Source organism: Actinomadura barringtoniae (assembly GCF_017573505.1).
GTDB lineage: Bacteria > Actinomycetota > Actinomycetes > Streptosporangiales > Streptosporangiaceae > Spirillospora > Spirillospora barringtoniae.
This window is the reverse complement of sequence record NZ_JAGEOJ010000015.1, coordinates 282590-337313: the sequence shown is the minus strand read 5'-3', so window position 1 is coordinate 337313 and position 54724 is coordinate 282590. Positions and strand designations below refer to the sequence as shown.

Annotated in this window: 65 protein-coding genes (2 of these 65 cut by a window edge); 53 read left to right on the top strand and 12 right to left on the bottom strand. The window is 69.0% G+C overall.

Annotated elements, in window-relative coordinates; translation table 11 throughout:
- Together J4573_RS34805 and J4573_RS34800 are read left to right on the top strand one after the other, a co-directional pair.
- Window positions 1-3769 carry the 3' portion of a DNA-directed RNA polymerase subunit beta' gene (locus J4573_RS34805; RefSeq protein WP_208260179.1) on the top strand. Its footprint begins 104 nt before the window's first position, so 3769 of the gene's 3873 nt are visible here — the last part of the coding sequence; its start codon lies beyond the left edge, outside the window; the stop codon is at window positions 3767-3769.
- 164 nt (window positions 3770-3933) lie between these two features.
- Window positions 3934-5169 carry a pentapeptide repeat-containing protein gene (locus tag J4573_RS34800; RefSeq protein ID WP_208260178.1) on the top strand — a complete coding sequence of 412 codons (1236 nt, stop codon included), beginning with the start codon at window positions 3934-3936 and terminating at the stop codon, window positions 5167-5169.
- Between the two features lie 2 nt (window positions 5170-5171).
- Here J4573_RS34800 and J4573_RS34795 read toward each other — a convergent pair whose 3' ends face one another.
- Both J4573_RS34795 and J4573_RS34790 read right to left on the bottom strand, forming a co-directional pair.
- A complete protein-coding gene (locus J4573_RS34795) occupies window positions 5172-5621 on the bottom strand; it encodes a hypothetical protein (RefSeq protein ID WP_208260177.1) in 450 nt (149 codons plus the stop codon).
- 118 nt (window positions 5622-5739) lie between these two features.
- Window positions 5740-6609 (bottom strand): S1 family peptidase, encoded by an 870-nt coding sequence (locus J4573_RS34790; RefSeq protein ID WP_208260176.1) that lies wholly within the window; start codon window positions 6607-6609, stop codon window positions 5740-5742.
- 207 nt (window positions 6610-6816) lie between these two features.
- Between J4573_RS34790 and J4573_RS34785 the strand changes: the two genes are divergently transcribed.
- Window positions 6817-7059, top strand: a complete 243-nt coding sequence (locus tag J4573_RS34785; RefSeq protein ID WP_208260175.1) for a hypothetical protein — start codon at window positions 6817-6819, stop codon at window positions 7057-7059.
- 37 nt (window positions 7060-7096) lie between these two features.
- On the opposite strand, the gene J4573_RS34780 is transcribed toward J4573_RS34785, so the two are convergent.
- The gene (locus tag J4573_RS34780; RefSeq protein ID WP_208260174.1) at window positions 7097-7576 is read right to left on the bottom strand and encodes an Lrp/AsnC family transcriptional regulator; all 480 of its coding nucleotides are present in this window, start codon (window positions 7574-7576) and stop codon (window positions 7097-7099) included.
- Window positions 7577-7666: 90 nt separating this feature from the next.
- Between J4573_RS34780 and J4573_RS34775 the strand changes: the two genes are divergently transcribed.
- The 31 genes from J4573_RS34775 to J4573_RS34625 all read left to right on the top strand — a co-directional run bounded on the left by J4573_RS34775 (window position 7667) and on the right by J4573_RS34625 (window position 29030).
- On the top strand, window positions 7667-8647 hold the full coding sequence (locus J4573_RS34775) for an aldo/keto reductase (RefSeq protein WP_208260173.1): 981 nt from the start codon (window positions 7667-7669) through the stop codon (window positions 8645-8647).
- A 318-nt stretch (window positions 8648-8965) separates the two neighbouring features.
- Window positions 8966-10873 carry a hypothetical protein gene (locus J4573_RS34770; RefSeq protein WP_208260172.1) on the top strand — a complete coding sequence of 636 codons (1908 nt, stop codon included), beginning with the start codon at window positions 8966-8968 and terminating at the stop codon, window positions 10871-10873.
- A 625-nt stretch (window positions 10874-11498) separates the two neighbouring features.
- Window positions 11499-11873 (top strand): 30S ribosomal protein S12, encoded by a 375-nt coding sequence (gene rpsL / locus J4573_RS34765; RefSeq protein WP_019632621.1) that lies wholly within the window; start codon window positions 11499-11501, stop codon window positions 11871-11873.
- Window positions 11873-12343: a 30S ribosomal protein S7 gene (gene rpsG, locus J4573_RS34760; RefSeq protein WP_208260171.1), complete on the top strand. Its 471-nt coding sequence runs from the start codon at window positions 11873-11875 to the stop codon at window positions 12341-12343. The genes rpsL and rpsG overlap by 1 nt, the downstream gene beginning before the upstream one ends.
- A 43-nt stretch (window positions 12344-12386) precedes the next feature.
- Window positions 12387-14498 (top strand): elongation factor G, encoded by a 2112-nt coding sequence (fusA, locus tag J4573_RS34755; protein ID WP_208260170.1) that lies wholly within the window; start codon window positions 12387-12389, stop codon window positions 14496-14498.
- An 83-nt stretch (window positions 14499-14581) separates the two neighbouring features.
- Complete coding sequence (gene tuf, locus J4573_RS34750) at window positions 14582-15775, top strand: elongation factor Tu (RefSeq protein WP_208260169.1); 1194 nt, start codon at window positions 14582-14584, stop codon at window positions 15773-15775.
- Between the two features lie 110 nt (window positions 15776-15885).
- A complete protein-coding gene (rpsJ, locus tag J4573_RS34745; protein WP_018657599.1) occupies window positions 15886-16194 on the top strand; it encodes a 30S ribosomal protein S10 in 309 nt (102 codons plus the stop codon).
- Between the two features lie 15 nt (window positions 16195-16209).
- Complete coding sequence (gene rplC / locus J4573_RS34740) at window positions 16210-16860, top strand: 50S ribosomal protein L3 (protein WP_208260168.1); 651 nt, start codon at window positions 16210-16212, stop codon at window positions 16858-16860.
- On the top strand, window positions 16857-17459 hold the full coding sequence (gene rplD / locus J4573_RS34735; protein ID WP_208260167.1) for a 50S ribosomal protein L4: 603 nt from the start codon (window positions 16857-16859) through the stop codon (window positions 17457-17459). Before rplC ends, rplD begins: the two co-directional genes overlap by 4 nt.
- Before the next feature lie 14 nt (window positions 17460-17473).
- Window positions 17474-17773: a 50S ribosomal protein L23 gene (gene rplW, locus J4573_RS34730; RefSeq protein WP_208260166.1), complete on the top strand. Its 300-nt coding sequence runs from the start codon at window positions 17474-17476 to the stop codon at window positions 17771-17773.
- Between the two features lie 43 nt (window positions 17774-17816).
- Window positions 17817-18650 carry a 50S ribosomal protein L2 gene (rplB, locus tag J4573_RS34725; RefSeq protein ID WP_208260165.1) on the top strand — a complete coding sequence of 278 codons (834 nt, stop codon included), beginning with the start codon at window positions 17817-17819 and terminating at the stop codon, window positions 18648-18650.
- Between the two features lie 12 nt (window positions 18651-18662).
- On the top strand, window positions 18663-18944 hold the full coding sequence (gene rpsS, locus J4573_RS34720) for a 30S ribosomal protein S19 (RefSeq protein WP_208260164.1): 282 nt from the start codon (window positions 18663-18665) through the stop codon (window positions 18942-18944).
- A 34-nt stretch (window positions 18945-18978) separates the two neighbouring features.
- Window positions 18979-19359 (top strand): 50S ribosomal protein L22, encoded by a 381-nt coding sequence (rplV, locus tag J4573_RS34715; protein WP_208260163.1) that lies wholly within the window; start codon window positions 18979-18981, stop codon window positions 19357-19359.
- Window positions 19359-20225, top strand: a complete 867-nt coding sequence (rpsC, locus tag J4573_RS34710) for a 30S ribosomal protein S3 (RefSeq protein WP_208260162.1) — start codon at window positions 19359-19361, stop codon at window positions 20223-20225. Before rplV ends, rpsC begins: the two co-directional genes overlap by 1 nt.
- A gap of 6 nt (window positions 20226-20231) precedes the next feature.
- Window positions 20232-20651, top strand: coding sequence for a 50S ribosomal protein L16 (rplP, locus tag J4573_RS34705; RefSeq protein ID WP_208260161.1), 420 nt, complete (start codon window positions 20232-20234; stop codon window positions 20649-20651).
- A complete protein-coding gene (rpmC, locus tag J4573_RS34700; protein ID WP_208260160.1) occupies window positions 20651-20899 on the top strand; it encodes a 50S ribosomal protein L29 in 249 nt (82 codons plus the stop codon). Before rplP ends, rpmC begins: the two co-directional genes overlap by 1 nt.
- Window positions 20892-21164: a 30S ribosomal protein S17 gene (rpsQ, locus tag J4573_RS34695; RefSeq protein ID WP_208260159.1), complete on the top strand. Its 273-nt coding sequence runs from the start codon at window positions 20892-20894 to the stop codon at window positions 21162-21164. Before rpmC ends, rpsQ begins: the two co-directional genes overlap by 8 nt.
- A 101-nt stretch (window positions 21165-21265) precedes the next feature.
- Window positions 21266-21634 (top strand): 50S ribosomal protein L14, encoded by a 369-nt coding sequence (rplN, locus tag J4573_RS34690; RefSeq protein WP_026414311.1) that lies wholly within the window; start codon window positions 21266-21268, stop codon window positions 21632-21634.
- Window positions 21634-21942, top strand: coding sequence for a 50S ribosomal protein L24 (gene rplX, locus J4573_RS34685; protein ID WP_208260158.1), 309 nt, complete (start codon window positions 21634-21636; stop codon window positions 21940-21942). The genes rplN and rplX overlap by 1 nt, the downstream gene beginning before the upstream one ends.
- A gap of 2 nt (window positions 21943-21944) precedes the next feature.
- Window positions 21945-22520: a 50S ribosomal protein L5 gene (rplE, locus tag J4573_RS34680; RefSeq protein WP_208260157.1), complete on the top strand. Its 576-nt coding sequence runs from the start codon at window positions 21945-21947 to the stop codon at window positions 22518-22520.
- 2 nt (window positions 22521-22522) lie between these two features.
- The gene (locus J4573_RS34675) at window positions 22523-22708 is read left to right on the top strand and encodes a type Z 30S ribosomal protein S14 (RefSeq protein ID WP_018657585.1); all 186 of its coding nucleotides are present in this window, start codon (window positions 22523-22525) and stop codon (window positions 22706-22708) included.
- 148 nt (window positions 22709-22856) lie between these two features.
- Window positions 22857-23255 (top strand): 30S ribosomal protein S8, encoded by a 399-nt coding sequence (gene rpsH, locus J4573_RS34670; RefSeq protein ID WP_208260156.1) that lies wholly within the window; start codon window positions 22857-22859, stop codon window positions 23253-23255.
- Window positions 23256-23271: 16 nt separating this feature from the next.
- Window positions 23272-23808, top strand: a complete 537-nt coding sequence (rplF, locus tag J4573_RS34665) for a 50S ribosomal protein L6 (RefSeq protein WP_208260155.1) — start codon at window positions 23272-23274, stop codon at window positions 23806-23808.
- Between the two features lie 59 nt (window positions 23809-23867).
- On the top strand, window positions 23868-24254 hold the full coding sequence (gene rplR / locus J4573_RS34660; RefSeq protein WP_208260154.1) for a 50S ribosomal protein L18: 387 nt from the start codon (window positions 23868-23870) through the stop codon (window positions 24252-24254).
- A 34-nt stretch (window positions 24255-24288) separates the two neighbouring features.
- Window positions 24289-24909, top strand: a complete 621-nt coding sequence (gene rpsE, locus J4573_RS34655) for a 30S ribosomal protein S5 (protein WP_443606257.1) — start codon at window positions 24289-24291, stop codon at window positions 24907-24909.
- Complete coding sequence (rpmD, locus tag J4573_RS34650) at window positions 24906-25088, top strand: 50S ribosomal protein L30 (protein WP_208260153.1); 183 nt, start codon at window positions 24906-24908, stop codon at window positions 25086-25088. The genes rpsE and rpmD overlap by 4 nt, the downstream gene beginning before the upstream one ends.
- Before the next feature lies 1 nt (window position 25089).
- Entirely contained in the window at window positions 25090-25569 is a 480-nt protein-coding gene (rplO, locus tag J4573_RS34645) for a 50S ribosomal protein L15 (protein WP_208260152.1), read from the top strand.
- A gap of 189 nt (window positions 25570-25758) precedes the next feature.
- Window positions 25759-27060, top strand: coding sequence for a preprotein translocase subunit SecY (secY, locus tag J4573_RS34640; protein WP_208260235.1), 1302 nt, complete (start codon window positions 25759-25761; stop codon window positions 27058-27060).
- A complete protein-coding gene (locus J4573_RS34635; protein WP_208260151.1) occupies window positions 27060-27713 on the top strand; it encodes an adenylate kinase in 654 nt (217 codons plus the stop codon). Before secY ends, J4573_RS34635 begins: the two co-directional genes overlap by 1 nt.
- 33 nt (window positions 27714-27746) lie before the next feature.
- On the top strand, window positions 27747-28556 hold the full coding sequence (map, locus tag J4573_RS34630) for a type I methionyl aminopeptidase (protein ID WP_208260150.1): 810 nt from the start codon (window positions 27747-27749) through the stop codon (window positions 28554-28556).
- Window positions 28557-28589: 33 nt separating this feature from the next.
- Complete coding sequence (locus tag J4573_RS34625; RefSeq protein WP_208260149.1) at window positions 28590-29030, top strand: DUF1707 domain-containing protein; 441 nt, start codon at window positions 28590-28592, stop codon at window positions 29028-29030.
- 19 nt (window positions 29031-29049) lie between these two features.
- Here J4573_RS34625 and J4573_RS34620 read toward each other — a convergent pair whose 3' ends face one another.
- Window positions 29050-29862 carry a phosphodiesterase gene (locus J4573_RS34620; RefSeq protein ID WP_208260148.1) on the bottom strand — a complete coding sequence of 271 codons (813 nt, stop codon included), beginning with the start codon at window positions 29860-29862 and terminating at the stop codon, window positions 29050-29052.
- 194 nt (window positions 29863-30056) lie between these two features.
- Here J4573_RS34620 and J4573_RS34615 point away from each other — a divergent pair, with 194 nt between their 5' ends.
- Window positions 30057-30605 (top strand): hypothetical protein, encoded by a 549-nt coding sequence (locus J4573_RS34615; protein ID WP_208260147.1) that lies wholly within the window; start codon window positions 30057-30059, stop codon window positions 30603-30605.
- Window positions 30598-31299: a class F sortase gene (locus J4573_RS34610; protein ID WP_208260146.1), complete on the top strand. Its 702-nt coding sequence runs from the start codon at window positions 30598-30600 to the stop codon at window positions 31297-31299. Before J4573_RS34615 ends, J4573_RS34610 begins: the two co-directional genes overlap by 8 nt.
- 72 nt (window positions 31300-31371) lie before the next feature.
- On the opposite strand, the gene J4573_RS34605 is transcribed toward J4573_RS34610, so the two are convergent.
- Window positions 31372-31920 carry a hypothetical protein gene (locus tag J4573_RS34605; RefSeq protein WP_208260145.1) on the bottom strand — a complete coding sequence of 183 codons (549 nt, stop codon included), beginning with the start codon at window positions 31918-31920 and terminating at the stop codon, window positions 31372-31374.
- 265 nt (window positions 31921-32185) lie between these two features.
- Here J4573_RS34605 and infA point away from each other — a divergent pair, with 265 nt between their 5' ends.
- The 8 genes from infA to truA all read left to right on the top strand — a co-directional run bounded on the left by infA (window position 32186) and on the right by truA (window position 37385).
- Window positions 32186-32407: a translation initiation factor IF-1 gene (gene infA / locus J4573_RS34600; protein WP_208260144.1), complete on the top strand. Its 222-nt coding sequence runs from the start codon at window positions 32186-32188 to the stop codon at window positions 32405-32407.
- Window positions 32408-32474: 67 nt separating this feature from the next.
- Entirely contained in the window at window positions 32475-32588 is a 114-nt protein-coding gene (gene rpmJ / locus J4573_RS34595) for a 50S ribosomal protein L36 (RefSeq protein WP_021596712.1), read from the top strand.
- Window positions 32589-32836: 248 nt separating this feature from the next.
- Entirely contained in the window at window positions 32837-33217 is a 381-nt protein-coding gene (rpsM, locus tag J4573_RS34590; RefSeq protein ID WP_208260143.1) for a 30S ribosomal protein S13, read from the top strand.
- 56 nt (window positions 33218-33273) lie between these two features.
- Window positions 33274-33675: a 30S ribosomal protein S11 gene (rpsK, locus tag J4573_RS34585; RefSeq protein ID WP_067486841.1), complete on the top strand. Its 402-nt coding sequence runs from the start codon at window positions 33274-33276 to the stop codon at window positions 33673-33675.
- 21 nt (window positions 33676-33696) lie between these two features.
- Window positions 33697-34326 carry a 30S ribosomal protein S4 gene (gene rpsD / locus J4573_RS34580; RefSeq protein ID WP_208260142.1) on the top strand — a complete coding sequence of 210 codons (630 nt, stop codon included), beginning with the start codon at window positions 33697-33699 and terminating at the stop codon, window positions 34324-34326.
- A 138-nt stretch (window positions 34327-34464) separates the two neighbouring features.
- Entirely contained in the window at window positions 34465-35478 is a 1014-nt protein-coding gene (locus J4573_RS34575) for a DNA-directed RNA polymerase subunit alpha (protein ID WP_131741171.1), read from the top strand.
- A 200-nt stretch (window positions 35479-35678) separates the two neighbouring features.
- A complete protein-coding gene (gene rplQ, locus J4573_RS34570) occupies window positions 35679-36209 on the top strand; it encodes a 50S ribosomal protein L17 (protein ID WP_208260141.1) in 531 nt (176 codons plus the stop codon).
- Window positions 36210-36527: 318 nt separating this feature from the next.
- A complete protein-coding gene (gene truA / locus J4573_RS34565; protein ID WP_208260140.1) occupies window positions 36528-37385 on the top strand; it encodes a tRNA pseudouridine(38-40) synthase TruA in 858 nt (285 codons plus the stop codon).
- A gap of 18 nt (window positions 37386-37403) precedes the next feature.
- Here truA and J4573_RS34560 read toward each other — a convergent pair whose 3' ends face one another.
- The 3 genes from J4573_RS34560 to J4573_RS34550 form a co-directional block, all read right to left on the bottom strand.
- Complete coding sequence (locus J4573_RS34560; RefSeq protein WP_208260139.1) at window positions 37404-39137, bottom strand: hypothetical protein; 1734 nt, start codon at window positions 39135-39137, stop codon at window positions 37404-37406.
- A 24-nt stretch (window positions 39138-39161) separates the two neighbouring features.
- On the bottom strand, window positions 39162-40562 hold the full coding sequence (locus J4573_RS55580; protein ID WP_208260138.1) for a hypothetical protein: 1401 nt from the start codon (window positions 40560-40562) through the stop codon (window positions 39162-39164).
- Between the two features lie 119 nt (window positions 40563-40681).
- The gene (locus tag J4573_RS34550) at window positions 40682-41851 is read right to left on the bottom strand and encodes a CAP domain-containing protein (protein ID WP_208260137.1); all 1170 of its coding nucleotides are present in this window, start codon (window positions 41849-41851) and stop codon (window positions 40682-40684) included.
- Between the two features lie 352 nt (window positions 41852-42203).
- On the opposite strand from J4573_RS34550, the gene rplM reads away from it, so the two are divergent.
- The 3 genes from rplM (at window position 42204) to glmM (ending at window position 44895) form a co-directional block, all read left to right on the top strand.
- The gene (gene rplM, locus J4573_RS34545; RefSeq protein ID WP_208260136.1) at window positions 42204-42656 is read left to right on the top strand and encodes a 50S ribosomal protein L13; all 453 of its coding nucleotides are present in this window, start codon (window positions 42204-42206) and stop codon (window positions 42654-42656) included.
- A gap of 155 nt (window positions 42657-42811) precedes the next feature.
- Window positions 42812-43330: a 30S ribosomal protein S9 gene (gene rpsI / locus J4573_RS34540; RefSeq protein WP_208260135.1), complete on the top strand. Its 519-nt coding sequence runs from the start codon at window positions 42812-42814 to the stop codon at window positions 43328-43330.
- 221 nt (window positions 43331-43551) lie between these two features.
- Window positions 43552-44895: a phosphoglucosamine mutase gene (gene glmM, locus J4573_RS34535; RefSeq protein WP_208260134.1), complete on the top strand. Its 1344-nt coding sequence runs from the start codon at window positions 43552-43554 to the stop codon at window positions 44893-44895.
- A gap of 39 nt (window positions 44896-44934) precedes the next feature.
- On the opposite strand, the gene J4573_RS34530 is transcribed toward glmM, so the two are convergent.
- Both J4573_RS34530 and J4573_RS34525 read right to left on the bottom strand, forming a co-directional pair.
- Window positions 44935-45282 (bottom strand): hypothetical protein, encoded by a 348-nt coding sequence (locus J4573_RS34530; protein WP_243773996.1) that lies wholly within the window; start codon window positions 45280-45282, stop codon window positions 44935-44937.
- Between the two features lie 19 nt (window positions 45283-45301).
- Window positions 45302-45970 carry an HNH endonuclease family protein gene (locus tag J4573_RS34525; protein ID WP_243773995.1) on the bottom strand — a complete coding sequence of 223 codons (669 nt, stop codon included), beginning with the start codon at window positions 45968-45970 and terminating at the stop codon, window positions 45302-45304.
- Window positions 45971-46110: 140 nt separating this feature from the next.
- Here J4573_RS34525 and J4573_RS34520 point away from each other — a divergent pair, with 140 nt between their 5' ends.
- From J4573_RS34520 to J4573_RS34500, 5 genes are read left to right on the top strand one after another with little or no spacing between them, the layout of a single operon-like run.
- Window positions 46111-47067, top strand: a complete 957-nt coding sequence (locus tag J4573_RS34520; protein WP_208260133.1) for a DUF389 domain-containing protein — start codon at window positions 46111-46113, stop codon at window positions 47065-47067.
- A gap of 40 nt (window positions 47068-47107) precedes the next feature.
- Complete coding sequence (locus tag J4573_RS55575) at window positions 47108-48211, top strand: ABC transporter ATP-binding protein (protein WP_208260132.1); 1104 nt, start codon at window positions 47108-47110, stop codon at window positions 48209-48211.
- Window positions 48208-49089, top strand: coding sequence for an ABC transporter permease (locus J4573_RS34510; RefSeq protein WP_208260130.1), 882 nt, complete (start codon window positions 48208-48210; stop codon window positions 49087-49089). Before J4573_RS55575 ends, J4573_RS34510 begins: the two co-directional genes overlap by 4 nt.
- A complete protein-coding gene (locus J4573_RS34505) occupies window positions 49086-49997 on the top strand; it encodes an ABC transporter ATP-binding protein (RefSeq protein ID WP_208260129.1) in 912 nt (303 codons plus the stop codon). The genes J4573_RS34510 and J4573_RS34505 overlap by 4 nt, the downstream gene beginning before the upstream one ends.
- Window positions 49994-50710 carry an ABC transporter permease gene (locus tag J4573_RS34500; RefSeq protein ID WP_208260127.1) on the top strand — a complete coding sequence of 239 codons (717 nt, stop codon included), beginning with the start codon at window positions 49994-49996 and terminating at the stop codon, window positions 50708-50710. The genes J4573_RS34505 and J4573_RS34500 overlap by 4 nt, the downstream gene beginning before the upstream one ends.
- Window positions 50711-50713: 3 nt before the next feature.
- On the opposite strand, the gene J4573_RS34495 is transcribed toward J4573_RS34500, so the two are convergent.
- Both J4573_RS34495 and coaA read right to left on the bottom strand, forming a co-directional pair.
- Window positions 50714-52459, bottom strand: a complete 1746-nt coding sequence (locus J4573_RS34495; RefSeq protein WP_208260126.1) for an RNA polymerase sigma factor — start codon at window positions 52457-52459, stop codon at window positions 50714-50716.
- A gap of 92 nt (window positions 52460-52551) precedes the next feature.
- Window positions 52552-53490: a type I pantothenate kinase gene (gene coaA / locus J4573_RS34490; protein ID WP_208260125.1), complete on the bottom strand. Its 939-nt coding sequence runs from the start codon at window positions 53488-53490 to the stop codon at window positions 52552-52554.
- 123 nt (window positions 53491-53613) lie between these two features.
- Here coaA and glmS point away from each other — a divergent pair, with 123 nt between their 5' ends.
- Window positions 53614-54724, top strand: the 5' portion of a protein-coding gene (gene glmS, locus J4573_RS34485) for a glutamine--fructose-6-phosphate transaminase (isomerizing) (protein WP_208260124.1). Its footprint extends 737 nt past the window's final position; 1111 of the gene's 1848 nt are visible here — the first part of the coding sequence; its start codon is at window positions 53614-53616; its stop codon lies off the right edge, out of view.

Here is a 54724-nt window from a genome sequence, read left to right as displayed (position 1 = left end):
CTACCGGACCCTCAAGCCCGAGAAGGACGGACTCTTCTGCGAGAAGATCTTCGGTCCGACCCGGGACTGGGAGTGCTACTGCGGTAAGTACAAGCGCGTCCGCTTCAAGGGCATCATCTGTGAGCGCTGCGGCGTCGAGGTGACCCGCGCCAAGGTGCGTCGTGAGCGGATGGGCCACATCGAGCTGGCCGCGCCCGTCACCCACATCTGGTACTTCAAGGGCGTCCCGTCGCGCCTGGGCTACCTGCTGGACCTGGCCCCGAAGGATCTCGAGAAGATCATCTACTTCGCGGCCTACATGATCACCAGCGTGGACGCCGAGCGGCGCGACCGCGACCTGCCGACGCTGGAGGCCCACATCTCCGTGGAGCGCCAGCAGATCGAGCAGGCTCGTGACGCGCAGGTCGAGGCCCGCCAGCAGAAGCTGGAGGCCGACCTCGCCGAGCTCGAGGAGGCCGGTGCCAAGGCCGACCAGAAGCGCAAGATCCGTGACGGCGCCGAGCGCGAGATGAAGCAGCTGCGCGACCGCGCGCAGCGCGAGATCGACCGTCTCGACGAGGTCTGGAACCGCTTCAAGAACCTCAAGGTCCAGGACCTCGAGGGCGACGAGATGCTGTACCGCGAGATGCGGGACCGCTTCGGCAAGTACTTCGAGGGCGGCATGGGCGCCGCGGCCATCCAGGCCCGGCTCCAGAACTTCGACCTCGACGCCGAGGCCGAGCGCCTGCGCGACATCATCCGTACCGGCAAGGGCCAGAAGAAGGCCCGCGCCCTCAAGCGGCTGAAGGTCGTCTCGGCGTTCCTCAACACCCGCAACAGCCCGCAGGGCATGGTGCTGGACTGCATCCCGGTGATCCCGCCGGACCTGCGCCCGATGGTGCAGCTGGACGGTGGCCGCTTCGCGACCTCCGACCTGAACGACCTGTACCGCCGGGTCATCAACCGGAACAACCGGCTCAAGCGCCTGCTCGACCTGGGCGCTCCCGAGATCATCGTCAACAACGAGAAGCGGATGCTTCAGGAGGCCGTCGACGCGCTGTTCGACAACGGCCGCCGCGGCCGCCCGGTCACCGGACCGGGCAACCGCCCCCTGAAGTCCCTCTCGGACATGCTGAAGGGCAAGCAGGGCCGGTTCCGCCAGAACCTGCTCGGCAAGCGCGTCGACTACTCCGGCCGTTCGGTCATCGTCGTCGGCCCGCAGCTGAAGCTGCACCAGTGCGGTCTGCCCAAGCAGATGGCGCTGGAGCTCTTCAAGCCGTTCGTCATGAAGCGGCTGGTCGACCTCAACCACGCGCAGAACATCAAGTCCGCCAAGCGCATGGTCGAGCGCGCCCGCCCGGTCGTGTGGGACGTGCTCGAAGAGGTCATCACCGAGCACCCGGTGCTGCTGAACCGCGCTCCGACCCTGCACCGCCTGGGCATCCAGGCGTTCGAGCCGCAGCTGGTCGAGGGCAAGGCCATCCAGATCCACCCGCTCGTCTGCACCGCGTTCAACGCGGACTTCGACGGTGACCAGATGGCCGTGCACCTGCCGCTGTCGGCCGAGGCGCAGGCCGAGGCCCGCATCCTGATGCTGTCGACCAACAACATCCTCAAGCCGTCGGACGGCAAGCCCGTCACCATGCCCACCCAGGACATGGTGATCGGCCTCTACTGGCTGACGACCGAGCGCGAGGACACCGAGGGCGACGGCCGTGCGTTCGGCTCGATCTCCGAGGCGATCATGGCCTACGACCGGAACGAGCTCGGCCTCCAGGCCAAGATCCAGATCCGGTTCAAGGACGTCCCGCCGCCCCGCGGCTGGGTCGCCCCCGAGGGCTACGAGGCCGGCCAGCCGTACCGGCTGGAGACCACGCTGGGCCGCGCGATCTTCAACGAGGCGCTGCCCGCCGACTTCCCCTTCGTGAACTACGAGGTCGGCAAGAAGCAGCTCTCGGCGATCGTGAACGAGCTGGCCGAGACCTACCCCAAGGTCGACGTCGCCAACGCGCTGGACGCCCTGAAGTCCACCGGGTTCCACTGGGCCACCCGTTCCGGCGTCACCATCTCCATCGAGGACGTGGTGACCCCGCCGAACAAGGCCGAGATCCTGCAGGGCTACGAGGCCCGCGCCGACAAGGTGCAGCGCGAGTTCAACCGCGGTCTGATCACCGACGACGAGCGCAAGCAGGAGCTCATCGAGATCTGGAACAAGGCCACCGCGGACGTCGCCGTGGACATGGAGCAGGCCTTCCCCCGGACCAACCCGGTCTGGATGATGGTCAACTCCGGTGCCCGCGGTAACCCGCTGCAGATCCGGCAGATCGCCGGTATGCGAGGCCTGGTCTCCAACCCCAAGGGCGAGACCATCCCGCGTCCGATCAAGTCGAGCTTCCGTGAAGGCCTGTCGGTCGTCGAGTACTTCATCTCGACGCACGGTGCCCGTAAGGGTCTGGCCGACACCGCCCTGCGTACCGCCGACTCCGGCTACCTGACCCGTCGCCTCGTCGACGTGGCCCAGGACGTCATCGTCCGCGAAGAGGACTGCGGCACCGACCGCACGATCCCCTTCTCGGTCGCCGACAAGCTGGCCGACGGCACGCTGGTGAAGCCGGCGACCACGGAGACCGGCCTGATCGGCCGCACCATCGCCGAAGAGGTCGTGGTCGACGGGACGGTCATCTTCCCGGCCGACACCGACCTGTCCGACGCGGTCGTCAGCCGCCTGGTCGAGGCCGGCGTGGAGAGCGTCCGTACGCGCTCCGCCCTGGTCTGCGAGGCCAAGATCGGTGTCTGCGCCGCCTGCTACGGCCGCTCGCTGGCGACCGGCAAGCGCGTGGACGTCGGCGAGGCCGTCGGCATCATCGCCGCGCAGTCCATCGGTGAGCCCGGCACCCAGCTGACCATGCGGACCTTCCACACCGGTGGTGTGGCCGGTGGTGACATCACGCACGGTCTGCCGCGTGTTCAGGAGCTCTTCGAGGCGCGCATCCCCAAGGGTGTCGCCCCGATCTCCGAGGTGGCCGGCCGAGTCAAGATCGACGAGACGGAGAAGACCCGCAAGGTCGTCATCGTCCCCGACGACGGCTCGGACGAGATCCCCTACCAGGTCCCGATGCGGTCCCGCCTCCTGGTCAAGGAGGGCGAGCACGTCGAGGTCGGCCAGCAGCTCATCGCGGGTGCGCAGAACCCGCACGAGGTGCTGCGCATCCTCGGCCCCCGCGCCGTGCAGCTCCACCTGGTCCACGAGGTCCAGGAGGTCTACCGGTCGCAGGGTGTGTCGATCCACGACAAGCACATCGAGATCATCGTCCGCCAGATGCTCAAGCGGGTGAACATCCTCGAGTCCGGTGACACCGAGCTGCTGCCCGGTGACCTGGTCGAGCGTCCGCTGTTCGAGGAGACCAACCGGAACGTCGTGGCCGAGGGCGGGGTCCCCGCCGCCGGTCGTCCGGTCCTCATGGGCATCACCAAGGCCTCCCTGGCCACCGAGTCCTGGCTCTCGGCCGCCTCCTTCCAGGAGACGACCCGAGTCCTGACCGAGGCCGCGATGCACGCCAAGAGCGACCCGCTGCTGGGCCTCAAGGAGAACGTCATCATCGGTAAGCTCATCCCGGCCGGTACCGGCATGCCGCAGTACCGCAACGTCCGGGTCGAGCCCACCGAGGAGGCCAAGGCGGCCGTCTACTCCGTCGGTTCCTACGACGACGGCGCCGAGTACGCCTTCGGCCAGGGCTCCGGTGAGGCAGTGCCTCTGGAGGAGTACGACTTCGGCCAGTACAACCGCTAAGTCCCGAGGAGCCGGGTGCCCAGCGCACCCGGCCACTCGCGGACACTGACGACACGACAAGGCCCCTTCCGATCTGATCGGGAGGGGCCCTTGCCGTTTTGGGCCATGGCCTCACCCGGCAAGCTTCGCCACATTCGCCACGCTCTGTCATAGCCTGCCGACTCATGGCCACCGAACCATCAGGGGGCGGCCGCCCCCGCCGACGCCTTCCCAGCTGGTGGATAGTCATCCTGGTCGGTGTGGTGGTCGCGGTCGTGAGCTTCGGCCTCGTCGAAAGGGGAGGACCCGCACCCTGGTTCATGCCGGAGCAGTTCACCAGGACCGGTCCATGGCTTCTCGTCCCGGCCCTCGTGGCGATGGCGTTCGCGGCCCTGGTCTGGTTCACACTGCGGCATTCCGGCCTGCCTGAGTTCCCCCCGCCCAGTTCCGAGCAGCTCGCCGAGATCCCCGCGAAGGAGCGCGTGGAGCTGATCACGCAGCGCCAGCAGACCCGGATGCAGGCGGTGAACAGCATCGGCGTGGTCGTGGGCGTCATCTTCACCGCCGGAAGCCTCATCGCCACCGCCCTGACACTGCACTCCACCCAGGAGGCACAGATCTCCGACCGCTACACCAAAGCGATCGAGCAGCTCGGCAGCTCCAAGTCCGACGTGCGGCTCGGTGGCATCTTCGCCCTGGAAAAGCTCGCCGCCGATTCGGGTAGGGATCACGAGTCGATCGTCGAGGTTCTGGCGGCATTCGTTCGCGGCCACATCCGCCAGGAGACACGCCAGCCTGCCCGCAGCCGGAAGCCGATGGTCGCTACCGACGTGCTCGGTGCGCTCACTGTGCTGGGTCGGCTCGTGGGTCAATACGCGGTGTTGCAGGACCCCCCGGAACCCGACGACGGCGTGGAGATCATTGATCTGAACAACCTGGACGGGGCCGGCCTCGACCTGACCGGTGCGTCCCTGGACGGTGTCTATCTGGCCTCTGCGGATCTCCGTGGAGCCCGCCTCAAATCCGCCTTTACGGCGAATCTGGCGAGAGCGGACCTGCGCAAGCTCGATGGTGAGAGTGCTGACCTTGAATCGGCCTCCTTCGAAGAGGCCGATCTGCGTGGAGCGAACCTGACGGATGCGACCTTGGACGATGCCGACCTGACTTCCGCGAGGTTGCGAGGGGTGAATCTCGAAGGCGCGTCGTTGTGCGGCGTGAGCTTGGCGAACGCGGACCTCCGCGGAGCGAGACTGTATGGAGCCGTGCTCACCGACGCGGATGACAGCGACTGCCCGCGCGTCGACGTCGGCAAGTGGCTGGTGGACGCCGATCTTCGTGGCACTGACCTCAGGGAGGTAGAGGGCCTCGATCCGGCGGTCGTGCGGAAGGTTGCGCGGACGGATGGGAAGACTCGGTTCTGAGGTCAGAGCTCGTTCTGGACCCAGTACTCGATGGTGTGGCGGTGGCCTCTCAGGAAGAGGCCGATCTGGTAGTGGGCGCCCTTCTTGGCGCCGGTGTAGGTGAGGCGGCGCACCGTGCCGCGGCCGCAGGGGAGCAGGCCCATGTGGGCCTTCTCCTTGCTGTAGCCCGCCGCGAACTTGCGGGAGATGACCACCTGGATGCGGGTGCGGTCGCCGCCGTCCCAGCAGCGGTAGACCAGCTGCAGGACGCGGGAGCGGGACTTGAAGACCGCGCGGGGGCGCCAGCTGATCGTGGGGCTGTGCGAGTCGTGCCCGATGTTGATCCAGCGGCCGTGCTCGGCGTGCGGCCGGGGGGTGGCGTGCGGCCTGGGGTCGGCGTGGGCCGGGGAGGCGCCCAGGAGCGTCGTGGTGGCCGCCAGACCCACGAGGCCTGCCGCGCGGCTGGAACGCATGTCCCACCATCCTCGCTGATCGACTGCGGGGGATCATACTTGCGCCCGGCCGTCTCGCGAGCGTCTCCGCAGAACGCACAACGGCCCGTCCGGGAGTGGACGGGCCGTTGGGGTTCGGTCAGCCGGCGATGATCTGCTGCTTGATCCACTTGCTGTGGAACGAGACGTCGGTGTTGACGTCGAGGCCGTCGCCGCAGGCGTCGGACATGCCGCGGCTGTTGGCGGCGATGAGCTGCCACTCGCGGCCGACCTTGCGGATCAGGGGGCCGCCGGAGTCGCCGCCGCAGGTGCCGTTCGGGCCCGGGGTGTCGAAGCAGAGGTCGCCCTTGCCGATGCCGTAGTCGCCTCCGTAGCACTGGGAGGGGGCCAGGATCGTGGTGTCGAGCTGGCGGATCTCGGTCGGCAGGGGGCCGGTGTTGTCGGAGGTCGTACGGCCCCAGCCGATGGCGCGGACCTTGGTGCCGACCGCGGGGCTCGCCGGGGCGATGCGGATCGGGGCGACGGGGACGGCCTTGTCGAGCTTGAAGACCGCGAGGTCGCCGTAGACCTTGGCGGGGTCGGGCTTGGCGTTGCCGTCGTAGGTCGGGAAGACCACGATCTTGGCGATGTTCGCGGTGGTGCCTCCCTGGTAGCGGTCGTTGGTGCCCAGGCGCACGTGGTAGAGCGCCGGGTCCTTGGGCTTGTTGTTCTCGTCCACGACGCAGTGGGCGGCGGTCACCACCCACTGGTGGGTGATGAGCGAGCCGGCGCAGGTGTGCCAGTTCGGGTCGCCGTTCTTGTCGATCTGCATCGAGACCGCGAACGGGTAGGGCTGATCGGCGGGCTGCCCGCCGACGATCTTCGGCGAGACGGTCGCGGCGACCTTCTGGGTGGTGACCTCGCGGTCGAAGAGGGTGCCGGAGGCCGCCACGGCCGCGGTGGCCAGGACGGCCACGCCGGCGACGGCGCCGGTGGCGCGAAGGGTGAGGGTGCGGGTCGACTTCCGCATTCTTTGGTTTCTCCTGAAAAGGGGGGAGCCATTGAGCGGAAAGATCGTGACAGTTGTTGATCATGCTCTGCAACCGGTTCGCGGCTTATGTGCCCTGGGTCGCAGGGGTGTGATTTGTACCTTTTGCTCCACTTTTGCGACTACACGGCCTGGAGTGGGTAGGAGGCTCGCTAACGTTCGAGGCGGTAGTGAACAGGGGGGACGCACATGAACAAGGCGATCGCAGCGGGCCTGCTGGGAGTGGTGACGGTGTTCGGCGCGGTGGCCGCGGCGCCCGCGCAGGCGGCCAAGCAACCCGCCAAGCAGACCGACTGCCGCACCTACTCGGGGGTCAAGGTCTGCGGCGAGCTGAAGCTCAACGCCGAGCAGAAGCAGTGCGTCCAGAAGGAAGTCCGCCTCGGGATCACCGAACGGCGTGCCGAGGTCGAGTGCTTCACAGCAGTGCAGTGACGGACAGGGCCGCCCCTGGGGGCGGCCTTTGGCGTTCTCAAAGGGGGAGCGGCCGGCGGGGGACCGGGGCCGACTGCAGGATCGACGTCGTCGTACGGGCGTACGGGGTGAAGCGGTCGAGGATCGGCTCCAGCTCCTCGATGCGGCGCAGGTGGGCCACGAAGTAGAAGCAGTCGTCGCCGGTGATGCGGTGGCACTCCACGATCTGCGGGATCTCGTCGGCGATCTTGGGGATGCGGGCCAGCTCGCGCAGAGCCGGTCGTACGCGGACCAGGACGCTGATCGGGAAGCCGAGCGCGCGCGGGTCGACGGACGCGTGGTAGCCGGTGATGACGCCGGACTCCTCAAGGCGCTGGACGCGTTCGGCCACGGCGGGGGCCGACAGCGAGACGCGGCGGCCCAGCTCGGCCAGCGAGACCCTGGCGTTGCGCTGCAGTTCGGTGAGGATGCGAAGATCGACGGAGTCGGGCGGTTTGGATTCGAAGGCCTGACCTGCTCGGCCCTTGCGATTCGCCATTCCTCCAAACTACGAAGCGACCGACAATACGGCCATGGCTTTTCCGGGCGTACGGCCCGGCCGGCCAGGGGAACCCTGAGAGGAGATCGTGTGGAACAGACTCGGTTGGGGACGACGGGCACGAAGGTCTCCCGCATCTGCCTGGGCATGATGAGCTACGGCGACCCCGCCCAGCGCAAGTGGTTCCTGCCCGAAGAGGACGCCGAGCCGATCGTGCGGCGGGCCGTCGAGGGCGGCGTGACGTTCTTCGACACCGCCGACATGTACTCGCTGGGCGAGTCCGAGCGCATCACCGGGCGGCTGCTGCCGAAGTTCTTCAACAGCCGTGACGACTACGTGCTGGCGACGAAGGTCTACTTCCCGATGAGCGATGGGCCGAACGACTCGGGCCTCTCGCGCAAGCACATCATGGCGGGCATCGACGCCTCGCTGAAGCGCCTCGGGACCGACTACGTGGACGTCTACCAGATTCACCGGTGGGACTACGAGACGCCCATCGAGGAGACCATGGAGGCCCTGCACGACGTGGTGAAGGCGGGCAAGGCCCGCTACATCGGCGCGTCGAGCATGTTCGCCTGGCAGTTCGCCAAGGCCCAGCACATCGCCGACGCCGAGGGCTGGACGCGCTTCGCCACCATGCAGAACTACTACAACCTGGTCTACCGCGAGGAGGAGCGCGAGATGATCCCGCTCTGCCTCGACCAGGGCGTGGGCCTCATCCCGTGGAGCCCGCTGGCGCGCGGGCTGTTGGCGGGCAACCGCGAGCGCGGCGGCGTGCGCAACACGGTCCGTTCGGAGACCGACGCGTTCGCCGACGTGCTGTACGAGGACGCCGACTTCGACGTGGTGGACGTCGTGAAGGAGATCGCCGCCGAACGGGACGTTCCCGCCGCGCAGGTCTCGCTCGCGTGGGTGCTGAGCAAGCCCGCGGTGTCGGCGCCCATCATCGGCGCGACCAAGCTGCGGCACGTCGAGGACGCCCTCGCGGCGGCGGACCTGGAGCTCGACGAGAAGGACATCGAACGGCTCGAAGCGCCCTACCGGCCGCACCCGATCCTGGGCCACGAGTAGGCACCCGACCCTGGCCCTCAAGTGGGCCCCGATCCTGGGCTGTCAGTAGTCCGTTCAGGCCCTGGCCGCCCCCGCGCACAGCGGGGGCGGCCTTCGCTTTGGAACGCGGCTTCTTCATTCGGCGTCTACGTGGGGTGGTGATTTGCGATACCGCAGGCGATCGGGGCAGGCTGGGTGCGTGAAGACCCCAAAGGCGGGGACGATGCCGCAATGGGGTCGAGAGCAGGCTTGGAGGCCGCGTTATGCGCCGCGCGTCTCGGAGCGGAACTGGCACGACCTGGGCGGACCCCGGGGCGACGGCGCTGAAGGAGCCCGACGATGACCGAGCAAGACGGTACGCAGGGGCAGCAGTGGCCAGTGCCCGAGGACAAGGACGCTCCTAAGGCGGATTCCGCCGAGGACAAGCCCGACAAGGACGAGCCACCCGCCCGGCCGCTCGGCGATCGCACCGTGGTCTTCGGCGCGCCCCAGCTGGGCGGTGCCGCGGGTGGACGACCGGCGCCGCAGACTCCCGCGGCCGGGCCCGGTCAGCCAGTTCCGCCGGCACAGCCCGTTCAGCCCGAGCCGACGACGCCGGCCGAGCCCGCGCAGGCCGAGGAACGGCCGGCGCCGCCGCCCCCGCCGCCGACGATGGTCGAGCCCATCCCCGTTCAGCAGAACGAGCAGCCGCCCGCGCCGCCGCAGCCGCCGTACGGGCAGGACCAGCCCGTCTACGGCCAGCAGCCGCCCGCCGGTCAGCAGCCTTACGGCACCCCGCCCGCTTATGGGGAGCCGCAGCAGTCTCCGTACGGCCAGCAGCCGCCTGCCCCGGCCTATGGGCAGGACCCGCAGCAGTACGGTCAGCCTCCCTTCGAGCAGCAGCAGCCCTACGGGCAGCCCCAGGGCTACCCCCAGGAGCCGCAGCAGCCGCCCTACGGTCAGCAGCCGCCCGCGCCGGGATATGGGCAGCAGCCCGACCAGTCCCAGTCGCAGCAGCCTTACGGGCAGGCGCCCTATGGCAGCCCGCAGGAGCCCTACGCCTCCCCGGGTGCGCCGCCCGCGCCCGGTGCCGCGGACCCCTACGCGCCGCCCGCGCAGCCTGCCGACCCGTACGCGCCCCCTGCGGCGCCCGCGGATCCGTACGCGCCGCCGGCCGAGCCCTACACGCCCCCGGCCGAGCCGCAGGGTCCCGACGCCGGTGCGCCCGGCGCCGGCGGTGGCGACGGCCTGTCCGAACGGACGGTGATCGTTCCGGGTCCGGGCAACGAGCCCGAGCAGGACACGCCCGCGGTGGACGACCAGGCCACGACCGCCTGGTCTCCCGGCCCCGACATCCCCGTCGCCTCCGGGCCCGAGCGCAAGCCCGCGCCCGAGCCGGCCAACGAGCCCTGGCAGGCGCCCGCGCCGCCGTCGACGCCCGAGCCCTGGACGCCCGAGGCGCAGGGTTCGCAGGACCAGCCGGCCTATGGCCGGCAGCCTCCGGCGCCCGGCCAGCCGCCGTCGGTCGAGTCGGACCGCACGCTGATGGTCCCGCCGCCCGAGCCGGGCTACGGTGCCGCGTCGTCGGGGGAGGAGCCCCCGGCCTTCGGCTCGCCCGTTCCGCCCGCGCACGACGTGGAGGACGCCCAGCCGACGCAGGCGTTCGACCCGTCCACGCAGGGCCCGCAGGCCGGGCAGGGTGGCCAGACGCCCGAGCCGCAGGGCATGCCGGACCAGACGCGCCTGGACCTCGGCCAGCAGCAGTGGCAGTCGCCCGCGCAGCAGCCCGAGGCGCCCGGCCAGCAGCAGTACGGCGCGCAGCAGTTCGGCCAGGAGCCCCAGGGCCAAGGCCAGGGCCAGCAGCCGTACGGCCAGCAGGACCAGCAGGGCTATGGCCAGCAGCCTTACGGTCAGCAGCAGTACGGCCAGCAGCAATATGGCCAGCAAGACCAGCAGCAGGGCCAGCAGGCCTACGGTCAACAGCAGCAGTACGGCCAGCCCGACGCCCAGTCGCCCTACGGCCAGCAGCAGGCCTACGGCCAGCAGCCCGGCGCGTACGGCCAGCCGGGACAGCCCGGTCAGCAGCAGGGCCAGGGCCAGTACGGTCAGCAGCCCGGCCAGTACGGCCAGCCGGGCCAGCAGGCCTACCCCGGTCCCGCCGCCTCGGGCGACGATGACAAGGGCGGCAACAAGAACCTGCTGATGATCGTCGGCGGCGTCGTGGTGCTGGTGGTCATCGTGGTGGTCCTGATCGCGTTCGTGATGTAGGTGGCGTAAAGGTCCGGCCAAATGTCGGCACGACTGCGCGGGCTGCCGGGAACAACCGGCGGCCCGCCGTCGTTCCTCCTTACGGAGATCAGAAACCTTAGGCTGCGCTGCGAGCGCGCTACCTGAGTCGGGAGCGAGCCGAAGGCGAAGTTTCCGGCTCAGATCGCGAAGCGATGTCGCGCTCGCCGCTTTCGCGGGTCGGGTCCGAGCCGCCAGGCGAGGGCCCGAGGCCGCGAAAGCCAAGAACACAGCTTGCGTCGAAGTGGCGATCCGCGGTAGTGGACGGTTCACTTTGCACTTTGGCGCAGAGGTAGGTAATCTCTCTCCTTGCGCCCGCCGTGTGCGGGCCGCTATGCGTGCGCTGCGGCCAGGTCCGCTGACCAGGCTCGCGCCGCATCTACTCCCCGGCTTGATTCGGCCCTTTGATGGGCCGGGCGGTCTGTGTCGTGGAATGTGGATCCCGTTCACGCGGGAGCTACGACGACACGCCCGACCGCGGGGGTCGGAGAGGTCGGGAAACCGGCAGGTCACAGCCTCCAATGGGGTGGTGATGACGGGTCTCGCGTGAGCGGGATCCAGGCAGAACTAAGACTTACCGGCTCGGTATGAGGAAGACGGAGACGCGGTGCCCACGATCCAGCAGCTGGTCCGAAAGGGCCGCCAGGACAAGGTGACCAAGAACAAGACGCCCGCGCTGAAGGGCAGCCCCCAGCGCCGGGGTGTCTGCACGCGCGTCTACACGACGACGCCCAAGAAGCCGAACTCCGCGCTTCGCAAGGTCGCACGTGTCCGGCTGACCAGCGGGATCGAGGTCACGGCCTACATCCCCGGCGTCGGGCACAACCTGCAGGAGCACTCGATCGTGCTCGTGCGCGGCGGCCGAGTGAAGGACCTCCCGGGCGTTCGGTACAAGATCATTCGCGGTTCGCTGGACACCCAGGGCGTCCGGAACCGCAAGCAGGCGCGCAGCCGCTACGGCGCCAAGAAGGAGAAGAGCTAATGCCGCGCAAGGGCCCGGCTGGCAAGCGCCAGCTCATCGCCGACCCGGTGTACAACTCGCCGCTGGTCACCGCGCTGATCAACAAGGTGCTCCTGGACGGCAAGCGCTCCATCGCGCAGCGCTGCGTGTACGAGGCCCTCGAGGGCGCCCGCGAGAAGACCGGCAACGACCCGGTCGTCACGCTGAAGCGCGCTCTGGACAACGTCAAGCCGACCCTGGAGGTCCGCAGCCGCCGTGTCGGTGGCGCGACCTACCAGGTCCCGGTGGAGGTGCGGCCCGCCCGTTCCACCACCCTCGCGCTGCGCTGGCTGGTGCTCTACGCCCGCCAGCGTCGCGAGAAGACCATGACCGAGCGGCTGATGAACGAGCTGCTCGACGCGAGCAACGGCCTCGGCGCGTCTGTCAAGAAGCGCGAGGACACGCACAAGATGGCGGAGTCCAACAAGGCCTTCGCCCACTACCGCTGGTGATCCGGCGGACCCTGACTGACGACGAGACGACGCGAGGACGACAGTGGCTACCAAGACCGGTGTAGACCTGGCCAAGGTCCGCAACATCGGGATCATGGCCCATATCGATGCGGGCAAGACCACGACGACTGAGCGCATCCTCTACTACACGGGGATGAGCTACAAGATCGGCGAGGTTCACGACGGCGCCGCCACCACCGACTGGATGGAGCAGGAACAGGAGCGGGGGATCACCATCACCTCCGCCGCTGTCACCTGTAAGTGGCCGGTTGAGAACGTCGAGCACACCATCAACATCATCGACACCCCCGGGCACGTCGACTTCACCATCGAGGTCGAGCGGTCGCTGCGGGTGCTCGACGGTGCTGTCGCGGTGTTCGACGGCGTGGCGGGCGTTGAGCCCCAGTCCGAGACCGTGTGGCGTCAGGCCGACCGGTACGGCGTCCCGCGCATCTGTTTCATCAACAAGCTGGACCGGGTCGGCGCCGAGTTCCACCGCTGCGTGGACATGATCGTCGACCGGCTGCAGGCCACTCCGCTGGTCCTCCAGCTGCCGATCGGCGCCGAGTCGGACTTCAAGGGCGTCATCGACCTGGTGACCATGAAGGCGTTCGTGTGGAACGCCGAGGCCAAGCTCGGTGAGATGTACGACACCGTCGACATCCCCGAGACCCACGCCGAGGCGGCCCGCGAGTACCGCGACAAGCTGATCGAGACGCTCGCCGAGGGCGACGACGAGATCATGGAGCTGTACCTGGAGGGCAACGAGCCCACCGTGGAGCAGATCCACGCGGGCATCCGCCGGGCCACCATCGCCGGCAACCTCACGCCCGTCCTGTGCGGCACCGCGTTCAAGAACAAGGGCGTGCAGCCGCTGCTCGACGCGATCGTGCGCTACCTGCCGAACCCGCTGGACGACGGCGGCGTCGAGGGCCACGCGGTCCGCGACGAGAGCAAGACGCTGCAGCGCGAGGCGAGCGAGGACGAGCCGTTCTCCGCCCTGGCGTTCAAGATCGCCAGCGACCCGCACCTGGGCAAGCTGACCTTCATCCGGGTCTACTCCGGCATCCTGGAGACCGGCACCTCGGTGCTGAACTCCAACAAGGAGCGCAAGGAGCGGATCGGCAAGATCTACCGGATGCACGCGAACAAGCGTGAGGAGATCAGCCACGTCGGCGCGGGCGACATCGTCGCGGTGATGGGTCTGAAGCAGACCACCACCGGCGAGACGCTGTGCGACGACAAGGACCCGATCGTCCTGGAAGCGATGAACTTCCCGGCGCCGGTCATCCACGTCGCGATCGAGCCGAAGACCAAGAACGACCAGCAGAAGCTGGGCACGGCGATCCAGCGGCTGGCCGAGGAGGACCCGTCCTTCCAGGTCCGCACCGAGGAGGACACCGGCCAGACCGTGATCTCCGGCATGGGCGAGCTCCACCTGGAGATCCTCGTCGACCGGATGAAGCGCGAGTTCAAGGTCGACGCCAACGTCGGCAAGCCGCAGGTCGCCTACCGCGAGACCATTACGCGCAAGGTCGAGAAGGTCGAGTACACCCACAAGAAGCAGACGGGTGGCTCGGGCCAGTTCGGCCGCGTGATCATCGACCTCGAGCCGCTCGGCGAGGGGAACGACGGTTACGAGTTCGAGAACAAGGTCACCGGTGGCCGCATCCCGCGGGAGTACATCCCGTCGGTGGACGCGGGCTGCCAGGAGGCCGCCGAGTTCGGTGTCCTCGCCGGCTACCCGATGGTCGGTGTGAAGGTCACGCTGCGAGACGGCGCCTACCACGAGGTCGACTCCTCGGAAATGGCGTTCAAGGTCGCGGGTTCCATGGCCTTCAAGGAGGCCGCTCGCAAGGCGGGCGCCACCATCCTGGAGCCGATGATGGCCGTCGAGGTCACCACGCCCGAGGACAACATGGGCGATGTGATCGGCGACATCAACAGCCGCCGCGGGCAGGTCCACTCGATGGACGAGCGCGCGGGCATGCGGGTCGTCACGGCCGTCGTCCCGCTCTCGGAGATGTTCGGCTACGTGGGTGATCTGCGAAGCAAGACCCAGGGCCGGGCCGTTTTCACCATGCAGTTCGACTCCTACGCCGAGGTTCCTGGGAACGTCGCGCAGGAGATCATCGCCAAGGCGCGGGGCGAGTAAGCACCGGGCCTGCCCACACAGATCACCAAGACGTAAACGAAGCGGCCGCCTAGCCGGCCGATGATCGCAACAAGGAGCAACCAGTGGCGAAGGCCAAGTTCGAGCGGACCAAGCCGCACGTGAACATCGGCACCATTGGGCACATCGACCACGGTAAGACCACGCTTACCGCGGCGATCACCAAGGTGCTGCACGACGCGCACCCGGACATCAACCCCTTCACGCCGTTCGAGGACATCGACAAGGCGCCGGAGGAGCGCGAGCGCGGTATCACCATCTCCATCGCGCACGTCGAGTACCAGACCGAGTCGCGTCACTACGCTCACGTCGACTGCCCGGGTCACGCGGACTACATCAAGAACATGATCACCGGTGCCGCGCAGATGGACGGCGCGATCCTGGTCGTGGCCGCCACCGACGGCCCGATGCCGCAGACCAAGGAGCACGTGCTCCTGGCCCGCCAGGTCGGCGTGCCCTACATCGTCGTCGCGCTGAACAAGTGCGACATGGTGGACGACGAGGAGATCCTCGAGCTGGTCGAGCTCGAGGTCCGCGAGCTCCTGTCCGAGTACGAGTTCCCGGGCGACGACGTCCCGGTCGTGCGCGTCTCGGCGTTCCAGGCCCTGCAGGGCGACGCCAAGTGGGCCGAGTCCATCCTCGAGCTCATGAAGGCCGTCGACGAGAACGTGCCCGAGCCGGTCCGTGACACCGACAAGCCCTTCCTGATGCCGATCGAGGACGTCTTCTCGATCACCGGTCGCGGCACCGTCGTCACCGGCCGCATCGAGCGTGGCGTCGTGAACGTCAACGAGGAAGTCGACATCATCGGCATCAAGGAGACGTCGACCAAGACGACCGTCACCGGTGTCGAGATGTTCCGCAAGCTGCTCGACCAGGGCATGGCGGGCGACAACGTCGGCCTGCTCCTGCGCGGCATCAAGCGCGAGGACGTCGAGCGCGGCCAGTGTGTCATCAAGCCGGGCACCAACACCCCGCACACCGAGTTCGAGGCGCAGGTCTACATCCTGTCCAAGGACGAGGGCGGCCGCCACACGCCGTTCTTCAACAACTACCGGCCGCAGTTCTACTTCCGTACCACGGACGTGACCGGCGTGGTGAACCTCCCCGAGGGCACCGAGATGGTCATGCCGGGCGACAACACCGAGATGAACGTTCAGCTCATCCAGCCGGTCGCCATGGAAGAGGGCCTGAAGTTCGCCATCCGTGAGGGTGGCCGGACCGTCGGCGCGGGCCGCGTCGTCAAGATCAACAAGTAACACCCCTTCGTCGTCGCGGCGGTCCGGCCGCTCCCACAAGATCGGCCGGACCGCTGTGGCACGAAATCCGAGTAACAGCGGCACTACCAGTAAAGGACACCGAGGCCACCATGGCGGGACAAAAGATCCGCATCCGGCTCAAGGCCTATGACCACGAGGTCATCGACACCTCTGCGAAGAAGATCGTTGAGACGGTGACGCGGACGGGCGCCAAGGTCGCGGGCCCGGTGCCGCTGCCGACCGAGAAGAACGTGTACTGCGTCATCCGCTCGCCGCACAAGTACAAGGACAGCCGCGAGCACTTCGAGATGCGCACGCACAAGCGGCTGATCGACATCATCGACCCGACGCCCAAGACGGTCGACTCGCTGATGCGACTCGACCTTCCGGCCGGCGTTGACATCGAGATCAAGCTCTAAGGGACGCACCGAGAAATGAGTAACCAGAGGAAGGGCGTCCTGGGCGAGAAGCTCGGCATGACCCAGGTCTTCGACGATGAGGGCCGGATCGTTCCGGTAACCGTCGTCCAGGCCGGGCCGTGTGTCGTCACCCAGCTCCGCAGCCAGGAGAACGACGGCTACAGCGCCGTCCAGATCGGCTACGGGCAGATCGACCCGCGCAAGGTGAACAAGCCTGAGACGGGTCACTTCGAGAAGGCCGGCGTCACGCCGCGCCGCTACCTCGTCGAACTGCGGGCCGACGACACCACCGAGTACGAACTCGGCCAGGAGATCACCGTAGAGGTCTTCGAGGCCGGCCAGAAGATCGACGTGACCGGCACCAGCAAGGGCAAGGGCACCGCGGGCGTCATGAAGCGCCACGGTTTCAAGGGCCTGAGCGCGTCGCACGGCACGCAGCGCAAGCACCGTTCGCCGGGTTCCATCGGCGGTTGCGCGACCCCCGGTCGCGTCTTCAAGGGCCTGCGCATGGCCGGTCGTCACGGCAACGCCCGCACCACCGTGCAGAACCTGACCGTGCACGCCATCGACACCGACAAGAACCTGCTGCTCATCAAGGGCGCGGTTCCCGGTCCGAACGGCGGCGTTGTGCTGGTCCGCGACGCAGTGAAGGGGACGGGCAAGTGACCTCCAAGCTCGACATCGACCTGCCCGCGGAGATCTTCGACGCGAAGACCAGCGTGCCGGTGATCCACCAGGTCGTGGTGGCTCAGCTGGCGGCCGCCCGGCAGGGCACCCACAAGACCAAGACCCGCGGCGAGGTCTCCGGCGGCGGCAAGAAGCCGTACCGGCAGAAGGGCACCGGCCGGGCCCGCCAGGGTTCGACCCGCGCCCCGCAGTTCGCCGGCGGTGGCGTCGTCCACGGGCCTCAGCCGCGTGACTACACGCAGAAGACGCCCAAGAAGATGAAGGCCGCCGCCCTGCGCGGTGCGCTGTCCGACCGCGCCCGGTACGGCCTGGTGCACGTCGTCGACAACGTCATCGAGGGCGACGCGCCGAAGACCAAGACCGCTCTGGCCAACCTGCGCGGCGTGACCGACGCCAAGCGCGTCCTCCTGGTCCTGGACCGCGAGGACGAGCTGACCTGGAAGAGCCTGCGCAACGAGCCGAGCGTGCACGTGCTCGTGTCCGACCAGCTCAACACCTACGACGTGATGGTGAACGACGTCGTCGTCTTCACGCAGGCGGCCTACGACGAGTTCGTCTCGCGCGCGGCGAAGAAGTAAGGGGGAAAGCAGCAATGAACAAGATCGCAGACCCCCGGGACGTCATCATCGCGCCGGTCGTCTCGGAGAAGAGCTACGGCCTGCTGGACGAGAACAAGTACACGTTCATCGTCGCTCCTGGGTCGAACAAGACGCAGATCAAGCAGGCTGTCGAGCAGGTGTTCGGCGTCAAGGTGACGAACGTGAACACCATCAACCGCCAGGGCAAGCGCAAGCGCACCCGGTTCGGCTACGGCAAGCGCAAGGACACCAAGCGCGCCATCGTCAGCCTGGCCGAGGGCGAGCGGATCGACATCTTCGGAGCCCCGGCCTGAGGCCGGGGGACACGAAGAGTTAGTTAAGGGATGAACGAATAAGATGGGCATCCGAAAGTACAAGCCGACGACTCCGGGTCGTCGTGGCTCCAGCGTCTCGGACTTCTCCGAGGTCACGCGGAGCACGCCGGAGAAGTCGCTGCTGCGTCCGCTCCCCCAGAAGGGCGGCCGTAACAACTACGGCCGTATGACCACCCGGCACCAGGGCGGCGGTCACAAGCGCCAGTACCGGCTGATCGACTTCCGCCGGCACGACAAGGACGGGATCCCGGCCAAGGTCGCTCACATCGAGTACGACCCGAACCGGACCGCCCGCATCGCGCTGCTGCACTACGCGGACGGCGAGAAGCGCTACATCCTCGCCCCGCAGGGCCTGAAGCAGGGCGACGCGGTCGAGAACGGCGCGGGCTCCGACATCAAGCCGGGCAACTGCCTGCCGCTGCGCAACATCCCGACCGGTACGGTCATCCACGCCATCGAGCTCCGGCCCGGCGGCGGCGCCAAGATCGCCCGTTCCGCGGGCGCCGGCGTCCAGCTGCTGGCCAAGGAGGGCAAGTACGCCACGCTGCGCATGCCCTCGGGCGAGATGCGCATGGTGGACGTGCGCTGCCGCGCCACCGTGGGCGAGGTCGGCAACGCCGAGCAGTCCAACATCAACTGGGGCAAGGCCGGCCGCATGCGCTGGAAGGGCAAGCGCCCGACCGTGCGCGGTGTGGTCATGAACCCGGTGGACCACCCGCACGGTGGTGGTGAGGGCAAGACGTCCGGTGGCCGCCACCCGGTGAACCCGAACGGTAAGAAGGAAGGCCGGACGCGTAAGGCGAACAAGGCCTCCGACCGGATGATCGTCCGGCGTCGCAGCAAGAAGAAGCGGTAGGAGTCGCTCGCTATGCCACGTAGCCTTAAGAAGGGCCCCTTCGTGGACGACCACCTGCAGAAGAAGGTGGACGACCAGAACGAGAAGGGCACCAAGAACGTCATCAAGACGTGGTCGCGGCGCTCCATGATCGTGCCGGACATGATCGGTCACACGATCGCCGTGCACGACGGCCGCAAGCACGTTCCGGTGTTCATCACCGACGCCATGGTGGGACACAAGCTCGGCGAGTTCGCGCCGACGCGCACGTTCCGCAGCCACGTCAAGGAAGACCGCCGCAGCCGTCGAGGCTGAGCAGGCAGAAGACTGTAGGAGAGAGGGAACAGCGATGGAAGCCAGGGCCCAGGCGCGGTTCATCCGTGTCACGCCCATGAAGGCCCGCCGCGTGGTGGACCTCATCCGCGGCCTGCCTGCCGCGGAGGCGCAGGCGGTGCTGCGGTTCGCCCCACAGGCGGCCAGTGAGCCGGTGGGCAAGGTGCTCGCAAGCGCCATCGCCAACGCCGAGCACAACTTCAAGCTCGACACCGACACGCTCGTCGTGAGCAGCGCGTGGGTGGACGAGGGACCGACGCTTAAGCGTTTCCGGCCCCGCGCCCAGGGTCGGGCTTACCGCATCAACAAGCGCACGAGCCACATCACCGTGGTCGTCGCCCCGCAGGAGGAAGTCGCTGCGGCCGGCGGTAAGAAGAAGACGAGGAGGGCCCGGTAGTGGGTCAGAAGATCAACCCGCACGGGTTCCGGCTCGGCATCACCACCGACCACAAGAGCGTGTGGTTCGCCGACAAGCTCTACAAGGACTACGTCAAGGAAGACGTCCAGATCCGGCGCATGCTGCAGAAGGGCATGGACCGGGCGGGCATCTCCAAGGTGGAGATCGAGCGGACCCGTGACCGCGTAGAGGTCAACATTCACACCGCCCGGCCGGGCATCGTCATCGGCCGCCGCGGCGCAGAAGCAGAACGGTTGCGCGGCGACCTGGAGAAGCTCACCGGCAAGCAGGTGCGGCTGAACATCCTCGAGGTCAAGAACCCCGAGATCGACGCCCAGCTCGTCGCGCAGGGCGTGGCCGAGCAGCTGTCGAGCCGTGTCGCGTTCCGGCGTGCCATGCGCAAGGCCATCCAGTCCGCGATGAAGTCCGGCGCCAAGGGCATCAAGGTCCAGTGCTCGGGTCGTCTCGGCGGCGCTGAGATGTCCCGCTCGGAGTTCTACCGCGAGGGCCAGGTGCCGCTGCACACGCTGCGCGCCGACATCGACTACGGCTTCTACGAGGCCCGTACGACGTTCGGCCGCATCGGCGTGAAGGTGTGGATCTACAAGGGCGAGGCCGCGGCGACGCGCGCCGAGCGCGAGCAGAAGGCCGCGCAGCAGCGCGCCACCGGTGGCGGCGGCGGTGGCCGTGAGCGCCGCGGTGGCGACCGCCGTGGCGGCGCCCGTGGCGGTCGTGGCGGCGGCGGTGGCCGTGGCGGCGAGCGCGGCGGCCAGGGCGGCGGCGGCGACCGCGCGCCCAAGCAGCAGCAGAGTTCCGAGCAGCCGGCGCCCGCCGCCGAGGCTGCTCCGAGTGGTGAGGGGAGCTGATAACCGATGCTGATCCCTCGTAAGACCAAGCACCGTAAGCAGCACCACCCGAAGCGCCGGGGAATGGCCAAGGGCGGCACGAAGGTTACGTTCGGTGAGTACGGCATCCAGGCAGTCGAGGGTGCGTACGTGACGAACCGGCAGATCGAGGCCGCTCGTATCGCCATGACCCGCCACATCAAGCGTGGCGGCAAGGTCTGGATCAACATCTTCCCGGACCGCCCGCTGACCAAGAAGCCCGCTGAGACCCGCATGGGTTCCGGTAAGGGTTCGGTCGAGTGGTGGATCGCGAACGTGAAGCCGGGCCGCGTGATGTTCGAGATCTCCTACCCGGACGAGAAGATCGCCCGTGAGGCTCTCACCCGCGCGATCCACAAGCTGCCCATGAAGTGCAAGATCGTTAAGCGAGAGGTGGGTGAGTCCTGATGGCCAAGGGTCTTACCGCCGACGATCTGCGGACCGAGCCCGAGGACGTCCTGGTCACCAAGCTGAAGGAGGCGAAGGAGGAGCTGTTCAACCTTCGCTTCCAGGCCGCCACCGGCCAGCTGGAGAGCCACGGCCGCCTGCGCACCGTGAAGCGCGAGATCGCACGCATCTACACCGTGATGCGGGAGCGGGAGCTCGGCATCGTCACGGTCGCCGAGGACGCCGCGGAGGGCGAGAACGATGAGTGAGAGCACGACCGACGAGCGGAGCACCCGCAAGATCCTTGAGGGTCTGGTGGTCAGCGACAAGATGGACAAGACCGTGGTCGTGTCCGTCGAGGACCGCGTGAAGCACGCCAAGTACCACAAGGTGATCCGCCGTACGAAGAACTACAAGGCGCACGACGAGGCCAACGAGTGTGGCATCGGCGACCGCGTCCGTCTCATGGAGACCCGCCCGCTGTCGGCCAGCAAGCGCTGGCGAGTGATCGAGATCCTTGAGAAGGCCAAGTAGGGCGCTCGCGCCCGCGGACGGAGTCCGCAATTGGAATCGATGGTTCCACCAGGCTGAACGGCGGAGCCCGTTCAGAACCGGTGTGACGAACAGGAGTTGACGTGATCCAGCAGGAGTCGCGACTCAAGGTCGCCGACAACACGGGCGCGAAGGAGATCCTTTGCATCCGGGTTCTCGGCGGCTCGGGTCGGCGCTACGCGGGAGTCGGCGACGTCATCGTTGCGACCGTGAAGGACGCCCTTCCCGGTGCGGGTGTGAAGAAGGGCGACGTCGTCAAGGCGGTCGTCGTGCGCACTCGCAAGGAGCGTCGTCGTCCCGATGGCTCCTACATCCGCTTTGACGAGAACGCGGCCGTCCTGATCAAGGACGGTGGCGACCCCCGCGGCACCCGAATCTTCGGCCCGGTGGGCCGTGAGCTGCGCGAGAAGAAGTTCATGCGAATCATCTCGCTCGCGCCGGAGGTGCTGTGATGAAGATCAAGAAGGGCGACGAGGTCGTCGTCATCGCCGGCAAGGACAAGGGCGCGACCGGCAAGGTCCTGCGCGTCGACGTCCGCGCCGAGCGCGTTGTCGTCGAAGGCGTCAACATCATGACCAAGAACATCAAGGCCGACGCCCAGCGGGCCGGCAAGGAGAGCGGTCGCGTCCAGGTCGAGGCGCCGCTCCACGTGAGCAACGTGGCGCTCGTTGAGGACGGCAAGCCGGTTCGCGCCGGTTTCCGCATCAACGAGGACGGCTCGAAGGTCCGTATCTCGCGCCGTTCCGGCAAGGAGATCTGACCATGACCGAGACCACCACCGAGCGCCCCGTGCCCCAGCCGCGCCTGAAGCTCCGCTACCGCGAGGAGATCGCGCAGGAGCTGCAGAAGCAGTTCGGCTACGCCAACGTGATGCAGATCCCCGGCCTGACCAAGATCGTGGTCAACATGGGCGTGGGTGACGCGGCCAAGGACGCCAAGCTGATCGAGGGCGCGATCCGCGACCTGTCGGCGATCACCGGCCAGAAGCCGGCCGTCAACCGGGCCAAGAAGTCCATCGCGCAGTTCAAGCTGCGCGAGGGCATGCCGATCGGTGCGCACGTGACGCTCCGCGGCGACCGCATGTGGGAGTTCCTGGACCGGCTGCTCGCCACGGCGCTGCCCCGCATCCGTGACTTCCGCGGGCTCTCGCCCCGGCAGTTCGACGGCAAGGGCAACTACACCTTCGGCCTCACCGAGCAGGTGATGTTCCACGAGATCGACCCGGACAAGATCGACCGGTCCCGGGGCATGGACATCACGCTGGTCACCACGGCCACCAACGACGATGAGGGCCGGGCGCTGCTGAAGCACCTGGGCTTCCCCTTCAAGGAGAACTGAGCATGGCGAAGAAGTCCCTGATCGCCAAGGCGGCTCGGAAGCCCAAGTTCGGCGTGCGTGCCTACACTCGGTGCTCGCGCTGCGGGCGTCCGCGTTCGGTCTACCGGAAGTTCGGCCTGTGCCGAGTCTGCTTCCGGGAGATGGCCCACCGCGGTGAGCTGCCCGGCATCACCAAGTCCAGCTGGTAAGAGCCCCCGCCCCGCGGTGACGGCGCGAGCCGAAGCCGCGAGCGGGGATCTTCCCGGCCAGTAATAGCCACCGGGCGCCCTTCGAGGGCGCCCACGACCGCGCCAAAGGTCCCATGCGGAAACCGTGGCGAGGGAGGGCCAGCAGGCCATGACGATGACCGACCCGATCGCAGACATGCTGACACGTCTGCGGAACGCCAACTCGGCTTACCACGACGCAGTGGGGATGCCCTACTCGAAGATCAAGGCGCACATCGCCGAGATCCTCCAGCAGGAGGGTTACATCACCGGCTGGAGCGTCGAGGACGCCGAGGTCGGCAAGAAGCTCAACATCGAGCTCAAGTTCGGCCCGACGCGTGAGCGTTCGATCGCCGGCATCAAGCGCGTCTCGAAGCCGGGTCTGCGCGTGTACGCCAAGAAGGACAACCTGCCGAAGGTGCTGGGCGGGCTGGGGATCGCGATCATCTCCACCTCTTCGGGCCTCATGACCGACCGGCAGGCCGGCAAGCGTGGAGTGGGCGGGGAAGTCCTCGCCTACGTCTGGTGAGGGGAGGGCTCTAACAATGTCTCGTATTGGACGTCTCCCGATCACCGTCCCGAGCGGCGTCGACGTGAAGATCGATGGCGCGGAGGTCACCGTCAAGGGGCCGAAGGGCACGCTGTCGCACACCGTCGCCGAGCCGATCGAGGTTCTGCTCGAGGACGGCAAGGTCACCGTGGCCCGGCCGAACGACATCAACACCGTGCGCGCGCTGCACGGGCTGACGCGTTCGCTGATCAACAACATGGTCGTCGGTGTCACCGAGGGCTACAGCAAGACCCTCATGATCCAGGGTGTCGGCTACCGCGCCATCGCCAAGGGCAAGAACATCGAGTTCTCCCTGGGCTACAGCCACCCGATCCTGGTCGAGGCCCCCGACGGCATCACCTTCACGGTCGAGAAGCCGACCCAGGTGAAGGTCGAGGGCATCGACAAGCAGAAGGTCGGCGAGATCGCCGCCAACATCCGCAAGCTGCGCAAGCCCGACCCGTACAAGGGCAAGGGCGTGCGCTACGAAGGCGAGCAGATCCGCCGCAAGGTCGGAAAGGCGGGTAAGTGATGCTCGAGAGCAGATCCGCCGCTGCGCTTCCGAATGTCGGAAAGGCTGGTAAGTAGATCATGGCAGGCACCAAGACCCTGGCCGGAAAGGCCACGTCGGCGCGGGCCAAGTCCCGCAAGCGCCGGCACCTGCGGGTCCGGAAGAAGGTCGTCGGCACCGCCGTGCGCCCTCGCCTGGTCGTGACCCGCTCCACCAAGCACGTCTTCGTCCAGGTCATCGACGACACCGCGGGCCACACGCTGGCCTACGCGTCGACGATGGAGGCGGACCTGCGGTCCACCGACGGCGACAAGACCGCCAAGTCCCGCAAGGTCGGCGAGCTCGTCGCGGCGCGGGCCAAGGAGGCCGGCGTGAGCGCGGTCGTCTTCGACCGTGGCGGCAACAAGTACCACGGTCGCGTCGCCGCTGTGGCGGACGGCGCCCGCGAGGGGGGCCTCGAGCTTTGATGCCCCTCAAGTCGAACGAGAAGAGGAACCACTGATGGCAGCGCAGAGGCGCGGTGGCGGTCAGGGTGGCGACCGTCAGGGCCGCCGCGACGACCGCCGCGGTGGCGCCGACAAGGGACAGTCGTACATCGAGAAGGTCGTGGCGATCAACCGCGTCGCCAAGGTCGTCAAGGGCGGTCGCCGCTTCAGCTTCACCGCCCTGGTGATCGTCGGTGACGGCAACGGCACCGTCGGCGTCGGCTACGGCAAGGCCAAGGAGGTGCCCGCGGCGATCGCCAAGGGCGTCGAAGAGGCCAAGAAGCACTTCTTCAAGGTGCCGCGGATCCAGGGCACCATCCCGCACCTGGTGCAGGCGCGCGACGCCGCGGGCGAGGTCCTGCTGCGCCCGGCCAGCCCCGGTACCGGCGTCATCGCCGGTGGCCCGGTGCGCGCGGTCCTGGAGTGCGCCGGCATCCACGACGTGCTGAGCAAGTCGCTGGGCTCGGACAACGCGATCAACATCGTGCACGCCACGATCGCGGGTCTGAAGGAGCTCAAGCGTCCCGAGGAGATCGCCGCCAAGCGCGGTCTGCCGATCGAGGACGTCGCCCCGGCCGCCATGCTGCGGGCGCGTGCCGCCGGCAGTGAGCCCCGGGCGGAGGCTTCGTCCTCATGAGCCAGCTGAAGATCACGCAGATCAAGTCCGTGATCAGCGAGAAGCAGAACCAGCGTGACACGCTGCGGACCCTGGGTCTGAAGAAGATCGGTCAGAGCACCGTTCGCAACGACGACCAGCAGGTCCGCGGCATGATCCGGACGGTGGCGCACCTGGTCACCGTCGAGGAGGTCGACTGACATGGCGGACCTGGACAAGGACACCGCTGCCTCTGAGGGCACCCCCCTCAAGGTGCACGACCTGCGTCCGGCCCCCGGCGCCAACAAGCGCAAGATCCGCAAGGGTCGTGGCGAGGCGTCCAAGGGCAAGACCGCCGGTCGCGGCACCAAGGGCACCAAGGCCCGCAGCACGGTTCCGGTCGGTTTCGAGGGCGGCCAGATGCCCCTGATCCGCCGGGTGCCGAAGCTGAAGGGCTTCAAGAACCCCAACCGGGTCGAGTTCCAGGTCGTGAACCTGGACAAGCTGACCGAGCTCTACCCTCAGGGTGGCGAGGTCACGGCGGAGGACCTGGCGGCCAAGGGCGCGGTGCGCTCGGGGCGGCCGGTGAAGATCCTCGGCACCGGCGACATCTCGGTCGCGGTCCAGGTGAAGGTGCACGCCTTCTCCGGTTCCGCGAAGGAGAAGATCGTCGCTGCCGGTGGCACCGCCGACACTCTTTAAAATGATGCCGGGGCCGTGCTCACCGAGTCCCCTGGTCCGAAAGGTCCAGGCGCTTGGGGGGACGGCCCCGGTCTCATCTGCTGTTAGAGTCTCACCGGCGGTGGTGCCTTCCGCGAGTGCCCCCGCCCTACATGGAACTGACCCCGGCCCCTCGGCCGCCATGGATTTGCCAGTCGCGCAGGAGGAATGGTGCTGACCGCGTTCGCTCGGGCTTTCCGTACGCCTGACCTGCGTAAGAAAATACTGTTCACGCTCGCCATCGTTGCGGTGTTCCGGCTCGGCGCCAACCTGCCGGCCCCGAACGTGAACGTGGAAGTGCTGAAGCAGACCGCCGACGCCGCCAAGAAGGGGTCGTCGGGGCAGGTCTTCCAGTTGGTCGACCTGTTCAGCGGCGGCGCGCTGCTGAAGCTTTCGATCTTCGCGCTGGGCATCATGCCCTACATCACCGCGAGCATCATCCTGCAGCTGCTGACCGTGGTGATCCCGCGTCTTGAGGCCCTCAAGAAGGAGGGCCAGGCCGGCACCACGAAGATCACGCAGTACACCCGTTACCTCACGGTCGGGCTGGCGATCCTCCAGGCGACCGGCATTGTGGCGATGGCCAGCAGCGGGCAGCTGTTCGGCGGCGCCGGCTCCGGTCAGGACCTGCTGCACGACAACGGGATCTTCCCGATCATCACCATGGTGATCTGCCTCGTGGCCGGCACCACCGTGATCATGTGGCTGGGCGAGCTCATCACCGACCGGGGCATCGGCAACGGCATGTCGATCCTGATCTTCACCCAGGTGGTGGCGGTCTTCCCGGCGCAGTTCTGGGGCATCTACAAGTCCAAGGGCCCGTTCGTCTTCACCATCGTCATCCTCGTCGGCCTGGCGATCATGGCGGGCGTCGTGTTCGTCGAGCAGGCGCAGCGCCGCATCCCGGTGCAGTACGCCAAGCGGATGGTCGGACGCCGGATGTACGGCGGCACCTCGACCTACATCCCCCTGAAGGTCAACCAGGCGGGCATCATCCCGGTCATCTTCGCCTCGTCGCTGCTGTACCTCCCGGTGCTGGCGACGCAGCTGTGGCCGAACAACAAGACGCTGCAGAAGATCCAGCCGTACCTGCAGCAGGACAACACCTGGCACATGGCGATCTTCTTCGCCTTCATCATCTTCTTCACGTACTTCTACGTCGCCATCACCTTCAACCCCACTGAAGTCGCCGACAACATGAAGAAGTATGGTGGCTTCATCCCAGGCATCCGTCCGGGCCGGCCGACCGCCGAGTACCTCGACTACGTGCTGACCCGGATCACCACCCCCGGTGCGCTTTACCTGGGACTCGTCGCGCTGATCCCCATGGTCGCGTTCTCCCTGTTGAACGCGACGCAGGACTTCCCCTTCGGCGGGACGAGCATCCTCATCGTCGTCGGCGTCGGGCTGGATACCGTGAAGCAAGTCGAATCGCAGCTGCAGCAGCGTAACTACGAGGGCTTCCTCCGGTAGTGCGTATCGTGCTGGTGGGCCCCCCGGGAGCGGGCAAGGGGACACAGGCCCAGTTCATCGCATCGCATCTGTCCATCCCGAAGATCTCGACAGGTGACATCTTCCGCGCCAACGTGAGCGGCGGCACCGAGCTCGGCCGCGAGGCCAAGGAGTACATGGACCGCGGCGACCTGGTCCCCGACGAGGTCACCATCGCGATGGTGCGCGACCGGCTGGCCGAGGAGGACGCCCGGGACGGCTTCCTGCTGGACGGCTTCCCCCGCAACGTGCCCCAGGCCGAGACGCTCAAGAAGATGCTGACCTCCGACTTCGACGCCAAGCTGGACATCGTGCTCGAGCTGGTCGTCGACGAGGACGAGGTCGTCCGGCGGCTGTCGGGCCGGCGCACCTGCGAGAAGTGCGGGCGCATCTGGCACGTCGACTTCGACGACAAGAAGGACGACGTCTGCGACGACTGCGGCGGCCGGCTCTTCCAGCGCGACGACGACAAGGAAGACGTCGTCCGGCACCGGCTCGAGGTCTACGCGGAACAAACCTCGCCGCTGGTTCAGTTCTATGCGGATGAGGGCATCCTGGTCGGCATCGACGCGACCGGCCCCGTCGAGGAGGTCACCAGCCGCGCGCTGGGCGCGCTGCGTCCCTTGGAGAAGTGACTTCCCGCTGAGGGATCGAGAAGGGGAAGTTCAATGTTCAGGCGGCGCAGGCCCGCGATCCAGATGAAGACGGCTGAGCAGATCGAGCTCATGCGGAAGGCCGGCCTGCTGGTCGGCGAGACGCTGCAGCTGCTGCGCGAGGCGGTGAAGCCGGGCATCACCACGATGGACCTGGACGACATCGCCGAGGCCAACATCCGTGATCACGGCGGGGTCCCGTCGTTCAAGGGCTACCACGGCTTCCCGGCGACGATCTGCGCCTCGATCAACGAGGAGATCGTGCACGGCATCCCGAACGCCGAGAAGGTGCTGCGGGACGGCGACGTGATCTCCATCGACTGCGGCGCGATCGTCGAGGGCTGGCACGGCGACTCGGCGATCACCGTTCCGGTGGGCGAGGTCACCGAGGAGCTCCAGACGCTCCTGGACGTGACCGAGACGTCCCTGTGGCACGGCCTGAGGGCCGGAGTGGCCGGGGCGCACCTCACGGACATGTCGCACGCGATCGAGTCTTACATTCGCTCTCAGGGCCGCTACGGCATTGTTGAGGGCTACGGCGGGCACGGCATCGGGACCGAGATGCACATGGACCCGCTGATCCCCAACCACGGCGAGCCCGGGCACGGCCCGGTGCTGGAGGTGGGGATGTGCTTCGCGGTGGAGCCGATGGTCAACCTCGGCACCAAGGACACTGAGGAGCTGGAGGACGGCTGGACGGTGATCACCACCGACGCCCGCTCGTCCGCGCACTTCGAGCACACCTTCGCGGTGACCGAAGACGGCCCCCGCGTGCTCACGGCCCTTGACGAGGGCCGGGAGTGGTTCGCCAAGCTGGGCAAGTAGGCTCTTTCACTGGGAATCACGAAGGGGCGGGGCATGCCGCAGAATCCTGACATCCGGGCCTCCGACGCCGACCGGGATCGCGTGGCCGCCGCCCTGCGCGAGCACAGCGCCGAGGGCCGCATCACCATGGACGAGCTGCAGGAGCGGCTCGACGCCACGTACGCGGCCAAGACCATCGGGGACCTCCAGATCGTGACGGCGGACCTCCCCGAAGAGGACCTGCACGTTCACCCGATCCCGGCCACGCAGAAGACCGGCACGCCCCCGGCGACCAGCGGCCACTCCAAGGACCTGCACAAGTACGGCGCGGCGGCGGCCTGGGGGAGCTGGGCCTCGGTCAGCGCGATGTGCTTCATGGTGTGGGCGATCGTCGCGGTGACGAGCGGCGCCACCTACCCGTGGTTCCTGTGGGTCGCCGGCCCCTGGGGCGTTCTGGTCCTGCTCAACACGATCATGGGCCCCAAGCGCCGCTGACCCCCGCTCCCTCCGGGGTTTACTCGACCTCCATCAGGGGGCGGTAGTTGCCCGTCGGCACGAAGTGCGTGGTGGCGACGCCGTCCTCGATCAGGTGCACGGCGAAGCCCGCGGGCTCTCCCGTCACGGCCGCGCGTCCCGGCTTGGTGAGATCCAGGAACAGCTGCCGGTAGGTGCTCGGGCAGGTCGTGCTGACCGTACGGCCGAGCGAGCCGACCGAGCCGCGGTGCACATGCCCGCTGATCACGCGAACCACCTGCGGGTGTCGCTCGACGATCTCGCGGAAGCGGCCGGTCTCGGTGAAGCGCATGTCGTCGATGAAGCGGATGCCGATGCGGTACGGCGGGTGGTGCGTGGCGACCACCGTGGGGGTGTCCGGGGCGGCGGCGAGGGTCAGGTCGAGCCAGTCGAGGCGTTCGGTGTCCATCTCGCCGTGGGGCTTGCCGGAGACCGTGGTGTCGCAGCAGACCAGCCGGGTCCCGGCGACGTCCACCGCGTACTGGATCGGTGCCTGCGGCGTCCGGCCGGTGTTGAAGACGGCCGGGTGGTCCTTGAACGCGGCGCGCAGCGCGTCGCGGTCGTCGTGGTTGCCGGGCAGCGGGTAGATCGCCATCGGCAGCGGCGAGAGCAGCGCGTGCAGCCGGGCGTACTCGGCGGGACGGCCGCCGTCGGCCAGGTCGCCGGTGAGGACCACGGCGTCCGGGCGGGCGGGAAGCGCCAGGAGGCTCGACACGGCCGCCCGCAGGGCACGCACCGGGCCGGAGTTGTCGTCGACCTCGCCGTCGCCTCCGGCGGCGAGATGGATGTCGCTGAGCTGCGCGATGATCGCCATTGATCCCCTCCCCCTAGGTCAAGCACACCACGGCCCCTCGGGCGACGCACCTGGGGAGTCGTACTCCGCAGGCCCGCGCGTTCGGCCGGAGTACTGGAACGATCTTTGCGTCCGATTGACCGCGCTGTCGACTTGGCGCGGGGACAAGAAGATCATGGGCTCCGCATCTCGGCGGGGCCGACCCGGGGGAACCGATGATCCGCAGAATATCGACTACCTGCGCCGCCGCGTTGACCGGTGTCGCCCTGTTCGCCGTCGGGCCGATGGCGTACGCCGACGACGTGGACATCGAACCGTACAAGGTGGCGCCCGGCGGAAGCGTGACCCTGACCGCACCCGACTCGTGCGTGGACCCCGCCAAGGCCAATTCCGGCGCGTTCGCCGCCGCCGACGTTCCGCTGACTTCCAACGCCGGCGCCGGGCGGGGACCGGTGGGAACGGCCGACATCGCGATGGGCACGACGCCCGGCCCGTACGACGTCCTCGTGGAGTGCCAGGGCGGCCAGCAGTTCACCGGACAGCTGGAGGTTTCGGACGGCTCGGAGCCCAACCCGGGCCCGCACACCGGGGGCGGCGGCCTCGCGCACGCCGGGACGCGCGCCGGCGGCCTGGCCCACGCCGCGAAGGCGAACGCGACCGCGCCCAAGGACAGCTGGGGCCTGCTGATCACTATCGGGGCGAGCCTGGTGCTGGTCGCCGGGACCGGATTCACCCTGTGGAGGAGTCGACGCAATCGTGCATGAGCGCAGGAGGCGGCGGTACGGCCGCTGCACGGTCGTCGCGGCCGTGGGGCTGTCGCAGGTCGTGACGGGCTGCGCGCTGCGCCACGACACCGGGCATCGTCCCGGGCCCGAGCTGGCGCTGCCCGCCATCGCGGGCCCCGCCGCGGGCGGCCAGGACCCCGCGGCCCCGGGCGCCGAGGCCGGACGGCCGACCCCGCTCCAGGCCTCCCTCGGCCGCTACACGCCCACCGCGATCGCCATCCCCAAGATCAACGTGAACGCGCCGCTGACCGAGGTCGGGCGGGGCCACGACGGCTCGATCGAGGCCCCGCCCGTGGACGAGCACAACCTCGCGGGCTGGTACGGCGCCGGGGCGAGCCCGGGGGAGCCGGGCACGGCCGTGATCGTCGGACATCTGGACACCAGGACCGCCCCGGCCGTCTTCGCCCGCCTCAAGGAGCTCAAGGCCGGTGACATCGTCGGGGTCGTCCGCGCCGACGAGACCGTCGCGGTGTTCAGGATCACCTCGTCCGAGGAGGTCCCGAAGGAGAAGTTCCCGGAACGGCGCGTGCTGGCGGGCACCGGCGGCCCGGAGCTCCGCCTCGTCACCTGCGCCGGACGCTACGACGACGCCAGGCACGCCTACACCGACAACCTGATCCTGTACGGCACGTTCGCCGCCGCCTACCGCCTGTCCGACCTGCTCAAGGCCTAGCAAATACGCCGATCTTGCTCTCAGCGCCCTTGCCGGGGCCCGCAAAGGGCCATGAGAGCAAGATCGGCGCGGTTATGCGACTACGGCGGAGAGGGCGTTGGTGATGGCCTCGGGGGCGGGGGCTACGTCGGGGACGACCTCGCGCAGGGCCAGCCAGCCGTTGATCGCACGGGCGGTGGGACGGGCCTCGCGGAGCTGCGGGTCGTCCAGGTCGTACCAGGCGGCCACCTTGGACCAGCGCCACAGGCGGTGGCCGGCCGAGGAGAGCTCGGAGGCCGGGAAGCCGCCCTGGCCGCGCGAGCCGGTGATCGCCAGCCGTACGGAGTCGGTGCTGCGGCCCACCCGCTCGGCGATGTCGCGGATGGTGAGGAGCGGGTCGGCCTCGACCCGGTGCACCCGTACGTCCATCGCGCTGGCCTCGACGTGCGCCACCACGTCCATGATCGCCGCGGCCAGGCTGGGGCCCTGCCAGCTGCAGGAGGCGTTCCCCGGCCGTTCGGCGTGATGCGGCTCACTGATGATCGAGACGGTGACGTGCCCGTACGTCCGGTCGAAGAGCGGATCGAGTTCGTCCTCGTAGAACGGACGGCTGAGGATCAGCGCGAAGTCATAGCTCGGCATGCTGATCCTCCTCTGTCATCTCTCCTGGAAAGGTACAACGCGCGGGCGCTGTATGCTTGACTCGGGAGCAGTCTCCGGCCTCCGATCCTGCGTGAATTTCACATTCGGCGGCCGCGTGACGTAGACTCCTATGTCGGTCCGCTGTCGGCCGCCTTCATCCCAGCCCGATTCCCTTTCCGGGGGCGTGGCACGGGTGCGGCCGGTTGCTCCTTCCCGGAGATTCTCGGACCGAGTCCAATGAGCCGATCAGCGAAGCGCGGAGGACATGGCCAAGAAAGAAGGGGCCATCGAGATCGAGGGCGTCGTCATCGAGTCTCTCCCGAACGCCATGTTCCGGGTCGAACTCGATAACGGGCACAAGGTTCTCGCCCACATCAGCGGCAAGATGCGGATGCACTACATCCGGATCCTGCCGGACGACCGGGTCGTCGTGGAGCTGAGCCCCTACGACCTCACGCGCGGCCGGATCGTCTACCGCTACAAGTAATGATCACTGGGGTTGCCTCTCTCATGCGTGGCGGCGTGAGGGTGACCCTGAACCTCTAGGAGACCCAGTGAAGGTCAAGCCGAGCGTCAAGAAGATCTGCAACAAGTGCCGCGTCATTCGGCGGCACGGCCGGGTCATGGTCATCTGCAGCGACCCGCGCCACAAGCAGCGTCAGGGCTGACGCGGCAGCGCCAGACCGCGCGTTCTGTTCGCAGCCGCGTTCTGACGCACAACTGAATCCAGCGCATCGCAAGCTCTGAGCACACAGAGGCCGTACGCACTCTGATCGCAAGATCGGGTCGTACGGCAGCAGTGTGTGAAGGGGCACCCACCCTCGGACCGACGGAGGCCGAGGCCGCCACCCGGGCAGGGTGAGAGCGGATCCGCGAATGCGTCGACACCTCCGCGAAATGAAGGGAACTGCCCACGATGGCACGCCTCCTCGGCGTCGATCTCCCGCGCGACAAGCGCATCGAGATCGCTCTCACCTACGTCTTCGGCATCGGCCGCACCCGTGCCAAGGAGACCCTCAAGGCCACCGAGGTGAACCCCGATCTGCGGGTCCACCAGCTCGGCGACGACGAGCTGGTCAAGCTCCGCGACTGGATCGAGGCCAACTACAAGATCGAGGGTGACCTCCGACGCGAGGTCCAGGCGGACATCCGCCGCAAGATCGAGATCGGTAGCTACCAGGGGATCCGGCACCGCCGCGGTCTCCCCGTGCACGGTCAGCGCACGCAGACCAACGCGCGTACCCGCAAGGGCAAGAAGAAGACCGTGGCCGGCAAGAAGAAGGCCGGCAAGAAGTAGTCCGCACGGACCTTCGGTCTGAACGCGGATCGATGACCTCAGAGTAGAGAGAGCAGATGCCTCCTAAGAGCAGGGTCGGCGCCAAGAAGGTGCGCCGCAAGGAAAAGAAGAACGTCGCCCACGGGCACGCTCACATCAAGAGCACGTTCAACAACACGATCGTCTCCATCACCGACCCCAACGGGAACGTGATCTCCTGGGCGTCGTCGGGGCACGTGGGCTTCAAGGGCTCGCGCAAGTCCACCCCGTTCGCCGCCCAGCAGGCCGCCGAGTCCGCCGCCCGCCGCGCCATGGAGCACGGCATGCGGAAGGTCGACGTCTTCGTGAAGGGCCCGGGTTCGGGCCGCGAGACCGCCATCCGGTCGCTGCAGGCGACCGGCCTCGAGGTGGGCTCGATCCAGGACGTCACGCCCGTTCCGCACAACGGCTGCCGCCCGCCGAAGCGCCGCCGGGTCTGAGGCCGAGGAGACTAGAGAACAATGGCTCGTTACACAGGCGCGGACTGCAAGCTTTGCCGCCGCGAGAAGATGAAGCTGTTCCTCAAGGGCAGCAAGTGCGAGGGCCCCAAGTGCCCGATCGAGATCCGTCCTTACCCCCCGGGTGAGCACGGTCGCGGCCGGCCGAAGGAGACCGAGTACCTGCTGCAGCTTCGTGAGAAGCAGAAGGCCCGCCGCATCTACGGCGTGCTGGAGAAGCAGTTCCACAACTACTACGTCGAGGCCAACCGCCAGGGCGGCAAGACGGGTGAGAACCTGCTCAGCCTGCTCGAGCGCCGTCTCGACAACGTCGTCTACCGGGCCGGCTTCGCCAAGTCGCGCGACGCTGCCCGCCAGCTGATCCGCCACGGCCACTTCATGGTCAACGGCACCAAGGTCGACATCCCGTCGTTCCTGGTCAGCGAGGCCGACATCGTCGCCGTCCGCGCCAAGTCGCTGGAGATGACCCCGTTCGTGGTCGCCCGCGCGGAGGCCGGCGAGCGTCAGGTGCCGGCGTGGCTCGGCGTCGTGACCGAGGGCGCCATGCGCATCCTCGTGCACTCCCTCCCGGTCCGGCAGCAGATCGATGCCCCGGTCCAGGAGCAGCTCATCGTCGAGCTCTACTCGAAGTAGTCACCGACTACTCTGGGTACATGCTCGGTGTTCGCCGGGATCCTCCCGATTCATCCGATTCGGTGGGATCCCGGCGAAACGGGGAAGTATCTAGAACGTGGTGTCAAATAGCGGGCACCGCGGGAAGAAGGAACACCCATGCTCATCGCTCAGCGTCCAACTCTCACAGAAGAGCAGGTCGACGAGTACCGGTCGCGGTTCACGATCGAGCCGCTGGAGCCTGGCTTCGGCTACACGATCGGCAACTCGCTCCGCCGTACCCTGCTCTCCTCGATCCCCGGCGCGGCCGTCACCAGCATCCGCATCGAGGGCGTCCTGCACGAGTTCTCGACCGTTCCCGGGGTCAAGGAGGATGTCACCGACATCATCCTGAACCTCAAGGAGCTGGTCGTCTCCTCCGAGCACGACGAGCCCGTGGTCATGTACCTGCGCAAGCAGGGACCCGGTGAGGTCACCGCGGCCGACATCGCGCCGCCGGCGGGCGTGGAGGTCCACAACCCGGACCTGCACATCGCCACGCTCAACAACAAGGCCAAGCTGGAGATGGAGCTCACGGTCGAGCGCGGCCGCGGCTACGTCTCCGCCGCCCAGAACAAGCAGCCGGGCCAGGAGATCGGTCGTATTCCGATCGACTCCATCTACTCGCCCGTGCTCAAGGTCACCTACAAGGTCGAGGCGACCCGAGTCGAGCAGCGCACCGACTTCGACCGCCTCATCCTCGACGTCGAGACCAAGCAGGCGATGCTGCCGCGCGACGCGGTCGCCTCCGCCGGCAAGACGCTCGTCGAGCTGTTCGGGCTGGCCCGGGAGCTCAACGTCGAGGCCGAGGGCATCGACATGGGCCCGTCGCCGACGGACGCCGCGCTCGCGGCGGACCTGGCGCTGCCCATCGAGGAGCTCAACCTCACGGTGCGGTCCTACAACTGCCTCAAGCGCGAGGGCATCCACTCTGTGGGCGAGTTGGTCGCCCGCAGCGAGCAGGACCTTCTGGATATAAGGAATTTCGGCGCCAAGTCCATCGAAGAGGTCAAGCAGAAGCTCAACGACATGGGCCTCTCCCTCAAGGACTCCCCGCCCGGGTTCGACCCGAGCGCAGCCGCCGACAACTACGGCGACGACGACCAGTCGTACGCCGAGACCGAGCAGTACTGATCAAGGCAGTACTGACTCGCGTCACCGCTTCACCCGCAAGACCAGCTTCACCTCTGTGAACCAACGTCAGGCCCGCTTCGCCGGCCGGAGATCCCTCCGGCCGGCGGGGCGGGTACGGCCGACGCCGGTACCTCGTACGGCCGGCGCGGAACTGAGCTGACACCGGTACCTGATACGGCCGGTGCAGGAAGGAAGACACCATGCCTCAGCCCACCAAGGGCGCCCGCCTCGGCGGCGGCGCCGCGCACCAGAAGCTGATCCTGGCCAACCTGGCCACGTCGCTTTTCGAGCACGGCCGCATCACCACCACCGAGGCCAAGGCACGGCGAGTCCGCCCGCTGGCGGAGAAGCTGATCACCAAGGCCAAGAAGGGCGACCTGCACAACCGTCGCCTGGTGGCCAAGACGATCCGCGACAAGAGCGTTCTGCACGAGCTCTTCACCGAGATCGCGCCGAAGTTCGAGAACCGTCCCGGCGGCTACACCCGCATCACCAAGCTCGGCCCGCGCAAGGGCGACAACGCGCCCATGGCCGTGATCGAGCTGGTGCAGGAGCCGCTGTCGGCGTCCACCGGTTCCCGCGCGGCCGCTCCGGCCGCCGCTGCCGCCCCGGCCCCGGCCGAGGAGGTCGCCGAGCTCCCCGCCGACGACGCGGTGGACGCTCCGGCCGAGGACAAGGTCGACACCGCCAAGGCCGACGCCAAGGCCGACGCCGAGGGCAAGGCCGAGTAAGTCCCGAAAGCATGCAGGTCGTCATGGCTGCTCCCCACCTGGGTGGGGGTGATCCGATCAGCCCCGCGGTCCCGTATCGGAACGGCGGTTGCTCCTCGCGCATGCGGGGGTAGGACGATCCGCATTCTCTGGGCGACATAGACGAGCCCGCCGTCTGTAACGAGACGGCGGGCTCGATCTTTGCCAGACTGAATCCATGGTCAGGTCGGGGGAACGACGATTCGCAGGGGAGCATGTCCGGGGGGTGCCCGATGAGTCGGCGCGCACCGAGACGACTGGACAGAGGCAGCGGCAGTGGACAAGGAACCCCCGGCTGACATGACCGCATTGGTAAGACTCCGGCTCGACATCACCTACGACGGGTCGGACTTCGCGGGCTGGGCTCGCCAGCCGAACCAGCGCACCGTGCAGGGCGTGATCGAGGACGCCCTGGCACGCCTGCTGCGCCTGGACCCGCCGCCGGTGCTCACCGTCGCGGGGCGTACGGACGCGGGGGTGCACGCCCGCGGGCAGGTCGCCCACCTGGTCGTCCCGGTCGCCGCGTACTCCACGGTGAACGGCACCATGCCGCGGCGCCTCGCCGGGCTGCTGCCGCCCGACGTGCGGGTGCGCTCGGTCGTGGTGGCACCCGAGGGCTTCGACGCGCGCTTCTCGGCGCTGTCGCGGCGGTACGTCTACCGGGTCTGTGACGACCCGATCGGCGTGGAGCCGCTGCGCCGCCACGACGTGCTGTGGCACCCGCGCCCGGTGGACCTGGAGCGGATGAACGCCGCGAGCGCGCTATTGCTCGGCGAGCACGACTTCGCCGCGTTCTGCCGCAAGCGCGAGGGCGCGACCACGATCCGGCGGCTGCTGCGGTACGAGTGGGCCCGCGAGGACGAGGACCACCGCATCGCCGCGGCGACCGTGCAGGCCGACGCGTTCTGCCACTCCATGGTGCGCGCGCTGGTCGGTGCGCTGCTGGTCGTCGGCGACGGGCGGCGCGAGATCGAGTGGCCGTCGGAGGTGCTGGCCGCGCGCGTCCGCGACTCGGCGGTGAACGTGGCGCCCGCGCACGGGCTGTCGCTGGAAGAGATCAGCTACCCCGAGGACGAGGGGCTCGCCGAACGCGCCCAGGAGACGCGCCGGGTCCGCACGCTGAACGCCACGGCGGACCCGTCCAGCTGCGCCTCCTAGGCCGTTCTGTCCGCTTCCTCAGTGGGCGCGGGCCTCGATGGGGCGGACGCCGAGATCGACGAACTGCTGTGCGGCGCCCTTGAGCGCCGGGTCGTTGGGCTTGGCCTGCTTGCCGTTGGAGTACTGCGCGTAGGCGTAGATGACGTACCGGCCGCGGGTCGTGCTCAGCGCGTACCCGCCGGCGCGGTCGATGTCCTCGGCGTTCTTGCCGGTCATGCCGCGGAACCACTCGTACTGGGCGGGCTTGCCCGCCTTGCTGAGCCGGTCGGCCGCGCCCTGGTCGGGCATCACGGCCACGCCCGCCGTCACGGCGAGCGAACGGCCCTTGTCGAGGTAGGTGACGCGGACGACGCGGCGGCAGTGCTCGCGCGTCAGCGCCTGGATCATGGCGCCGCTCGCGACGTAGGAGAAGTCCACGTTGAGCGAGTACCTGATCCGGTCGAACGGGCGGCCGCCGACGTTCACGTTCGTGGCCGGGAAGACGTCGGGCACCTTGAGCGGCTTCGGGTCGGTCTTCTCGTTGGAGATGTCCACGGGCGGGGGCGGCGGAGGAGCGGCCGGCCGCGAGGCGGAGGGTGACGCGACCGGTGAGGCCGTGCCGCCCGCCTGCTTGGCCGAGCCGCTGTCGCCCGAGGAACCGGCGATCGCGAACCCTCCGGCGAGGACCACGAAGACCGCGGCGATCCCGCCCGCGATGAGCAGGGCTTTGCGCTTGCCGAGCGTTCCGGGCGGCGGGCCTGTGGGTGCGAGTGCGGTCGAGGGGGAGGACGACGAGGGCGGCGGGGGCGCGTCGATCGGGATGCCGCCGTCGGCGTGGTAGACCGGCGTGATCACGGTTGGCGCGGGCTTCTCGGCCGGTTCCGTACGGTCGTCGGCCGGGGGCTGGGGGTGAGGCCGGGTCTGAGTCCGGGGTCCGTCGGTGGCCTGAGGCTTGTCCACAGGGGCCGGAGCGGAGCTGTCGGCGGGCGGAGTCACTCCCGGCGGCAGGATCGCGTCGGGGAGCAGGACGGGCGCCCCCAGGGGCACGGAGGGCTCGCCGGGCTTCTGGCCGGGCTGTTCCAGGTCCACCACGACCGGGATGCCTTCGGCCCGCGTGATGATCGAGCCCTGGTCGTCGTCGTCCTCGGGCTGTTCTCGTCCTGCTACTTCATCGGCCGAGGGCTTGTCCTCGGCGTCGTCCCGCGGCATGACCGGGATGCCGTCCGGGTCGGTGTCGGGGAAGGCCGGGGTCTGCTGCTGAACGATCGGCTCGGCCGGGACCGCGCGCCTGGAGTCGACGCTGGGAACGCCGATGCCCGCGACCAGCCTGCCGGGTGGCGGCTCGGCCGTTGGAGCACTCTGGTCCGCCTTCTCGCCGGGGCCCGTTCCCGAATCCGTTTCCGAGTCCGGTTCCGAGGTCGAGTCCGAGCCGAAGACGATCGTGTCGGAGTCGTCCTCGGAGTCGTCCTCAGCGGCTTCGGGTGGTCGCTCGGGCTCCGCGTCCTCAGGGGGCTCGACGTCCTCAGGCGGCTCGACGTCCTCGGGCCCCTCGGAGGGCTCGGGCTCGTCGGTTCGCGCGACGTTGACGGAGGCGGCGGGGGGCTCGGGCTCGTCGGTGTCGTCCGAGGATGCCCACCAGGGCTTCTCCAGGCCGAACGGCGAGAAGCCCGCCGTCGCTCCGGCGGACGGGTCGACGCCGAAGCTGGGCGGCGCGGGGGAGACGGGAACGGCGGGCGTCCCCGTCTCTTCCCCGGTGTCCTCAGGTCCAGACATAGGCAAACAGGGTATTAGTGCTGCTCAGTTTCGGAAGGGTTTGCCCTCAGTTTCCCGGTATGCGAGGGCGAAGGTCAGTCCGCTGCCCTTGATGACCTGCTGTCCGAACGCCGAGACCGACGAGTGGTACTTGTCGTCGATCTTCTTGCCGTCCGGGCGCTGTACCCAGGTCATGATCAGGTAGTGGCCGCGGGTCTCGGCGGTGCCGAGGGCCTCGCCCTTGCCGATCTTCTTGGTCGTACCGGTGCCGGGCAGCGGGACCAGGTAGGAGTCCTTGCCATTGGCGATCTTGAGGACGACCTTGGCGGCGTTCTCGCTCCGCAGGTTCAGGACGCCGACCGTGCCGATCAGCTTGCCGTCCTTGCGCGCGTACGTGCCGCGCACGACCTGCGAGCAGCCGGCCTTCTTGAGGATGCTCGCGAGCGACGACCCGCTCACCGCGCCGGTGCAGCTGGTCTGCGCCTTGGCGGCCGTACGGACGTACGGACCGAACTTGCTCTTGGCGAAGATCTCGCCGGCCGTCAGAGCCTTCGGGTCGGTCGTGCGGAGCTTGAGCTTGACGGGGGCCAGGTTGGGCTTGGGCGTCGGGGCGACGCCCTGCTGGCTCTGCTTGGGGGCAGGGGTGCTGCTCTGCGCGGCGGGCTTCTTCTTGGGCGAGTCGTCCTTGAGCATCGCGGACACGCCGAAGCCGCCGCCGATGAGGACCAGCCCGGCGGCCACCGCGCCGCCGATGATCAGGGGAAGGTTGTAGCGGCGCTCGGGCTGGACGGGGCCGTTCTGGCCGCCCGGACCGCCCGGGCCGCCGTGTCCGAAGTCGGAGCCCATCTCGCCGGCGACCGGCGTACCGAACTCGGCGTCGTGGCTCTGGTCGCCGAAGCCGCCGCCCGGACCGCCGCCAGGGCCACCGAAACCGCCGCCGGGGCCGCCGAAGCCGCCCGCGTCGTTCGAACCGCTGAAGTTGCTCGGCTCTCCGAAGCCGTGCTGGTCTCCGAAGGCGTTCGTGTCGCCGGGACCGCCCGAGCCGGGACCGCCGGAACCGCCCGAGCCGGGACCACCCGAGCCGAGGCCGGGGCTGCCGAAGCTGCCCGGTTCGGCGTACGCGCCGGGGGTGGGGGCGCCGAGGATGCTGGTGCTTCCGCCGGGTCCGCCGCGGTCGTCGTCGTACGACGGCTCGTTCGAGAACTGGGAGGCGCCGGGGGAGCCGGAGAAGGCCGCCGGTTCGGCGAAGTCATCTCCCCACGAGGCGGTCGCGCCGCCGGGTCCGCCGAAGGATTCTCCACGCGGAGCGAAGGGGGATTCGTCCTTGTCATCGTCCAGGCCGTACGGTGCCTTGCCGGGCCGTTCTGGTCCGGAACCGTACGGCGCTTGCGGCGACTGCACGGGGGGCCAGCCGCCGGGTTTGCCTTGATCGTCCGGATAACCCATGGCTTGGACCTTACCGTTCCTCTTGCAGGGCTCTGGACCTTCGGAACACCCACCATGACATGGGGGCGAACCGGACGCCCTCCGTTTCGGCAAGCTCGCTGGCCACCGCTACGGAAGGCTCACTTCCAGCCGAAGTCCTGCGTCCACCATGGGCCACCGGCGCCGGAACGCATGCCGACGCCGATCGCGCGGAGCTCGCAGTTGAGGATGTTGGCGCGGTGCCCCGGGCTCTTCATCCAGCCGTCCACGACGTCCGCGGCGGTCGCGTAGCCCTTGGCGATGTTCTCCGCGCCCGGGCTCGGGTAACCGGCGTCCTCCATGCGCTTCCAGGGGCTGTCCCCGTTCAGCGAGGTGTGGTCGAAGTAGTCGTGCAGGGCCATGTCGACCGAGTGGGCCCGCGCGGCCTTGACCAGGCGCTGGTCGATCTTCAACGGCTTGCAGCCCGCTTTGGCGCGTTCCTGGTTGGTGAGGTCCGCCACAAGGGTCTCGGGCGCCGTCGAGCCGGGCGTGGTGTCGCTGCCGTCGCCCGGCTGGTCGGTGGCGCCGGGGGTCGGGGAGTCGGACGGGTCTTCGGGAGGCGCGCCCGGTCCGTGCAGCGGCTTGAGCGGTGGCGTACGGCCGCCGGTCCTGGGCGGGGGCTGGTCGCCGCCGGTCGTACGGGGCTGCCGGCCGGTGTCGGGGCCCGGCGTGATCGGGGCGCTGGACTGCGCGGCGGTCTGCGGCGTCTCGGCCCGCGGGGCAGGGCCGGTCGCGGCGGCCGACTCCGACCGCAGCTGGGGCAGAACGAGGCGGTCGAGCGCTATGCCGGTGACGACCGCCAGGCCGGACGCGCCGACGACGGCGGTGGTGGCGAGGGCGGTCTTGAACGGATTGCGGCGGCGCGGCGCGCCCTTGCCGCGATCCGGGCCACGGCCTCTTCCATAGGGGCCGTTTCCAGTAGGCCTTCCGTGAGGCCCGCCAGAAGGACGACCGCCTGGACCGCTGGTGGTGGGGCGGCCGCCATAGCCGCGGTCGTTGGATCCGTTGGTGTAGCGGTAGCGGCCGTAGCCCAGTGGGGCCTCGGCCCGGAAGTCGGCCGTGGTGCTGTTCTGGGTGCTGTTGCTGCGTTGCGGGGTGCGGCCCCTGGCGCGGCGTCGCCCGGCCGATCGGCCGGAGGCGCGCTCAGGATCGCGACGGGGGGTAGGCAGCGGGGGCTCCCAAGGGGGTGGCCGGCGAAACGGAGCCGGCGCGGGGGTACCGGGTCGGCCGCACCTTATCCCTATAAGCCCCTCAAGTCCCTTGATCCTCACATTAGGACCGGCCGTTGATCGAGTTCCGGTCATTTGGGGCCGAAACGGTTGCGGAGGCAATGAAAATGCCGGTCGGCAGAGGGGTTGGACGGGTGCGTGCGGCGCGGACGGCCCCGGCATCGGATCGGATGGGGCATACTGGAGAGTGGCTGGGAGACTGCCGCAACGGACCGCTTTGACCCATGCCCTTCGGGCTGGGTATCCTGCCAGTTCGTTGTATCTGTCGGTGTGCCCTGCGTACTGAACGCTGTTTCGGGCCCCGGCCTCCCGGAGCGCCGCCTCGGATCATTCGTCTGATCGGCGCGAGCAGGAATTCCGCTCAGAAGTCGACAAGGAACGAAGGCCTACGACCGTGCGCACGTACACCCCTAAGCCCGCTGACGTCCAGCGTCAGTGGTACGTCATCGACGCGACCGATGTCGTGCTCGGCCGTCTCGCCAGTCAGGTCGCTCAGCTGCTGCGGGGGAAGCACAAGCCCATCTACGCGCCGCACCTGGACACCGGTGACTTCGTCGTCATCGTGAACGCCGACAAGGTCGCGCTCTCGGGCAACAAGCTCGAGCAGAAGCGCGCCTACCGGCACTCCGGCTACCCGGGTGGTCTCCGCTCGGTCGCTTACGGCGACCTCATGGAGAAGCACCCCGAGCGGGCGGTGGAGAAGGCCATCAAGGGCATGCTTCCCAAGAACTCCCTCGGCCGGAAGATGTTCGGCAAGGTGAAGGTCTACGCCGGTCCGGAGCACCCGCACCAGGCGCAGAAGCCGATCCCGTTCGAGATCACCCAGGTCAGCCAGATCAAGAAGTAGTCCTGGCGCGGACCCGCTCGACCAGCGGACCCGCACGAGCTGCGGGCCGCAGGATCAGCAGCAGCACGATCTGAACGACCAGCAGGACGTGGCCGCCGGGGCACCCGATCAACGGGATCGGGCCAGCCGCCCTGGCTAGAACACCAAGGAGAACCGTGACCGAGTCCACCGGCGTCGAGACGCCCGCCGAGGGCGTCGAACTCGACTCGTACGAGGACGCCCCCTCGGAGTACACCACCGAGAGCCCGGAGGTCGCGGGTGAGGGCCTTCTCGCCCAGCCCGTCGCGACCGGCCCGGCCGCCGGCACCGGCCGCCGCAAGCAGGCCATCGCCCGAGTCCGGATCATCCCGGGCACCGGCAAGTGGACCATCAACGGCCGCTCGCTCGACCAGTACTTCCCCAACAAGGTGCAGCAGCAGACGGTCAACGAGCCGTTCGTCCTGCTGGGCCTGGAGAACCAGTTCGACGTGATCTGCCGCGTCGGCGGCGGCGGCACCACCGGCCAGGCCGGTGCGCTGCGCCTCGGCATCTCCCGGGCGCTGCAGTTCGCCAACATCGAGCACCGCCCGGCGCTCAAGAAGGCCGGCTTCCTCACCCGTGACGCGCGGGTGCCGGAGCGCAAGAAGGCCGGTCTGAAGAAGGCCCGCAAGGCGCCGCAGTACAGCAAGCGCTGATCGGACGGTACGAGCCGTCGCACCCCGCGATCCCCATGGTCGGTCGAACGCGGGTGCGGCGGCTCGTTCGCGTTTTACCGGCCTTTCCGCATTAGATTTGACCGCGCGGAACGGCCCGGATGCGGAGCGAGAGCGCGTCCACGCCCACACCGCGCGAGTAAACCGACAGAACGCGGGCCCTGCCCCGGCCCGCACGGCACGTGCCTTCTGGGAGTTGAACTGTGGGTCGTCTTTTCGGGACCGATGGCGTACGCGGGTTGGCCAACCGCGATCTGACCGCACCGCTGGCGATGGACCTGTCCGTCGCCGCCGCGCGGGTGCTGGGCGAGGCGGGGGCCTTCCGCGGCCACCGGCCGGTGGCGGTCGTCGGGCGTGACCCGCGCGCCTCCGGCGAGTTCCTCGAGGCCGCGGTGGTGGCCGGGCTGGCGAGCGCGGGCGTGGACGTGCTGCGCCTCGGCGTGCTGCCGACTCCGGCCGTGGCCTACCTCACGCACGCGCTGGACGCCGACCTCGGTGTGATGCTGTCGGCCTCGCACAACCCGGCGCCCGACAACGGGATCAAGTTCTTCGACCGCAGCGGCTACAAGCTGCCGGACGAGATCGAGGACCGCATCGAGGCGAGCCTGGGGACCGAGTGGGAGCCGCCGACCGGCGCCGGGGTGGGCCGCGTCCGCGACGCCCACGGCGCCGTCGAGCAGTACGTGGCGCACCTGATCTCCACGCTGCCGATCTCGCTGGACGGGCTGCGCGTCGTGATCGACTGCGCCAACGGCGCGTCCTCCGACGTCGCCCCCGAGGCGCTGCGCCGCGCGGGCGCCGAGGTGATCACGATCGGCACCGCGCCGGACGGGCTCAACATCAACTCCGGCTGCGGCTCGACGCACCTTGAGGCGCTCCAGGCGGCCGTACGCGAGCACAGCGCGGACGCGGGCATCGCCAACGACGGCGACGCGGACCGCTGCCTGGCCGTGACCGCCGCCGGTGAGGTGGTGGACGGTGACCAGATCATGGCGATCCTGGCCACCGACCTGCGCGAGTCCGGCCGGCTGGCCGCCGGCACGGTCGTCGCGACCGTGATGTCCAACCTGGGCTTCAAGCTCGCCATGAAGGGGACCGGCATCGAGGTCGTCGAGACCGCCGTCGGTGACCGTTACGTGCTGGAGGCCATGAAGGAGCGCGGCTTCAACTTCGGCGGCGAGCAGTCGGGCCACGTCATCATGCTCGACCACGCCACCACGGGCGACGGCGTGCTGACCGGCCTGCACCTGCTGGCCGCCATGGCCCGCCGCGGCCGCCCGCTGGACGAGCTCGCCAAGGTGATGACCCGGCTGCCGCAGGTGCTGATCAACGTCACGGGCGTGGATAAGGCGCGCGCGAAGACCTCGCCGGAGCTGGCCGGCGCCATCCAGGCCGCCGAGGCCGAGCTCGGCGACACCGGCCGCGTCCTCATCCGCCCGAGCGGCACCGAGCCGATGGTCCGCGTGATGGTCGAGGCCGCCGAGCAGGAGCAGGCCCAGGCCGTCGCCGAACGCCTCTCCGAGGTCGTCCGCACCGCCCTGGGCTGACGGCTGAGGGCATATCGGCGGGCGTACCGGCGGAGGGCGCTAGTCCTCCAGGATGTCCAGGCGGCCGACCTTGAGGTGCTTGATCTCGACGGTGCCCGCCTCGAGGTGGTCCACGATCGCCTTCTTGACGACCAGCTTGCCGATGCCGATGGCGCCGATCGCGATCGCGCCGAGGGCCATGGAGCCGAGGGCCACCGAGCCGAAGGCGTTCCCGAAGCGGAGCGTGAAGCCGGTGGCCGAGGCCCCGGTCACCTCGGCGCCGGTCGCGCGGGCGCCGACCCCGCGTTCGGTACGGACGCGGGGGAGGTCGGCCTCCTCCGCGACCGTGTCCGGGCGGACCTGACCGTTCCCCTGCACGGAGTGCTCGTTCTCGTCGCTGCTGCTCATCCAGCCACCCTAAGGCTGATCAGCATTGCTTCAGGAAGTCCTGGAGCGCGTCGTGGTCGGAACGGGTCACCGGCAGGGAGTACTCCTTGGCGATGGCGACGTACTTGATGCCGTAGGTGCACTGGAACGACTTCTGCGGCTTCCACTCGCTCGGGCCCTTGTCGCTCTTCTGGCGGTTGGGCACGCCCCACACCGCGAGCAGGTTGTCGTGGTCGTTGGCGAACTGCTCGCGCCGGTCCTCGCCCCAGTGCGCGGCGCCCATCCGCCAGGCGAGCGCGAGCGGGTAGACGTGGTCGATCTGCACCTCGGACGCGTCGGATTTGGTGAAGTCGATCTTCTTGCCGGTGTACGGGTCGTTCAGGTGCCCGGAGAGCACGATGCACGACCCCTTCTTGTCGACCGGCTTCATGTCGCGCGCGAGCACGTCGTTGCGCTGGTCGCAGCCGTTGTGGTCGGTGTCCTTCCAGCGTTGCCCGAACTTGTCGCGGGCGTAGCCGCTGCCGCTGCCCTCGGAGGCGATGCGCAGGCCGGAGAGGTCCTTGCGTGCGCCGGACGCGTTCTGCCTGCCGTGGGAGGGCGGTTCGGGTGAGGAGCTGGTGTCGCCGAGGCTCACGCTGCCCGAGCAGCCCGTGAGCGCCATCAGGAGCGAGACAGTGAGGATGCCGGTTCCGCCGTCGCGCGCTCTCATGCCGCCACCGTTCTGTTCGTTCTGTTGGACTGATGCCATATGCCCGCTTTGTCGCGCGCAAACGGCCACACATTAGTGGCCTGACCGCCGCGGGGAACGGCGACGCGCCTTAACGCGCTGGTTACGGCAGCATGAGCAGGGTGCTGCACCTTAGAGCGATCGTCCCGGCCGACCGTACCGACCAGGTCTGCGCCGCCCTCGCCGACTGCGCCGGGGCCACCAACGTGGTCGTGATCCCGGGCGCCGCGCGCGAGCCGGAGGGCGACGTGGTCATGAGCGACGTGGCGCGGGAGGCGGCGAACGAGGTCATCGAGGCGCTGCAGGACCTGCGCGTCGACCAGGACGGCGCGATCTCGTTCGAGCAGCTCGACCTGTCGCTGTCGGCCTCGGCCGACCGCGCCGAGGAGGCCGCGCCCGGCTACGGCGACGACGCGGTGGTGTGGGAGGAGCTCGAACGCCGGGTCGAGGACGACTCCCGGCTGTCCTGGGCGTTCCTGGCGTTCCTCGCGCTCGCCACCCAGCTGGCGGGCATCGCGGCGCTCATCGACTCGCCGATCCTGGTGATCGGCGCGATGGTGCTCGGCCCGGAGTTCGCCGCGATCGCCGCCATCTGTTTCGGCCTCATGCTGGGGCGCGGGCGCCTCATCTGGACCGCCGCGCGCAACCTGGTCGTCGGCTTCACCATCGCCATCGTCATCACCTACGTGTGCGCCGAGGTCAGCGAGTGGATCGGCGTGATCGAGCCGGGGATGCTCGACAAGCCGCGCCCGCTCACCGCGTTCATCTACAGCCCGGACCGCTGGTCGTTCATCGTCGCGCTGCTGGCCGGGGTCGCCGGCGTGCTGTCGCTGACCGCCGCCAAGTCCTCGCCGCTGGTCGGCGTCTTCATCTCGGTGACGACCGTTCCGGCCGCGGGCAACCTGGCCGTCGCGCTCGCGCTCGGCTACACCGACGAGATCCGCGGGTCGCTGCTGCAGCTCGCGGTGAACATCGCGGGCATGCTCATCGCGGGCGTCGTGACCCTGCTCGTACAACGGGCGGTGTGGAAGGCCGTACTCCGCAGGAGGGGGAGGGTAGCCCTCAGGCCTAGAACCTGAGGGTGAGGTGTTCAAGCCCGCCAGCCACTAGGTTCGAGGTATGCCGATCATCGCCACCGAGGGGCTGACGATGAGGTTCCCCAGGGTGACCGCCCTGGACGACCTCTCGGTGTCCGTGGAGCCCGGGGTCGTCGGCCTGGTCGGCGCCAACGGCGCCGGCAAGTCGACCCTCATCAAGATCCTCCTGGGCCTGCAACCCCCCACGACGGGCCGGGCCACCGTGCTCGGCCTCGACATCGCCCGCGAGGGCCTGCGGATCCGCGAGAGCGTCGGGTTCATGCCCGAGTACGACTGCCTCCCGCCGGACGTCTCCGCCACCGAGTTCGTCGTGCACATGGCCCGCATGTGCGGGCTGCCGCCGACCGCCGCCCGCGAGCGCGCCGCCGACACCCTGCGGCACGTCGGGCTGTACGAGGAGCGCTACCGGCCCATCGGCGGCTACTCGACCGGCATGAAGCAGCGGGTCAAGCTGGCCCAGGCGCTCGTGCACGACCCGCAGCTGGTCTTCCTGGACGAGCCGACCAACGGCCTGGACCCGGCCGGCCGCGACGAGATGCTCGACCTCATCCGCCGCATCGGCGCCGAGTTCGGCATCAGCGTGCTGGTCACCTCCCACCTGCTCGGCGAGCTGGAACGGGTCTGCGACCACGTCGTCATCATCGACGGCGGCAAGCTGCTGCGCTCGCAGGCCGTCGAGGCCTACACCGAGGCCAGCGGCGTGCTGACCGTCGAGGTCGACGAGGGCCGCGACCTGCTCGGGCAGAAGCTGTTCGACCAGGGCGTCTCCGTACGCCCCGAGGGCCGCTTCCTGGTCGTCGACATCGCCGACGAGGCGACCTACGACCTCATCCGCGACGGCGTCGCCGAGCTGGAGCTGAGGCTGATCCGCCTGGAACAGCGCCGCCACCACATCGAAGAGGTCTTCGCCGCCGCCCCCGCGGGCCCGCCGCCCCCGGGCATGCCGCCCGGACCGCCCTTCGCGGACCAGCCCCCCGGCGCGATGCCCGCCGGACCATCGTTCGCAGGCCAGCCGCCAGGCGCGATGCCCGCAGGCCCACCCGCCGGACCACCCGCCGGACCACCCGCCGGGCCACCTCCCGCCGGGCCGCCGGCCCCGGGACCGCAGGGAGGGGCGCAGTCATGAGCACGAGCACCATCCACGACATCGGCTACCGCCACTACGAGGGGCGGCGGCAGGGACGCGCGTACGTCCTGCGCTCCCTCTTCGTGCACAACCTGCGCGCCGCGTACGGCCTGGGCAGGCCCGCCCGCGCCAAGGTGATGCCGTTCCTGGTCGCGGCCATCATGCTGGTGCCCGCGGCGGGCAGCGTGGCCGCCGTCGGGATCGCCAAGCAGCCCGACGCGCTGATCCGCTACTCCTCGTACGCCAACCTGCTGCAGGTGATCGTCGCGATCTTCCTGGCGGCGCAGGCCCCGGTGCTGGCGTCCCGCGAGATCCGCTTCCACGTCGTGCCGCTCTACTTCTCCCGGCCGGTCGACCACCTGGACTTCGTGCTCGCCAAGCTCGGCGCGATGGCGAGCGCGCTCTTCGCGCTGCTCGCCGTGCCGATCACGGTCCTGTACGTCGGCGGCCTGGTCTCCAAGGTGCCCGACTCCGGAAAGCAGCTGCTGCACTACCTCGGCGCCCTGGTCGGCTGCGTCATCTACGCACTCGTCCTGTCCGCGATCGGCCTGGTCGTCGCCGCGTTCACCCCCCGCCGCGGCCTCGGCGTCGCAGCGGTCATCGCCGTCTACATGCTGAGCACCACCGTCGTCGCGATCGTGCAGGGCATCGCCGAGAACCAGGCGAACAACTTCACGCTCTCCGGCTGGGCCGGGCTGTTCTCACCGTTCAACCTCGTCGACATCGTGCAGGTGCGGCTGCTCGGCGCGGAGCTGTCCTCGCCCGCCGCCCCGTCCGGCGTCGTCGGCGGCATCGTGGCGCTGGCGTTCTGCGCGGTCATCGTGCTCGGCGCGACCGCCGTCCTCTACCGCAGGTTCCGGAAGGCGGGTCTGTCGTGAGCGTCCTGCAGCTGGAGAACGTGTCCCGCTGGTACGGCAACGTCGTCGCGGTCAACGGGGTCTCGATGAACATCGGCCCCGGCGTCACGGGCCTCCTCGGCCCGAACGGCGCCGGCAAGTCGACCCTCATCCACATGATGGGCGGCTTCCTGGCGCCCTCCTCCGGCACCGCCACCCTCGACGGCGAGCCCCTCTGGCAGAACCCCGAGATCTACCGCAAGCTCGGCCTGGTCCCCGAGCGCGAGACGGCCTACGACTTTCTGACCGGCGAGCAGTTCATCCTCGCCATGGCCAAGCTCCACAAGCTGCCCGACCCGAACGCCGCCGCCAAGCGCGCCATCGCCGCCGTCGAGATGGAGTACGCCCAGGACCGCACGATCGGCAACTACTCCAAGGGCATGAAGCAGCGCATCAAGATGGCCTCCGCCCTGGTCCACGACCCGCCCGTGCTCCTCCTGGACGAGCCGTTCAACGGCATGGACCCGCGCCAGCGCCTCCAGCTGATGGACCTCATCCGGCAGATGGCAGCCGAGGGCCGCACGATCCTGTTCAGCTCGCACATCCTCGAAGAGGTCGAGCGCCTGGCCAGCCAGATCGAGGTCATCGTCGCGGGCCGCCACGCCGCCTCCGGCGACTTCCGCGAGATCCGCCGCCTGATGACCGACCGCCCCCACCTCTTCCTCGTCCGTTCCACCGACGACCGCAAGCTCGCCGCCGCGATCATCGCCGACGGCTCGGCCGGCAGCGTGCAGCTGACCGACAAGGGCCTGAAGATCGAGGCGACCGACTTCCAGCGCTTCACCTGGCTGCTCCCGCAGGTGGCCCGCGACTCCAAGGTCCGCCTCTTCGAGGTCTCCCCGGCCGACGAGAGCCTCGAGAGCGTCTTCTCCTACCTGGTGGCCAAATGAACCCGACCATCGCGATGATCACGTTCCGGGCCATGCTCGGGCGGCGGCGCGCGCTCCTGCTGCTCGGCCTGCCGCTCATCCTGCTGGTGCTGGCCGCCGCGCTGCGCATCACCGACTACCACGACCTGGACACCTCGGCGAACGTCCTGCAGCGCTTCGGGCTGGCGACGCTGCTGCCGCTGCTGGCCCTGATCGCCGGGACCGGCGTGATCGGGCCCGAGATCGACGACGGCCAGATCATGTACATCCTGACCAAGCCGATCCCGCGCCCGGTCATCGTGATGACCAAGCTCGCGGTCGCCTACGTGCTGGTGATCCTGTTCGCGGTGATCCCCGTGCTGCTGACCGGGATCATCATGGCGGGCAACACCGCGCAGATCACCTCGGCATTCACCATCGGCGTCCTCGTCGGCGGGGCCACCTACAGCGCCATCTTCGTCGCCCTGGCCGTCGTCAGCAGGAACGCCGTCGCGATCGGCCTGCTGTACGTCCTGGTCTGGGAGATCCTGCTCGGCAACTTCGCCCCGGGCGCCAAGTCCGCGTCCGTGCAGCAGTGGGCCCTCTCGGTCACCGACGCCCTCACCGAGGCCAGCCCGGTCAAGTCCACGGTCGACCTCCCCGTGGCCATCGGTCTCCTGGTCCTGGTGACGGCTTTGGGCGCCTCGTTCGCCTCGATGCGCCTCCGCAGCCTCTCGGTCGCCAGCGCCGAGTGATCGTCAGCCCGGGTCGATGAGGGTGCGGTCGCCGTCGGGTTCGTAGACGATCACGCGGACGACCGGGAGGCGGGTGAGCTGGGGGCTCTTGCCGTGGACGGAGGGGCCCGTCGCGATCAGGAGGGTGCCGGAGCCGTCGCGGCGGCGGGCTTCCTGTTCGCCCAGCTCGCCGACGACCTTGAGGGCGGCGATGCCGGGGCCCGCGGCGGCGATGACGTGCCAGCGGGAGGATGAACGCCACCAGACCGTGCCCGCTATGGCGTCGGCGGCCGAGGCGTAGTCGCTGTTGGTGGTGCCGCCGCCGGTGAGGACGCGGCCGTCCTCGCCGATGAGGAACGCGGTCCCGGTCGTTCCCCAGGGGACGGAGACGTCGATCGAGGTGAGGGTCGCGCGGCCGCCGTCGTCGGGGAGGTCGCCGGACCAGAGGCGGCCCACGCGCAGGTCGCCGACGTCGCTGAGGGACGTCACGGACTCGCAGGCGACCGCGCGGATGGTGGCCCACTGGCCTGGTTCGCCGGTGAAGCCGGTGCCCTCGCGGTGCGGGTCGGGGTCGCGGAACCAGATCAGCGGGGTGCCGGACTCGGGGGTGGGGCTGGCGAACAGGGTGATCTTGCGCGGCGGGAGCGGGGCCGGGCGGTACTGCATCTGGAAGACCATGTACGTCTGGCAGTCGGGGTCGAACCAGCGCCAGGGCAGCCGGTCGGTGACGCCGTCGCGGACGCCGACCGGGTGCCAGTACGGCTTGGAGAGCAGGGGCAGCGCGGCGGAGATGTCGCTGATCCAGGGCGGCACGAGGTAACGCCAGGTGGTGCCGATCATGATGAACTGGCCGCTGTCGATGCCGAGGCCGCGGATCGACTCCACGCCGCGGGAGAGGCGGCGTTCGAAGTACTGGGCGACCATCGGGCTGTCGCGGGTGCCGGGGGCGTCGTGCATGATCACGACGGTGGCGTCGTCGACGTTCCCCGCGTACATGATCGAGACCGGGCCGAGCGGCGGGTCGCGGCGGTCGTTGCGCCAGGCCTGGGCGGCGCGGCGGAGGAGGGCGCGGTCGCCGCGCTGGGCGCCCTGGGTCGGCCAGTCATTGAGGGACGGGGCGTAGCCGCGGCGCCAGACGTTGGCGGCGACGGTGACCGGGTCGCCTGCCTTGCCGCTGGTGGTGTAGCGGCCGTACGAGAGGAAGCTCACGATCGCTACAGCCACGATCGCAAGGACGATGGCCGTCCGGCCGCGCCTGGAGAGGGCCGGCGGCGGGCGGAGCCGTACGAGGGTCGGGTCGAAGGCGCGGAGTTCGGCGCGCTGGGCTTGTGCGTCCAGGTCGGTGGCGGCGTCGATGTCCTGGAGCGTGCGGTCGACGTCCCACGCGTTCACCAGGAGGTGGTCGGCCAGTTCGGCGGCGGCCTCGGGGGCGGTGAGGTCCTCCAGGCGGCAGAGGAGGTAGACCAGGCGTTCGTGGTGGGAGAGGCGCCTGACCTGCTCGCGTACGGGGCCGGGCTCGTCGGGCGCGGGCTCGAAGAACAGCGGGCCTGGGCGGTGGCGGGGCGCGGTGGTGAGGATGTCGACGATCAGCCGGTGCCGCAGGCGGGCGTACGCGGGGGAGTTGGTGGCGCGGGCCGCCTGGCGTACGGCATGGCGAGCGGTCGTCAGGAGGTCGGCGGCGGGGGTGCGGCCATCGTCCAGCGCCAGATAGGCCAGCCGCACGAGATCGGCGTACTGGCGTCGCATGGTCATCAGGACGGCCGCTCGCACCGAGCTCACCTCCACGCTGCCTGACTCGATTGTGAACGCGCCGGATAACGGCACGGGATCGATCAGGTGCGTGAACGTTCTGAACGGCGGCCTCAGATGCGGCGGAGGCGCATCTTCTCTACGGCGTGGTCGCGGCCCTTGTGGAGGACCAGGGTGGCGCGGGCGCGGGTCGGGAGGATGTTGGAGACCAGGTTGATCTCGTTGACGTCCCGCCAGACGCGCTGGGCGAACGCGGCGGCCTCGTCCTCGTCGAGCTGGGCGTACTTGTGGAAGTAGGAGCGGGGGTCGGCGAACGCGGTGCGGCGCAGGGCGAACAGGCGCTCCACGTACCACTGGCGGATGTCCTCGACCCGGGCGTCCACGTAGATCGAGAAGTCGAAGAAGTCCGACACGCCGAGGGAGCCGGCGGGCGGGGCCTGGAGGACGTTCAGACCCTCGACGATCAGGATGTCGGGGCGGCGGACGGTCTGGCGGGCCCCGGGGACGATGTCGTACTCCAGGTGGGAGTAGATCGGGATGGACACCTCCTCCGCCCCCGCCTTGATCTCCGAGACGAAGCGGACCAACGCCCGGCGGTCGTAGGACTCCGGGAAGCCCTTGCGGTCCATGATCCCGCGTTCGGCCAGGACGGCGTTCGGGTGCAGGAAGCTGTCGGTGGTGACCAGCTCCACGCTCGGGTGCTCGGGCCAGCGCGCCAGCAGGGTCCGCAGCAGGCGGGACGTGGTGGACTTGCCGACCGCGACGCTGCCCGCCACGCCGATGATGAACGGGGTCGGCTGGACGGGCTCGCCCAGGAACCCGCTGACGGTGTCCCGCAGGCCCCCGTCGGAGAGGAAGAAGAGGTTCAGCAGCCGCGAAAGCGGCAGGTAGACCTCTTCGACCTCGGTGATGTCGATCGGGTCCTTGAGGCCGCGCAGGGCGTCCAGTTCCCCGTGCGTCAGGGGCAGCGGGGTGTTCTCGCGGAGCGCCCGCCAGGCGTCGCGCGAGAGTTCCACATAAGGGCTCGGCACGCTGTCCCATCCGCTCGTCATGGGGTGAACAGTAACCAGTGGTGCAGTCGTTTCTGGGAGTTTGCTGAGCGTCAACGCTATAGCCACCCGCCTACGACGCTTGCAGGTAGGTCCCGGGTCACGGGAGCTAATAGGCTTGCCGCCATGTGTGGAATCGTGGGTTACGTCGGTTCGAAGCCGGCGGTGGACGTCGTGGTCGACGGCCTGGCGCGGCTGGAATACCGCGGCTACGACTCGGCCGGGGTGGCCCTGCTAGCGGACGGCGAGCTGGCGACGGCCAAACGCGCGGGCAAGCTGGTCAACCTGCGCAACGCCCTGGCGGAGGAGCCTCCACCGGCGGGCAGCACGCTCGGCATGGGGCACACCCGCTGGGCGACGCACGGGGCGCCGAACGACCGCAACGCCCACCCCCACACCGGCTGCGGCGGCACCGTCGCGGTGATCCACAACGGGATCATCGAGAACTTCGCCGCCCTGCGTGCCGAGCTGGAGGAGCGGGGCCACGAGCTGGTGTCCGACACCGACACCGAGGCCGTGGCGCACCTCCTGGAGGAGGAGATCAAGGACGGCGCCGCGCTGCCCGAGGCGCTGCGGCGGGTCTGCCGCCGCCTGGAGGGCGCGTTCACGCTGGTGGCGATGGAGGCCGGGGACCCCGACACGGTCGTGGGCGCCCGCCGCAACTCGCCGCTGGTGGTCGGGCTCGGCGAGGGCGAGAACTTCCTGGCCAGCGACGTCTCCGCGTTCATCGCGCACACCCGCAACGCCATGGAGCTCGGCCAGGACCAGGTCGTGGAGCTGCGCCGGGACGGCGTGACGGTCACCGACTTCGACGGCAAGCCCGCCGAGGTCAAGGAGTACCACGTCGACTGGGACGTGTCGGCCGCCGAGAAGGGCGGCTACGACTACTTCATGCTGAAGGAGATCGCCGAGCAGCCGCGGGCGGTCGCCGACACCCTCCTCGGCCGGATCGGCACCGACGGGCGCCTCACCCTCGACGAGATGCGGATCACCGACGAGGAGCTCCGCGAGGTCGACAAGATCATCATCGTGGCGTGCGGCACGTCGTACCACGCGGGCCTGATCGCCAAGTACGCCATCGAGCACTGGGCCGGGCTGCCCTGCGAGGTCGAGCTGGCCAGCGAGTTCCGCTACCGGGACCCGATCCTCAGCCGCACCACGCTGGTGATCGCGATCTCCCAGTCGGGCGAGACGATGGACGCGCTGATGGCCGTCCGGCACGCCCGCGAGCAGCACG

Bases quoted from the DNA above. Each gene is read 5' to 3' on its own strand.
- J4573_RS34500 (WP_208260127.1), top strand. From the start codon at position 49,994: ATGAACCCGACCATCGCGATGATCACGTTCCGGGCCATGCTCGGGCGG.
- rplC (WP_208260168.1), top strand. From the start codon at position 16,210: ATGAGTAACCAGAGGAAGGGCGTCCTGGGCGAGAAGCTCGGCATGACC.
- rpsM (WP_208260143.1), top strand. From the start codon at position 32,837: ATGGCACGCCTCCTCGGCGTCGATCTCCCGCGCGACAAGCGCATCGAG.
- J4573_RS34675 (WP_018657585.1), top strand. From the start codon at position 22,523: ATGGCGAAGAAGTCCCTGATCGCCAAGGCGGCTCGGAAGCCCAAGTTC.
- truA (WP_208260140.1), top strand. From the start codon at position 36,528: ATGACCGCATTGGTAAGACTCCGGCTCGACATCACCTACGACGGGTCG.
- rpsG (WP_208260171.1), top strand. From the start codon at position 11,873: ATGCCGCGCAAGGGCCCGGCTGGCAAGCGCCAGCTCATCGCCGACCCG.
- rplW (WP_208260166.1), top strand. From the start codon at position 17,474: ATGAACAAGATCGCAGACCCCCGGGACGTCATCATCGCGCCGGTCGTC.
- rpmC (WP_208260160.1), top strand. From the start codon at position 20,651: ATGGCCAAGGGTCTTACCGCCGACGATCTGCGGACCGAGCCCGAGGAC.
- rpsD (WP_208260142.1), top strand. From the start codon at position 33,697: ATGGCTCGTTACACAGGCGCGGACTGCAAGCTTTGCCGCCGCGAGAAG.
- rplR (WP_208260154.1), top strand. From the start codon at position 23,868: ATGGCAGGCACCAAGACCCTGGCCGGAAAGGCCACGTCGGCGCGGGCC.
- rplV (WP_208260163.1), top strand. From the start codon at position 18,979: ATGGAAGCCAGGGCCCAGGCGCGGTTCATCCGTGTCACGCCCATGAAG.
- rplO (WP_208260152.1), top strand. From the start codon at position 25,090: ATGGCGGACCTGGACAAGGACACCGCTGCCTCTGAGGGCACCCCCCTC.
- J4573_RS34605 (WP_208260145.1), bottom strand. From the start codon at position 31,920: ATGCCGAGCTATGACTTCGCGCTGATCCTCAGCCGTCCGTTCTACGAG.
- coaA (WP_208260125.1), bottom strand. From the start codon at position 53,490: ATGACGAGCGGATGGGACAGCGTGCCGAGCCCTTATGTGGAACTCTCG.
- rplQ (WP_208260141.1), top strand. From the start codon at position 35,679: ATGCCTCAGCCCACCAAGGGCGCCCGCCTCGGCGGCGGCGCCGCGCAC.
- rpsS (WP_208260164.1), top strand. From the start codon at position 18,663: ATGCCACGTAGCCTTAAGAAGGGCCCCTTCGTGGACGACCACCTGCAG.
- J4573_RS34780 (WP_208260174.1), bottom strand. From the start codon at position 7,576: ATGGCGAATCGCAAGGGCCGAGCAGGTCAGGCCTTCGAATCCAAACCG.
- rpmD (WP_208260153.1), top strand. From the start codon at position 24,906: ATGAGCCAGCTGAAGATCACGCAGATCAAGTCCGTGATCAGCGAGAAG.
- J4573_RS34795 (WP_208260177.1), bottom strand. From the start codon at position 5,621: ATGCGTTCCAGCCGCGCGGCAGGCCTCGTGGGTCTGGCGGCCACCACG.
- J4573_RS34615 (WP_208260147.1), top strand. From the start codon at position 30,057: ATGATCCGCAGAATATCGACTACCTGCGCCGCCGCGTTGACCGGTGTC.
- map (WP_208260150.1), top strand. From the start codon at position 27,747: ATGTTCAGGCGGCGCAGGCCCGCGATCCAGATGAAGACGGCTGAGCAG.
- J4573_RS34560 (WP_208260139.1), bottom strand. From the start codon at position 39,137: ATGTCTGGACCTGAGGACACCGGGGAAGAGACGGGGACGCCCGCCGTT.
- rpsK (WP_067486841.1), top strand. From the start codon at position 33,274: ATGCCTCCTAAGAGCAGGGTCGGCGCCAAGAAGGTGCGCCGCAAGGAA.
- infA (WP_208260144.1), top strand. From the start codon at position 32,186: ATGGCCAAGAAAGAAGGGGCCATCGAGATCGAGGGCGTCGTCATCGAG.
- J4573_RS34770 (WP_208260172.1), top strand. From the start codon at position 8,966: ATGACCGAGCAAGACGGTACGCAGGGGCAGCAGTGGCCAGTGCCCGAG.
- J4573_RS34530 (WP_243773996.1), bottom strand. From the start codon at position 45,282: ATGAGCAGCAGCGACGAGAACGAGCACTCCGTGCAGGGGAACGGTCAG.
- rpsJ (WP_018657599.1), top strand. From the start codon at position 15,886: ATGGCGGGACAAAAGATCCGCATCCGGCTCAAGGCCTATGACCACGAG.
- rplE (WP_208260157.1), top strand. From the start codon at position 21,945: ATGACCGAGACCACCACCGAGCGCCCCGTGCCCCAGCCGCGCCTGAAG.
- rpsQ (WP_208260159.1), top strand. From the start codon at position 20,892: ATGAGTGAGAGCACGACCGACGAGCGGAGCACCCGCAAGATCCTTGAG.
- J4573_RS34790 (WP_208260176.1), bottom strand. From the start codon at position 6,609: ATGCGGAAGTCGACCCGCACCCTCACCCTTCGCGCCACCGGCGCCGTC.
- J4573_RS55575 (WP_208260132.1), top strand. From the start codon at position 47,108: ATGCCGATCATCGCCACCGAGGGGCTGACGATGAGGTTCCCCAGGGTG.
- rplP (WP_208260161.1), top strand. From the start codon at position 20,232: ATGCTGATCCCTCGTAAGACCAAGCACCGTAAGCAGCACCACCCGAAG.
- rplX (WP_208260158.1), top strand. From the start codon at position 21,634: ATGAAGATCAAGAAGGGCGACGAGGTCGTCGTCATCGCCGGCAAGGAC.
- J4573_RS34625 (WP_208260149.1), top strand. From the start codon at position 28,590: ATGCCGCAGAATCCTGACATCCGGGCCTCCGACGCCGACCGGGATCGC.
- rplB (WP_208260165.1), top strand. From the start codon at position 17,817: ATGGGCATCCGAAAGTACAAGCCGACGACTCCGGGTCGTCGTGGCTCC.
- J4573_RS34620 (WP_208260148.1), bottom strand. From the start codon at position 29,862: ATGGCGATCATCGCGCAGCTCAGCGACATCCATCTCGCCGCCGGAGGC.
- J4573_RS34785 (WP_208260175.1), top strand. From the start codon at position 6,817: ATGAACAAGGCGATCGCAGCGGGCCTGCTGGGAGTGGTGACGGTGTTC.
- rpsE (WP_443606257.1), top strand. From the start codon at position 24,289: ATGGCAGCGCAGAGGCGCGGTGGCGGTCAGGGTGGCGACCGTCAGGGC.
- rplF (WP_208260155.1), top strand. From the start codon at position 23,272: ATGTCTCGTATTGGACGTCTCCCGATCACCGTCCCGAGCGGCGTCGAC.
- J4573_RS34800 (WP_208260178.1), top strand. From the start codon at position 3,934: ATGGCCACCGAACCATCAGGGGGCGGCCGCCCCCGCCGACGCCTTCCC.
- rpsH (WP_208260156.1), top strand. From the start codon at position 22,857: ATGACGATGACCGACCCGATCGCAGACATGCTGACACGTCTGCGGAAC.
- J4573_RS34575 (WP_131741171.1), top strand. From the start codon at position 34,465: ATGCTCATCGCTCAGCGTCCAACTCTCACAGAAGAGCAGGTCGACGAG.
- J4573_RS34525 (WP_243773995.1), bottom strand. From the start codon at position 45,970: ATGAGAGCGCGCGACGGCGGAACCGGCATCCTCACTGTCTCGCTCCTG.
- J4573_RS34510 (WP_208260130.1), top strand. From the start codon at position 48,208: ATGAGCACGAGCACCATCCACGACATCGGCTACCGCCACTACGAGGGG.
- J4573_RS55580 (WP_208260138.1), bottom strand. From the start codon at position 40,562: ATGGGTTATCCGGACGATCAAGGCAAACCCGGCGGCTGGCCCCCCGTG.